Source organism: Pseudarthrobacter sp. NPDC055928 (assembly GCF_042270935.1).
Taxonomy (GTDB): Bacteria; Actinomycetota; Actinomycetes; order Actinomycetales; family Micrococcaceae; genus Arthrobacter.
In genome coordinates this window covers 57,150-113,435 of sequence record NZ_JBHJZH010000016.1, presented here as the reverse complement: position 1 = coordinate 113,435, position 56,286 = coordinate 57,150, and the positions used below count along the sequence as shown (strand labels likewise).

Sequence of the window (56,286 nt, the reverse complement as noted above, 5' to 3'; positions counted from 1 at the left end):
AGGTCCAGCGCCAGCTCAGGGAGGTCATGAGGCCTCCCACAACAAGGCCGAGGGAGAATCCGCTGGCGCCGAACGTGGTGAAGATAGACAGGGCGCGGTTGCGTTCGCGCCCCTCGGCGAAGTTGGTGGTGATGATCGAGAAGGCAGCGGGGGCAGTGAATGCTGCGGCCAGGCCCTTGATGAAGCGGGTGGCGATCAGCAGGGCAGGGTCATCCACCAGCCCGCCAAGCAGGGATGCTGCGGCGAAGACGCTGAGGGCAATCAGGAAGATGCGCCGGCGGCCGAGCAGGTCCGCCATCCGTCCGCCCAGCAGGAGCAGGCTGCCGTAGCCGAGCACATAGGCGGAGACGATCCACTGGAGGGATTCGGTTCCGAGATGAAGTTCGGTGCCGATCGAGGGCAGGGCCACGCCGACCATGGATACGTCGAGTGCGTCGAGTGCCAGGACGGTGCACAGGACCAGGAGGAGCATCCATTGTGCGCGGGTCCAGCGCACAGCTGTAAGCCGGTCTCCGGCTGATCTTTCAAGGGTGGAGGTTGAAGTCATGGCTACAACTTATATGACGCGTCATTGAATGACAAGGAATATTATGACGTGGACTTTTTGATGGGCTGTGAACTAGAATCGCTGCATGGCAAAACCGCAGGACCAACAGCTGGTTGAGCAATGGCGCAGCATCCAGACCACGTACTTCCACACCGCCGGGGCGCTGGAGCGTGCGTTGGAGGCGAAGTTCAGCATTGGCCTGACAGAGTTTGAAATCCTGGATCTCGTGGCCGAAAACACCGACGAGGCCTGCCGGATGAAGCAACTTGGTGAGCGCACGCCCATGACCCAGAGCGCCATGTCCAAGGTGGTGGACCGGCTCGATAAAGCCGGGCTCATCTCCCGCCATTCCTGCGAAGATGATCGGCGCTCACTGTTCCTGGAACTCACCGACGCCGGCCGGGCGCTCCACCGGGAGGCCGCCGTCGAACACCGCGCCCTGCTGAGGGAAAACCTGGCCAAGGACTAGGCGTCCGTCGCCGGTCGAAAAGAGACGAATTACCGCCGGTGCGCAAGCCGCAAATACACCGCAATCAGGCGGGCTAGTAGGACAGTGGCGGCGGGTTCAGCGACATCTTAGCAGTCCTCACACACTCTATTTCCCTGCCCGACTTCGCTTCGCCGTCGTCATATCCCAGCGGCTGGCTAGGCCGGGGCCAGCGCCCGCACCGAGTTTCGCTCTACTGTGGGGCAGTAGATCTTCTCCGGGCCGCTGGACTGTGGTTCATCCAGGCCCAGCAGCATCCTGACTCCGGCGGCGCCCAGTTCGTAGTGGGGGAGGGACACGGTGGAAAGGGGAGGCCGCAGGTGGGCAGCGATCACTTCCTGGTTGTCGAATCCCACCACAGCTATGTCGTCGGGGATGGAGAGGCCTTGCTCGCGCAGCCCGTCGTACAGCCCCATCGCCATTCGGTCGTTGTAGCAGTACACGGCCGTGACGTCGCGTTTGAGGAGTGCCTCGGTTGCTCCGTACCCGCCTTCCTGGTCTGGGTAGGCCTCCATGACCAGGTCCTCGTCGAATGTGATGCCTTCAGCTTCCAGCGCTTCCCTGTAGCCCTGGAGCCTGCCGTCCTTCGCCGGGGCGGGGATGGTGGCGTTGATGAACGCGATCCGGCGGTGGCCGTGCTTCAGCAGGATCTCTGTGGCTGAGCGGCCCCCCTGGACTTCGTCCGGGACCACAGCCCGGGCGCCCGGTTCTTCGGCAAAGCAGTTGACCAGGACGAAGTCCGATTCACGGAGTGAGTCCGGAACGTCTGTGGGCCGGTGGAACCATGTGGAGTAGAGGATGCCGCGGACCTTGTACTCGAGCATCATGGCGATCGCGTCGGTCTCAAGCTCGCGGTTGCCTTCGGTGTTGGCGATGAGGAGGGCGTAGCCATGTTTCCAGGCTTCGTCCTGGGCGCCGTGGATGATCTGGCCGGCGAACGGGGTGGTGGCGATCGCGTCGGCGACCAGTCCAATGAACCTGGAACTTCCACTGACCAGGTTTTGGGCCATGGCGTTGGGCCGGTAGCCCAGGTCCCGGATCGCGTCGTGGACCCGTTTGCGGGTTTCGTCGGAAATCCGGGCGGCCTTTTTCTTGTTCACAACAAGGGAAACAGTGGCTGTGGAGACGCCTGCGGCTTCGGCTACCTGGCGCAGGGTGACGGGCTGGGCACGGCGGGCCTGCTGTAAGGGGGCAGCCGCCGACGGCGTACCCGAAGTGTTCTCCTGCGAAATCATCTGCCCTCCGTCAGGAGTATATCGGCCTGTCATCCCTTGCTCGCCCCGCTTTCCAGGCCCTGGATCATTGCCTTGTTGAGGACGAGGAAGACCAGGAGCAGGGGTGTGATGGTGACGCAGACGGCGGCGAAAGTGGCCGTCCAGTCCGTTTTGCCCATCGCGCCGATATAGTTCTGCAGGCCCAGCGGGATGGTCTTCAGCTCCTCGGAGAGGACGAACGTGTTGGCGAAGATGAAGTCGTTCCAGATGAAGATGCTGTTGACCAGCACCACGGTCACCACAGTGTTGAGTGAAAGGGGCAGGGTGATCAGCCCGAAGATGCGGTACGGCCCGGCACCGTCCAGTGACGCAGCCTCATACGTTTCCCGGGGGATGTACTCAAAGAATGAAGAGAACAGATAGATCGACATCGGCAGGGCGAAGCCGGCCAGGGGGATGATCATTGAGGGGTAGGTGTCGAGCAGGTTGATGCTGGAGTAGTCGATGAAGAGCGGTACGAGTGCGATCTGCACCGGCACGATGATGCCGATCAGGAACAGGCTGCGGACGATCTTGCTGAACCGGAAGCCGAGGACCTGCAGGGCATAGGCGGCCATCATGCCCAGCAGCACGATCAGGAGGTTGGCGCCCATGGTGACGATGAAACTGTTCAGGATGTTCATTCCGAGGTTGCCGGTCTCGAAGGCGCGGGCGTAGTTCTCGAACGTGATCGCCTTGGGAAGCGCGAAGGGGTCGCCGGTCGCGAAGTCGTGTTCGGTGCGCAGGCTGGTGATGAACAGCCAGGCCAGGGGATAGACCTGCACGATGACGATGAGGGCGATGATCACCCTCGAGAGGGTGCCGTGGAGGCTGGGCGGCCGCCGTCTGCGAAGCGGCGGCCCAGTCTCTGATGGCGCTGCCACGGGCCGGGTAACTGGAGCTGCTGGCGCGGTCATGCGTCCGCCTTTCGTTTGAGCATGAAGAGGATGAGTCCGACGGCCACCAGGCACTCGATGACGATGAAGACGGCGATGGTACTTGCGTAGCCGAAGTCGGTACTGGTGAATGCCGTCTTGTACATGTATGTGGTCAGCAGCTCCGAGGACTGTCCAGGGCCGCCGTTGGTCATGAGGTACGGGATATCGAATCCGCGCAGGCCGTAGGTCGTCGCCATGATCGTGGTGGTGATCCAGACGGGCATGATGTGGGGGAAGCGGATCTTGGTGAAGAGCTGCCACCGGGAGGCGCCGTCCAGGCGGGCGGCTTCCTCAAGTTCCTGCGGGACGGACAGCAGGGCCGCATAGATGATGAGCATGTAGAGTCCGGTGAACCGCCAGCCCTCAGGGGCTGACACGGCAGCGAGCACGGTGTTGATGTCCGAGAGCCAGGGGCGTTCAAGGGCGCCGAGGCCGATCCAGTTCAGGAGCTGGTTGAGGAGGCCCACCGGTTCGATCGAGTAGATCCGCACGAAGAGGAACGCGATGGCCACCGTGGAGATCACCGCCGGCAGGAGATAGAGCGTTTTGATCAGCTCGCGGCCGCGTCGCATCGACGTGAGGAGGCTAGCGACAAGCAGCGCGCCGCCGAGCTGCAGGACGAGGCAGATGGCGAGATAACCGAGGGCGTTGAAGAAGGAGCGCCAGAAGATGTCGTCTGCGGTGAGCATCCGGACGTAGTTTTCGAGCCCCACGAACTCCATATCGCTGATGCCGTTCCAGGAAAAGAAGCTCAGGAACAGCGACTGCAGGATGGGGAACAGTACGGCGACGCCGTACAGCAGCAGGGGTGGGAGCAGGAAGACCAGGACTGAGAGTCGTGACCTGTTGGGAAGCATGGCTGGGCCTTTCGGGTGGGGGCCGAAGCCCCCACCGCTGTGATTACTTGAAGAACTTCGGGGCGTTCTGCGCGATGGTGCTGTCCATCGTGCTGGTGAACTGTTCGGGGGTGATGTTGCCCTGGACGAGGAGGACGAGCTCCTGCTGCAGCCTGCCGTTGGTGGTCGGGTCGAGCTGGGTGTCCCATGGCATGGCCTGCTTGTCCCCGAGGTCGTTGGCCATCTCCAGGGCCTTCTTGTACAGCGGGGTTGCGTTCGCCGGAACGGCGGTCTCAACGTTGGTGGTCGGCGAAAGCGCACCGGTGGCTGCGTACTCGGACGGGTACTTCGCCAGGGCAAACTTCAGGAAGTCGCTCACGAGCGGGTCGTACGTCTTGGCGTTGACCGCCATTCCAATGCCCGACGGCGAGACGAACTCGTTTGCCGCGGTGACGGATCCGTCGGTGGTTGGCAGGGTGAAGAAGTCGATGTCATCGCGCACGGCAGGATTCAGCTTGTCAGTTGCCAGGCTTGGCAGCTCCCAGGTACCGATGTTGTACATCGCGGCCTGGCCTGAAGTGAACTGGTTCTGTGCATCGGAGTACCCCTGGGAGGAGAAGCCGTCCTGGAAGCACTTGGCCTTGCCAAGCGCAGCCAGCCATTCGACGGTCTTTTGGCCTGCCGGGTCGGTAAATTTGGCTTCGCCCTTCTTGAGCTTCTGGATGAACTCCGGCCCGGCTTCACGGAACGGCTGGTAGGCCACATACCTTTCCAGCGGCCACTGGTCCTGGCCGTCGATGGCGATGGGGGTGATGCCGGCTTCGCGCAGGGCCGTGCACATGGCGGGGATGTCATCGAGTGACTTCGGAGCAGACACGCCGGCCTTCTGCAGGAGTGCCTTGTTGTACCAAATGAATTCCAGCTCGAACTGGAACGGGATCATGTGCAGGGACCCGTCGTCGAAACGCTGGTAATCCAGTGCGCTGGGCCGGTAGTCGTCATAGACGTCCAGGGACTTGAGCAGCTTTTCGGCGTCGACCATTTTGCCTTGCTTCGCCAACTGCTGGGCGAAGGGAGTGGCATCGGTGTCGAAGAGTTCGGGAAGCTTGTTCGCGGCGGCGAGGGTCTCGAGTTTCTGGATGTAGGAGGGCCGGTCCGGGGTAGTGATCAGGTTGAGCGCGAAGCCCGGGTGGTCCTTGGCGTAGTCCTCGGCGAGCTTCTTCATGATGTTGATGACGGCGCCGTCGGCTGGCCGGGAGAGCAACCACGAGATTTCCCGTGGCTTGACCTCTCCGGTGGGACTGACGTTGGAAGGGTCAGTGGTTCCTCCGCCGCCGCATCCTGCGAGGGCGATGGCAGCGGCAGCAGCCACGGCGGCCGTGAATAGCTTTTTCATAAAAATCTCCTTTGATTCGGGTGAAAGCAGTCGGGTGTTTAGTTGTCTGTGCGCTTGCGTATGTGAAGGTCGGTAAGGGTGGCGGACCCTTCGCCGGTGAAGACGCCGATCCGTCCCGCCGGGAGGTCGTAGATCCTGGTGCTGAGGGCCACCTGACGGTCCAGGACGGCTACGCACAGGTCCCCCTCCACGATGAGTTCGAGGGTGTGTTCACCGGGAGCCAGGTCGCAGGCACGTTCGAGTTCGATCTCGAACGGAACGTCCCCGGAGACATGCCATTGCGCGTCGCCGGTGACTTTCCGGGGCCACCGGTCGAACACCATGCGGCCGCGCTTCGGTTCAAGGCGGAGAACGTAGGATTGGTCCCCGTCCTGGCTTGAGCGCAGCAATAGCCCGCATTCGGTGGTGCCGGGTTCGATGTCCAGTACCGCCGTGGCGTAGAACTGAGCGGGCAGTACTTCGTCGGTGATGGTGGCGGCATATCCGTCCGGCGCCTCCAGCCGTGCGGGCAGTTCCTTGTTTAGCGATACCGGCACGTCATCCCAGAAGCTGTCCACGAGTTCGTCGGCGAAGCCGAATCCCAGCGTTCCGTCGGTGTTTTGCCGGGCTTCCAGGACCGACATGGTGCCGGCCCACTGCCAGGGCCCGTCGTCGGAATTGCCTTCCTTGCTGGCGATCCAGCCGAAGAAGAAACGGCGTCCATCGCGCTCCGCGGTCTTGGATGCATAGAACGCACGGCCGTCCACCGAGTCCAGGTTTGGTACTGTCCATGGGCCGTCGGGGCTTTTGGCCATGCGGTAGCGGGTGGTGAATGATTCGGAGAACTCCGAGTAGACCATGTACCACCAGTCGCCCCACGCGAAGACGTCCGGGCATTCATGGGTGATGTAGCGCCGGGGGTCCCAGAACGGTTCAGTGTGCTGCCACGTCAGCAGGTCGTCGGAGACGCACTGGGCAATGACACCCCGACGGCGTTCGGGGCCCGCGGAGTGCCGGGCAGCCAAAAGCATCCGCCACTGGCCTGCGGCCTCGTCCCGGAAGACGAAGGGGTCCCGCCAGTCGCCGGACTCGTAGCCGTCCGGGGCACCGAAGGTCAGTTCCGGGTGCTTCACCCACGTCTGCATGCCATCGGTGCTCGTGGCTTGCATCACGAGCTGAAGAGGCGCGCCGTCCGGTCCAAGGTTGCGCGGATTCTGACCCGTGTAGAACAAACGGTGGATGCCGTCCGCGTCGACGACGACACTGCCCGTGTAGGCGTTGAAGTCCGGGTCCGTTTCGCTTCCGTGTTGGAGTGAGACGCCCTGGTCCTCAAACTGGGTGAGGTCTTTGGTGGTGACCAGGTTCCAGGAGGTTCCCGGCTTCGGGTCTGCGCGGACCTCGTGCAGGTAGAAGAGCCAGAACTCCCCGTCCTTCTCGAAGGGGATGAGGTCTCCCACCCAGCCGTCGGCGGGTTTGAAAAAAACTGAGCGATTCATCGGCTCTGATGTCCAATCTGCTAAAGCGTTTAATCACCATCAGCATAAGTGTGCTGGCTCACATGATCAAGCGTTTTAGCAAACTTTATCCGGCGGCCTATAAATGGTGGCTCTTGACAGGAAAGCTGAGCGTACTCATAATTGAGTGTATTCAGTTATCTAAGCCAGCAAGGAGCAGGAAGCATGAGAGCGTTCGTCGTCAAGAAGTACAAGGCTCCGCTGCAGGAGGCGGATGTCCCGGAGCCCACCGTGGGGGAGCAGGATGTGCTGTTGAAGGTGCAGGCCGCGGGTCTCAATGTCCTTGATGAGAAGATCCGGGCGGGCGAGTTCAAGCTGATCCTGCCGTACCGGCTTCCTTTGATCGCCGGAAACGATGTTGCCGGAACCGTCATCCGTGTCGGTTCGAAAGTTCGCTCTTTCAAGGTTGGCGACGAGGTTTACGGACGTCCGGCCCAGGACCGCATCGGCACGTTCGCGGAGCGAATCGCCGTTGCGGAGGCCGATCTGGCTCTTAAGCCGGCATCGGTCAGCATGGAGGAGGCGGGCTCGCTTCCACTGGTCGCACTGACCGCGTGGCAGGCGCTCGTCGAGCGAGGCAACGTGAGGCCCGGCCAGAAGGTCCTCATCCACGCCGGCGCCGGGGGCGTCGGATCGATTGCCATCCAACTCGCCAAGCACCTCGGCGCAACCGTGGCAACCACAGCAAGTGCCTCGAATATCGATTTCGTGCGCGAGCTCGGCGCCGACACCGTCGTTGACTACCGCAGCCAAGACTTCGAACAGCTCCTGAGCGGCTACGACTTGGTGCTGGACAGTCTCGGCGGCAAAAACCTCGAAAAGTCCCTGCGCGTGCTCAAGCCCGGCGGCAAAGCCATCGGGATTGTTGGACCTCCAGACCCGGCTTTTGCCCGCGAAGCCGGCCTGAATCCAGTTATGCGCCTGGCCGTCAGGGGCCTGAGTGCAGGCATCCGACGCCAAGCCCGGAATCTGGGCGTCAGCTACGAATTCCTGTTCATGCGCGCCAGCGGCGACCAGTTGCGCCAGATCACAGCCCTCATCGACACTGGAGCGCTGCGCCCCATTGTTGGACGGGTTTTCCCCTTCGACCAGACCGTCCAGGCTGTCCACGGCCTGGAAAAGGGCGGCATTCGCGGCAAGGCCGTCATCAGCATCCCCTGAGCAGAAATCCGGGCAGCGGAACCATCCTCTGCTTCGCCAGATGAGCAACAACACAACATAGGAGAAGCATCATGATCAGGCACGACACCTTGAACGAACCCGTCATCACGTCCTACGCCAAAGCGCCGTCCCGCATCATCAGAGCCGGCGGCGTCAATTACGCCTACCGGGAGCTTGGGCCCAAGGGCGGCATCCCCGTCGTCTTCTTCGTCCACCTCGCGGCAACCCTGGATAACTGGGATCCACGCATCGTGGACGCCATTGCGAAGAACCACCATGTGGTCACCTTCGATAACCAGGGTGTGGGCGCCTCCTCGGGCCAGGTGCCCGACAGTATCGAGGCGATGGCGGATGATGCCTACAACTTCATCGAGGCGCTCGGATTTGGGAAAATAGACATCTTCTCCTTCTCACTCGGCGGCATGATTGCCCAGGCCCTGGTGCTCAAGCACCCAGACCTCGCGCGCAAGCTTGTCCTCACCGGCACCGGTCCTAAGGGCGGCAAGGACATGGACAAAGTAGTCGGGACCACCTACTACGACATCATCCGCGCCGCCCTTACCCGGTCCGACCCCAAGGAGTTCCTGTTCTTCAACCGCGACGCAGCGGGCAAGCGGGCCGCGAAGGAATTCCTGGCGCGACTGGAGGAGCGCACCGCCGACCGCGATCTCCCGATCAAAGTCAGGGCATTCCAGACTCAGCTGGAGGCCATCAAGAAGTGGGGGCGGGGGGCGCCGGCAGACCTTTCGAAGATCACCCATCTCACCCTGATCGCCAACGGGGACAATGACCGGATGGTGCCATCGGTCCTCTCCGAGGACCTGCACCGACGCATCAACGGCTCCGAATTGATCATCTACCCCGGTTCAGGCCATGGAGGTATCTTCCAGTTCCACGACAAGTTCGCCCCGGTAGCGGCAGAGTTCCTCGCCCGCTGATCTATCGTTGCGACGGAGCCGTCTTCAGATGCCATGCGAAGATGAGAGCAGTATCTGAGCAGCAGCACTAGTGACGGTGTTCGCAACTGAGTCCAGTCAGATTTGTTCCCGGAAGGTAGCCATGTCGCTCGCATCCAAGTCCGTCGGTCGGCGCGAACGCAATAAGCAGGAGAAGCTTGACCGCATCACCGCTGCCGCCAGCGAACTCTTCTCTGTGCATGGCGTCGACGAGGTCACCACGCAGCAGATCGCAGACAAAGCGGACATCGGCACCGGCACGTTGTTCCTTTACGCCAAGACCAAGGGCGAGCTGCTCCTTCTTGTGCAGAACTCCAGTTATCGCGACGCACTCCAGCGCGGCCGGGCGGCGGCGGAGAAGACCCCAGACGTGCTTGATGCCGTTATGGCCATTGTGCGGCCCGTCGTGGAATGCAACCGCACCCAGATCGATAACGGACGGACCTACCTGCGGGAGATGATTTTCGGCGACCCCGAGGAACCCCACCACCGGCAAGCTCTGGCCCTGTCGGCGGAAACTGAGGAAGCTATCGTCGCGATCCTGCTGCGCGATGAGAGCGTCACCGAAACCCAGGCGACGGCGCGGGCGCACATCGTCTCCGCCATTATGTTTGTCAGCATGGCAGTCGCCGCCAACATCGACCGCACCGTCGATGACCTTCTGCAGGACATCAGGACACAGACCGAGGTCCTCCTGAGTCCAGAAGGGGCCTAAACAGCTACGCTGGCGGACAAAACGCAGCCTCGTTAGTAGACCGAGCCCTCGAGCAGCTCGGAGAGCCTGCCCGCCGCGCGCCGGAGTTCCGGCACGCCCGCTTTCAGGGTCGCTTCGCTGGCGGCCTCCACAGGACTCGTCAGCGAAATGGATTCAGTGGGGCGGCCCACCCTGTTCGGGATAGCCACGGCCACCGACAGGACCCCCGTGGCCCGCTCATCGGCCGAGTACGCGTATTCCGCGGTGGGGCTGGGCAGCCGGGACCTTAGCGCCTCGACTGTTAAGGCCGCATCCTCATGACCGGACGCGATTGCCGCGGCCACTACCTGCTGAAGTTCCTCTTCGGTTGCTGAGGCGAGCAGGATCTTGCCTGCTGCCCCCAGCGTGAGCGGCAGCCGCTTGCCCAAGGGGAGATCGTAGCGGAGGGGGGCTTCGCCGTCGACCCGTGCAACCAGTATTCGCTCGAACCCCAACCGTGTGTACAGGGATGCTGTCAGCCCTGTTTGTGAGGCCACCTGCTGTAGGACGGGGCGGGCCGAGACGACGAGGGGGTCGTTTTCCAGGAAGCTCCGGGCTGCAGGCAGAACGGCGGGCCCAATCCGGTAGGACTTGTCCGTCTGGCTGACCATGCCGAAGTCCTGAAGCACCCGCAGGATCCGCAAGGTGGTGGGCAGGCTCATGCCACACGTCCTGGCCAGGTCACTGAGCCGCTGCGGGCGCTCCGCCCGCTGAAGTTCAGCGAAGACTTCCAGGGCCCGGGAGAGGGACCGCATGTTCGATGCCTTCGGGCCGTCCTCAGCGGAGTTGCCCGAATGCGTGGAAGTCACCGTCGTCATCCTTTCATTGTATGTAACTCCCTTGCGCTTGACAGCATCTGTGTCTCCTGTCACTATTTCTCTGTACGCAATATAGTTTCATTCTATGAAATGAACGACGGACAGTTAGAAGGAACCGATGACAACGGAGTCACTCATGACGAAACCCAAGAGCGCCGCCCGGGTGGCTCCCTCGGTGCTGGTGGGTATCGCCGCTTTTGCCGCCGTCGGCGTCTACGTGCTGGTCAGTTCCATCGATCTCGGCCTCTGGACCTCCCTTGGGCCAGGACCTGGCCTTTTCCCCTTCGCAATGGGGGCGGTCCTCGCGGCGATGGCGGTGGTCTGGCTCGTTCAGGAGCTGCGGCACCCCAGCGACGCTGTGGAAGGCGTTGACCGTGGACTCGTGATCGCAGTCGTCCTAAGCCTCACCGTCCTCGCGGCCGTGATGGACCTGATCGGCTTCCAGCTGAGCATGTTCCTGTTCCTCATGTACCACCTGAAGCTGCGCGGCCGCCGGACCTGGATCTCATCACTGATCACGGCACTCGCCGGAAGCGCCGGTGCTTACTACGCCTTCAACTACGGCCTGAACGTGGCACTGCCGGTGTCGGCCTTTCCCCTGCTGAACACGATCGGACTCTAGACGTGGATACACTCAACGAACTTATGGGCGGCTTTGCCGCCGCCATGACCTGGCAGAACCTGCTCTTCGCCTTCCTGGGCTGCCTCCTAGGCACCATCATCGGCGTCCTGCCCGGCATCGGCCCCGTCGCCGGCGTCGCCCTGCTGATCCCCCTGACCCTGAACCTGGACGCGACCGGCGCGATCATCATGCTGTGTGCCATTTTCTACGGCACCGCTTACGGGGGAACCATCACCAGCGTCCTGCTGAACACTCCCGGGGAAGCCGCGTCAGCCATCACCACGATCGACGGCTACGCCATGACGAAAATCGGCAAGGCCGGGGCGGCCCTGACCATTGCCGCCGTCGGATCCTTTGTCGGAGGGACGATAGCGACCATCGGCCTGGTTGCAGCCGCCAAACCCCTCGGGGAACTGGGCCTGCTCGTCGGACCGCCGGAATTGTTCGCCCTGATGGTCGTTGGCATATCCCTGCTCGTCGCCCTCGCCGGCAAGTCCATGGTCAAGGCAGTCATCTCCGGCGCGCTGGGCCTGCTGATCGCCATGGTCGGCATCGACCCGGTGGCCGGCGCCCCGCGGTTCACGTTCGGCATGGACCGGCTCCTGGACGGCGTCAGCTTCGTCGCCGTGATCGTCGGCGTCTTCGGACTCTCGGAACTTCTTTCCCACCGCAAGGACACGGCGGCTGCCAGGGTGCACGCCCCGAACCTTCGCTCACTGCTCCCCACCGGCAAGGAATGGCGCCGGAGCGCACCGGCCATGGCCCGTGGCACCGGCATCGGTTTCGGCCTTGGACTCATCCCCGGCATGACCGGCTCCGTGTCCTCCCTGCTGGCCTACGGTGCGGAAAAGAAGTTCTCCCGCCACCGCAACGAGCTGGGCAAGGGCGCCATCGAAGGCGTCGCCGGCCCCGAAACAGCCAACAACTCCCACGCCAACGCCGCACTGATCCCGCTGTTTACGCTCGGCATCCCGGCGTCCCCCACCATCGCCGTCCTGATGGGAGCGTTCCTCCAGCAGGGACTTACCCCCGGCCCGACCCTGTTCACTGAGAACTCCGAAATCGCCTGGGCAATCATCGCCAGCCTGTTCATCGGAAACCTGATCCTGTTGCTGCTGAACGTCCCGCTGGTGGGACTGTGGGTCTCCATCCTCCGCGTACCGTCGACGATCCTGACCGCCCTCATTCTGCTGTTCATGGTCATTGGCGCCTACACCATCAACTTCAGCGTTTTCGACGTCTTCGTGATGATCGGCTTCGGTCTCCTCGGCCTGGCCCTCCGCCACCTGGAAATCCCGCTGGCACCGATGGTGCTGACCTTGGTCCTGGGCCCGCTCATGGAGCGCTCACTGCGGGAATCCCTCGAAATCTCCCAAGGCGACTTCGGCATCTTCACCAGCCGCCCCATCTCCGCGGTCCTGATCGGCCTCGGCATCCTGATCGTCTTCAGCCCACTGCTCAAGCTCCGCAAGCCAAAGGCACTGAACGAAGACCCCGAAACCTAAACCCCACCCAGCTACACACACTGCCTCAAGCACCCCTTCAAAGGAGAAGAACCATGAATAACCGTTCACGTATCGCCGCTGCGCTCGCAGCAGCAACCCTCATCGCCCTTACCGGCTGCGGCGCCAACGCCGGGGCCACCAACGCCGCAGGCAACGACTTCCCGAAGAAGGGCAAGTCAATCGATCTCGTCGTCGCTTTTTCCTCCGGCGGGGCGGTGGACACCGCTGCACGGCTCATCCAGCCCATCCTGGAAAAGGAGCTCGGCACCAACGTCGAGGTCATCAACAAGCCAGGTGCCGGCGGACAGATCGGCTACACGCAGCTGACCAGCGCCAAGCCTGACGGATACACCATCGGCGCCACCGGTTCCCCGTCTGTCGTGGTCTCGCCGCTGGATCCCGCCCGGGGTGCCAAGTACACCCGCGACAGTTTCCAGCCGCTCGGCCGGCAGGTCATCGACCCCGCCGTCATCGCCGTTCAGCCTGACAGCCCCTACAAGACGCTGAAGGACCTCCTCGACGCCGCCAAGGCGGACCCGAAGTCCATGACCGCCAGCACCACAGGGTTGCAGACCGGCGAACACTTCGCCCTGGCGCAGATCCAGGAAACCACCGGCGCCGAGTTCGCGCCGGTCCACTTCTCCGAAGGCGCATCGCAGGCCACCACCGCGTTCCTCGGCAAGCACGTGGACATCCTTGTGGCCAACGTCAGCGACGTCACCGACCTGACCAAACAGGGCAAAGCACGCGTCCTCGGTGTTATGACCTCGGAGCGCTCCCCGTCGCTGCCCGACGTTCCGACCTTCAAGGAATCAGGCTACGAAGTCGAGGCCGGAACTGCCCGCGGCTACTCCGCCCCGGCCGGCCTTCCCGAAGACGTGGCCAAGAAGCTGGAAGCCGCCATCCAGAAGGCCATTGAAGACCCGTCCGTGGTGCAGAAGATGAACGACCTCGGCCTGCAGACCAGCTACCTTTCCGGCGCTGACTACAAGCAGTTCTGGGCCGGGCAGGAGGACGACTTCAAGAAGGTTCTCCCGCTGGTCCAGAAAACCGACTAACTCCAACACACAGACGCAAAGGCCCATCATGACAACCCCAGCAATTGACGCCATCGCCGCTGACTTTCCCCGCCCCGACAGGGATGTCGTGGAACGCCTCGCCAAGCTCCCGGCAGCCAACATCGGCGATGCGGTAGACCGCCTCGGCGTGGCACACTCAGCGATCCAGGCCATCTGGCCAGGTGCCCAGCTTGCCGGACCAGCGTTCACGGTCTGGACACGTCCCGGCGACAACCAGGGCATCCACCAGGCGCTGGAGCACGCCCGCCCCGGAGACGTGATTGTGGTTGCGGGTGGCGGTGACGAGTCCCGTGCCCTCCTCGGGGAACTCATCGGTGAGCGGGCGATCAACCTCGGCATCGCCGGCTTCGCGCTCGATGGGGCAGCCCGCGACGCCGAAGCGCTTGGCGAAATCGGGATGCCGGTCTTTGCCCGGGCCACAACCCCTGCCGGCCCCTACAAGAACGGGCCCTTCCGGCTTGGCTCGCCCATCTCCTTCGGCGGTGTGCCCGTCCTGCCAGGCGACGTCATTATCGGCGACTCCGACGGCGTCGTCGTCATTCCCCGCGAACAGGCAGCAGCGGTGGCCGACGCCGGGGAAGCAGTCTTCGCCGACGAAACCAACCGGCGGGCCGCCATCGTCGCGGCCCGCAAATAACTACAGAAAGACTGAGAAGCTCATGACAGCGTGCACCGTCATCGGCCTCGGCGAAGCCGGAGCCACCTACGCGGCGGCCCTCACCGCCGCGGGCCATCAGGTCACCGGGTTTGATCCGGTGGCCCCGTCCACACCAGCCGGCGTCACCCGGGCAGCCACCGCCGCCGAAGCCTGCGCCGGAGCGGACATCGTAATCGTCATGACGGGAGCTGCCGCGGCGCGGAGCGTAGCCCAGGAGTGCCTGCCGGTCCTGGGAGCGGGAAGCTGCTACGCGGACTTCACCTCGTCGTCCCCGAGCGTCATGCGCGAACTCGGGCAGCTTCCCAGCAAAGCCGACTTCGCCGACGTCGCCATCCTCGGACCGGTGTCTGCGCTGGGAGAAAAGACACCCCTGATGGTCAGCGGACCCGGCTCCCGTGCCGTCGCCGAACTTCTCACCCCGCTCGGCGTGGAAATTGAAGTTGCCGAAGGGGAGCCTGGTGCAGCCATGGCCCACAAGCTCCTTCGCAGCGTCCTCATGAAAGGCATGATCTCCGTGGTCGTCGAAGCCGTCACCGCGGGCCGGGCGGCAGGCCTCGAAGACTGGATCCGCGCCCAGATTGCGGGCCAGCTGGCCGGCGACGGCCAGGCGATCATCGACAGGTTCCTCACCGGCACGGCAAAGCATGCCCTGCGTCGCTCCAAGGAAATGCAGGACACCGCCACCTACCTTACGGACCTCGGCGTGCCTGCAGAGATGACCACTGCTTCTGCCGCCGCCCTCAGCCGCATGGCTCAGGAGACGGCACCGGCCTTGCGCTGACCCGCTCGTGAGGCAGAATCATGAACGGGATCAGTTAACCAACTCACTATCCACCGGCAACCCGCCGTCAGGAGCAGCAGCATGATCGGCATCTGGGCACTAGGGGCCTACCTGGCCGTCATCCTGCTCTGGACCACCGTGATCAAGCGCAGCGTCGGGGAGGCCATGATCCTCGGATTCCTGGTGGTGCTTCCGTTCACCGGTGCTGCAGCGGCCCAGATCGGTTGGACCGCACTCTACGCGGCCATAACGGACGAGATTGTCTATGCAACCATGGCGTTCGTCTTCATGGGGTACTTGCTGGACAAAACCGGTGTGCTCGACAGGCTCATTGACCTGCTGAACTCCCTGATCGGCGGCGTCAAAGGCGGGCCGGCCTGGGTCTCCACCGTGGCATCGGCGGGCCTGGGCGGGGTGGTCCACAACCAGGCTGCCATTGCCGCGACAGTCGGGTCCGTCACCATCCCCTGGATGGAAAAGTCGCGGCTGGACAAGCCCTCGGCCGCCACTCTGGTCGCCGGCAACGCGGGAATGGGCATCACCTTCCCGTTCAGCGCATCGATGTTCGTACTGGTGGGGTCCGCCACCGTCGGGCCCCTGTTGGACATCAATGCGCTGGTCCTGCCGCTGCTGTTCGGCGGTCTCTGGTGCTTCCTGCACCGGCTGGTCATCACTTGGCTGCTGGTGCGCAAAAGCGGCATGACCCCGCTGGATGCTGCGCACCGGCTGCCCGTCCGGGCAGCGTTCGGCCGTGGGTGGACCACTATGATGCTGTTCGTCGTGGTGGCCATCCCGCTGGTCATCACCTCGGGCAGCCTCGCCACAGCCCTGTCGGACTGGACAGGGGAAGACATCACCAAATCCGTCAGCGTCATTGTCTGGATCCCCGTGGTCCTGATCATCACGGGCACGCTCCTGGGAAGGAAGAAGCTACCCACCAGTGGCCGGGCTTGGTGGGCGCTGCTGCAGTATTCAGCGCCGCGCTTCGGCATTGTGGGCGTCACCGTCGTCTTCGCCTTCGCCGGAGCCAACGCCCTCGCCGCAACCGGTCTTCCACAACAGATGACCGCACTCTTGAACGGCATGAACCTTCCGCTGTGGCTTCTGGCGATCCTGATTGGCTTGATCATCATCGCCGTCGCTGCACCCCTGTCCGCGACGGCGACCATGGCCGCCGTCGGAACCGTTGGCGTGGCTACCCTCGTCGCCGCCGGTGTGCCGGCTACCACCGCGGCCGTGGCCGTCCTGGTGTTCTCCTCGTGCGAAGCCGCCGTCCCGCCGGGAGGTGCGCCACTGTATGTCGCCTGCGGCATCGCCGATGTCGACCCCATCAAGACCTTCGCCCGCCTGCTTACCCACTACGCCCTCCCGCTGCTCGGCATCGGCGTCCTGATCATCCTCGGCGTCCTGCCGATCTAAGGAACCCAAAACATGCACAAAATCCGAAGAGCCATCGAAGTCCTCTTCGTCCTGACTCTGGCAGCCCTGCTCGTAGGCGGCATCGTCTTCGTGGTGGGGCAGGCGGTGGCCCTGATTCTTGGGCAGGGGAGCTGGCTGGCGTTCTTCAATGACACCGTCAAGTTCCCCATGTGCATGGCCGCCTCAGTCTGCGCGATCGCCGGTTTCCTCCTCAGCTACAGGAGCAGCCAAAACCAGGAACAGCCGCAGGAAGCGAAGGCCCAATGACATCCCAGCGGGGGACTGGAACGTACCCGGACTTTGCCGCGCTCCTGGGCAGGGATGGCAAACTCGCGGGCACCTCGTGGGGACTCTTCTCCGAGCCTTGGCGCGGCACGCCGTCGTTCATCACCGCTGGCACTGTCCTGGACGCAAGGAACTGCATCAGAACCGGCGAAGCCTTTGGCCTGGACTACCCGGCCGACGCGTTCGACCCCGGCATGTCGCTCAAACGCAGCGCACCGCGGCACACCATCTACTCCTCGCACCCTGCCCACCGCGATGACTATCTGGACGGTTACTACCTCCAGGGATCCACGCAGATTGACGGGCTGCGGCACCGCCGGGCTGACGACGTCGGCTTCTACAACGGCACTCCCGATGACCGGGTTAGGGAAGGCACGCCGGACCTGGGCATCCAGGAATGGGCAGAGAACCCCATTGCCGGCCGGGGAGTTCTTGTTGACCTCGACGGATACCGTGCCGGCCTGGGCAGCCCGATCGACCACGCAGCAGGAGAACCCCTCGGCCTTGAGCTGATCACGACGGCGATCGAGGCCCAGGCTGTCAGTCTCCGGCAGGGCGACATCCTTATGCTCCACACAGGCTGGTGCGAATGGTTCCTGGCCCTCACCACGGCGAAAAAACGGGAGACCCGCGATAACCGCCGGGCCACAGGCGTTGCCCAGTCGAAGGAGTTCATTGCCTGGGCTTGGGACAACCGCCTCGCCGTCATCGCAGCCGATACTTTCGCCGTCGAATGCCTGCCCGTGGTGCCCGGAAGCCCCTTCGCAGACTCAGCCCCGAATGATCACGGCATGATGCACCAGCAACTGCTGGCCAAACTAGGCATGCCCCTTGGCGAACTATGGCGCCTTGGCCCACTCGCGCGGCACATGAAATCCACCGGCAACTGGAACGCTTTGATCACCATCAAGCCGCTCAACATCTCCGGCGGAACCGGGTCGCCTGCCAACGCCACCGCACTGACCTGATCTCGGGGATTCTCCGGGCTGGAAATTGCCGGCGCCTACTCGGCGAGTGCGGCGATCACCTGGGCGGCAACGGCCTCGCTCGACTGCGGGTTCTGGCCGCTGATGAGGTTGCCGTCGCGGACAACGTAGCTGCTCCAGGCCAGGCCGGACTTTACGATTGCGCCACGCTCGGCGAGCGTCGTAGCAACAAGCCATGGCGTGTACTCACCGGTCCCTCCCGTGAGCTCTTCTTCGTCGGTGAACACCGTCAACTGGCGGCCCGCAAAAGCAAAGCTGCCATCCTTCGAGGTGGCGCTCAGGAGTCCGGCCGGACCATGGCAGAAGGGTGCGATGATCGTGCCGGCGTCGTTCGCCTCGATCAGCAAGGCGCCTAGATCCGGGTCCGTGGCGAGGTCCGCCATGGGGCCGTGGCCACCGGGCAGGACAATCGCGTCGAAGTCGGCAACGCTGACCGAGGTCAAAGCGGCCGGCGTTTCAAGCTCTTCCGCGATGTCCAGGAGGTATCGCTCAAATTCATGAACCTTTCCCTCGTCTCCCACGATCTCCGGGTTCAAAGAACCGGGATCGACGGTGGGCTTCTTTCCGCCCGGGGTGGCAATGGTGATGTCAGCACCGGAGGCCTTGAGGGAACGGTGGGCCACCACCAGCTCCTCGGCCCAGAAGCCGGTGGGGTGCTGAGTGCCATCGGCAAGTTCAAGGGAATCGGCTGCTGAAACGACCATAAGAATGCGGGACATGTGGTTCCTTCGGGAGTGGTTGCTGCGTGCTGTTCGATGATGCCCCTACCCGCCCGCCCGGTGGTATCGAAAAAGTTCTGGCCCCTATTCGAATTCCTTGGACCTGTCCGTGCGACGATTACACCGATGGCCACTCACAACTTGGAGCACCTGCGGACCTTCCTCACCGTCTACCGCGTGGGATCGCTGACCGAGGCGGCCAAGATGCTGGGCATCTCCCAGCCCACCGCTTCAACGCACGTGCATTCCCTCGAACAGAATCTTGGGTTTAGGCTCTTTGAGCGCACCCCTTCCGGCGTGACCCCGACGCCCAAGGCAGAAGGACTGGCGAAGGACGTGGGCCAGCACATCGATGCCTTGGACGACCTCGCGTACATCTCCGCGCTGTCGGGAGCCAACGAGTCCGTCCACTTGGGCGGACCCGCAGAATTCCTGACTGCCATGCTCCTGCCCCACGCCCAAAAACTCACCGAGGCAGTCGGGGCCAGGCTGCGGATCCGCTTTGGGCTGGCTGAGGGCCTGCTCGATGAACTTCGGGCCGGCGACTTGGATATGGTGGTCAGCGCCGTCCAGCCGCGGGTCCAGGGGGTCACCGGAACACCGCTATATGACGAAGAATTCGTCCTGGTCGCAGCACCGTCCTGGCGTTCAAGCCTTTCGGCAGATGCTCCCGACGAGGCCGAATTGGCAGCCATCCCTGTGGTGGCCTATTCCGAGAACTTGCCTATTGTCAGGCGCTACTGGCGCACCGTGTTCGAACGACGTCCTGACAATCTACGGACCAGTTGGATCGTCCCGGATCTTCGTGGCGTGCGTGCCGCCATCCTTGCAGGCGCTGGAATGTCGGTGCTGCCCCGGTACCTGGTCGAGGAGGATTTCGCCTCCGGAACCCTTGTTGCCCTGCACGCCCCTGAGTGGGCTCCGCTGAACACCGTGTACCTGGCTACGCGCACGGGGGACCTCGACCGCAACCACCAGCTGCGTTCCCTCGCGTCCGCCATCCATCGACTGGCCGGCTCCTGATTGTGGCTGCGGATGATGAAAACGGTCGACGGCGGCGCGGACTGAGTACTGTTGGGCGGGCTGACCCGGGCCAGCCGCATCTGCGGCCGGCCCGGATGCCTCCGTTCGTTGAGGGCGGTCAGTTCAGGTCGAACCGGTCCAGCTCCATAACCTTCACCCAGGTGGCCACGAAGTCGTTGACGAACTTCTCCCTGGCGTCGTCGCTCGCGTAGACCTCGGCCAGGGCACGGAGCTGGGAGTTGGAGCCGAAGACCAGGTCCACCGCGGTGGCGGTCCACTTCAGCTCGCCAGTGGCGACGTCAGTGATCTCGTAGACGTTCTCCTCACCCTCAGACGCCTTCCACCGGGTGCCCGGTGAGAGCAGGTTGATGAAGAAATCGTTCGTCAGAACCTGGGGCCTGTCCGTGAGGACGCCGTGGGTTGACCCGCCGACGTTGACGCCGAGTGCCCGCATGCCCCCGACGAGCGCTGTCATCTCCGGCGCGGAGAGGTCCAGCATGTACGCCTTGTCCAGCAGGAGAGTCTCCGGCTGGATCTTTACGCCCGGGCGCACATAGTTGCGGAACCCGTCCGCCCGCGGCTGCAGGTACTGGAAAGACTCGACGTCGGTCTGGTCCTGGGCGGCGTCGGTACGCCCGGGCCGGAACGGCACGGTGACGGCAAACCCGGCGTCCTTCGCGGCCTTCTCCACGGCAGCGCAGCCGCCGAGGACGATCAGGTCCGCGAACGATACCTTCCTGCCCCCGTTCTGGCCGGAGTTGAACTGCTGCTGCACCGCCTCGATGGCCTGCAGCGCCGTCGCCAGTTTCTCGGGCTCATTGGCCTCCCAGCCGCGCTGGGGCTCCAGCCGGATCCGGGCCCCGTTGGCGCCGCCGCGCTTATCCGTCTTGCGGAAGGTTGCGGCAGCGGACCATGCCGTGCCGGCGAGCTGCGAGACAGACAGGCCGGAATCCAGGAGCGCGGCCTTGAGGGACGCGATCTCCTGCTCGCCGATCAGCTCGTGATCGACTGCCGGAAGGGGGTCCTGCCAGAGCTGCGCTTCCGGGACCCACGGCCCAAGCAGGTTGGGGCTGACGGGACCCATGTCGCGGTGCAGCAACTTGTACCAGGCCTTGGCGAACGCGAGTGCGAACTCGTCCGGGTTCTCCAGGAAGCGGCGGGAGATCTTCTCGTAGGTAGGGTCGACGCGCAGCGAGAGGTCGGTGGTGAGCATCGTTGGCCGGTGCTTCTTCTGCGGGTCGTGCGCGTCCGGGATAATCTGCTCGGCATCTTTGGCCACCCACTGGTTCGCACCGGCGGGGCTCTTGGTGAGCTCCCACTCATGCCCGAACAGGATCTCGAAGAAGCGGTTGCTCCACTGGGTGGGCTTGTCCGTCCAGGTGACTTCGAGGCCGGAGGTGATGGTGTCCGGACCCTTGCCGGTCCCGTAGCTGCTGAGCCAGCCCAGGCCCTGGGTCTCGAGGTCGGCGCCTTCAGGTTCGGGGCCAATGTGTGGATCGGCTTTGCCCGCGCCGTGTGTCTTGCCGAAGGTGTGGCCGCCGGCGATCAGCGCCACGGTCTCCTCGTCGTTCATTGCCATCCGCTTGAAGGTCTCGCGGATGAAGGCTGCGGCTGCGGCCGGGTCCGGGTTGCCCTTCGGCCCCTCGGGGTTGACGTAGATCAGGCCCATTTCCGTGGCGCCGACGTCCTCCGCCATATGGCTCTCGTCGACGTAGCGTTCGTCGCCTAGCCAGGCGTCTTCCGGCCCCCAGAAAATCTCCTCGGGCTCCCAGACGTCCTGGCGGCCGAAGGCGAAGCCAAAGGTCTTGAAACCCATTGACTCGAGGGCAACGTTGCCTGCGAGGACCAGCAGGTCGGCCCAGGAGAGCTTTTGGCCGTACTTCTGCTTCACCGGCCAGAGCAGGCGCCGGGCCTTGTCGAGGTTGGCGTTGTCTGGCCAGCTGTTGAGTGGCGCGAACCGCTGGCTGCCGTCCCCTGCCCCGCCCCGGCCGTCGTGGACGCGGTAGGTGCCGGCGGCGTGCCAGCTCATGCGAATCATCAGGCCGCCGTAGTGGCCGAAGTCTGCCGGCCACCAGTCCTGGGAGGTGGTCAGGACCTGGATGATGTCCTGCTTGAGGGCGTCGACGTCGAGCTTTTGGAATTCTTCCCGGTAGCTGAATGTGGGGCCGAGGGGGTTGCCGGCGGGGTGGTGGGTGTGGAGTACAGAAAGGTCCAACTGGTTTGGCCACCAGTCCGCGATGGTCCGCGGCCGGTGCGCCTTGGGCTGCGGCGAATCGATCGCCGGGTTCTCACTCTCGCTGCCGTGCGAGGTGGCGCTGTCGGGGGCAACCGGGAGCCCGCCGTCGGTCTTGGAGTCCAGGCCTGGGGCGCTTTCCGGGGTGGGGACCGGGGGCTGGTCCTGGTGATCCGTCATGTGCTTCCTTCCATATGGCCGAGGCCGAGGTCGGACTCGGGCAGCCGGTCTAACCCTCCCATTTGAACATAGACGGGTGGGCCGGGGGAGGGGGCAATCTTATGGCCGCCAAGGCAAAAGGCAGGACGGCGGGCTGGTGTGCACCAGCGGGCCGTCCTGCCCCTATCTTTCGTTGTCAGGACACCGGGAAGTTACCTCGGCGCGCCTGCCCTTTCGCTTTCGCGGGCAGACCCTGGCTCGTGGGCCTCCTGGCTGGCCAGTGACTCCGGTTCCGCCCGATGGGCTTCGAGGTCCTCGAGTGACTTGCCCCTGGTGTCGGGGGACAGGAGGGTAGCGAGGGCTGCGACGACGCAGATGCCGAACGTGGTCAGCCCGATGACGAGGGGAACGTTCGCCGTCCCGGGTGGAGCCACTGCCGTGAAGATGCTCGGGAAGAACGAGGCGATCATGAGGCCGAGGTTCTGCGACACCGCAAACCCGGTCACCCGAATCCGCATGGGGAACTGCTCCTGGAAGAACGTGGCGAAGGTTGCGTTCCACATCTGGAAGAAGATGCCCTGCACAACCACGATGCACACGAAGACCAGCGCGAGGCTCTTTTGCTCGATTGCCCACAGGTATCCGCCCGCCAGGAGACCGCCGCCGATGCCGCCCGCCACCATCAGCATGCGCCGGCCGATCTTGTCGGACAGGCCGCCGAACAGCGGGATCGTCGCAACAGCCGCAATGTTGGCTACGAGGGTCACCCATAGGAATTCGCTGCTGGAGAAGCCAATGCCGTAGCCCTTCTGGGTCGCATAGGACACACCAAAGATGAGCGTCGCCATGCCGATCACGTTGGTGAAGGTCATCAGGACACAGCGGACCAGGACCCACGGGTAGGAGCGCAGGAGGTCAACGAGCGGGAACCGGGGCTTGGCCTTGCCCTGCTCGGAGTGGGCAAGATAAGCAGGCGGCTCTTGCACACGACGGCGAATAACGTAGCCGGCCAGGATCACGAAGGCGCTGAGCAGGAACGGGACCCGCCAGCCCCAGGCCTGGAACTGGTCGGCCGGGAGAAGGGCGGAGAGCGGAAGAAGGATGGCGGTGGCAAGGATCGATCCGACCTGCGTGCCCTGGAGGCTGAAGCTCGCGAAGAAGCCGCGCCTGGCATCGGGGGAGTGTTCGACGATCATCGCGCTGGCTCCGCCGAGCTCGCCTGCCACCGCGAACCCCTGGATCAGCCGGAGGATCACGAGCAGGGCCGGCGCCAGGATGCCCACCTGGCCGTACGTGGGCAGGAGTCCCACCGCGAAGGTGGCGAAGCCCATCAACAGCATCGCAAAAACAAGCACCTGTTTGCGGCCGTGGCGGTCCCCGTACGCGCCCAGGACAACAGCGCCCACCGGACGGGAGACATACCCCACCGCATAGGTCGCGAGCGAGGCGATGATCGCCACTGTCGGGTTCTCTGTCGGGAAGAAGATGGCAGGGAAGACGAGCGTTGCGGCCAGTGAGTACAGCGCGAAATCGTAGTACTCAAGCGCGCTTCCGATCCAGCCGCTCATTGCGGCCTTCTTCGGATCCCGGCGTCCCCCGTCGGCTTCGAGGATGGGGCGGGTCTTCCCGCTGGTGGTGCTCATTTCGATGTATTCCTTCGTCGTCATCGGCAAGGAACCGGAGCTGCTCAGTTCCGGATGGTCAGCGTGACCGTGACTGGTTCGCGGGCTAGGAAAGGCCTTTCCCTTGAATCGTTTCATAAATGATATGGCGTGACGCCCGTTACGTCAACGCGACCGACAAACTGGACCACAGCAGCACGGCGGCCTTCGACCCTAGTGGACGGCGCCAAGCTCGATGAGCAGCACGCCGCCGATGATGAGGCCGAGCCCCAGCATCATGACGGGGGTGATCCTCTCCTTGAAGAAGACGCGGCTTCCCAGCGCGGTCAGTGCGACGCCGGCAGCTGCCCAGATGCCGTAGGCAACGCCGAGGCTCATTCCCTGGTCCAGGGTCAACGTGAGCAGGGTGAACGCCAGGAAATACCCGACGCCGACAGGTATGTACCAGCGTCGCTTACCGGTGGATGCGACACGCAGGAACAGGGTGGCGGTCACCTCAGTGAGGATTGCCCCTGCCAGCAGCAGCCACATCATGAGCTAACCATTTCCTTATCCGGTTCTTTCGCCGGCTCTTTGTGTGACCCCAGTTCAACGCAAAGGACTCCGCCGATAACCATGGCTACGCCGATCATCATCATCGGGGTCAGCGCTTCGCCGAAGATGAGGGCCGCCAGTAGCACCGTGAGGGTTACGCCCAGCGCGGCCCAGATGCCGTAGGCGACACCGAGGCCCAGGCCTTTACGGAGGACTGCAGCGAGGAAGCCGAAGGATGCGGTGTAGCCGACGACAACCACCACAAAGAAGGCAGGATTTTCCAGGGCCGCTTTCAGGGAAAGGGATGCCGTCACCTCACTCAAAATCGCGCCGGCAAGAAGAATCCACTTCATTCAATAAGTCCTTGAGAATCATCGGGGCTTGGTCCCCGTGTGTGCAACGGCGTGGACGCTGCTTGTGTTCCCTGGCTTCCGTCCCGGCACAACAGGTGGGAAAACAGGGCGGCTCGTTATGCCTGGGGGACCAGTTCGGAGCCGGCCACCGCGGAGCTGCCGAGGTCACTCCTTGTCAGAGGCTTCCGGTTGTCCAGTGCCCCGGTCCAGGCAGCAGTATCCGCCGCCGCGGCCCAGTTCGAGTAGCGTAAGGAGTGTCGTGTGGACCGTCTTTGCGTCAGCCCTCCGGCTCAACTGCCGCCGCCGAATAGCTGTGTAATTGTAGGATTCTTGAAATAGGTGGACGAAACAAGACAGAGGACGTCCCATCTCCTGTATCATTAGTCTAGATGACTGGCCGCCGCCCGAGTGCGGCCGAAGGAGATGACGTGACAGTAGCACCCGCCTCGGTATCGCCGGCAAGGTTCAGCGCGCAAATCCGCTCGCAGGCCCTTCAGGCACGGATTATGGAGCTCATCCTGGAGCGGGGACTGGATGTTGGTGATGCCCTTCCCACTGAGAGTGAGCTGTCCGCGGAGCTTGGCATGGGGCGGAACACTGTCCGGGAATCCTTGAAGGTCCTGCAGGCCCTTGGGGTCATTGAGATCCGGCACGGGTTCGGCATGTTTGTCGCTCCCAATAATTTCAGCGCACTCGTCTCCGGATTGACCTTTCGGGGCAGGCTCTCGCTCCGCCACAAAGGCGAGGAAGCGATGGAGCTTATCGATGTGCGGCAGGCCCTTGAATCCGGCCTTATCGGGTCGGCCATTGACCTTTTGACCGACGAGCATCTGGCTGATCTCCGGGCCACCATGGAGGCTATGCAGGAGGCAGCCGGCAAGGGCGAACTCCTTGTTCAGCACGATGCGGAGTTCCACCGCCGTCTCTACGCGCCCCTGAATAACGACCTGCTCATCAACCTCATGGACGTCTTTTGGCAGGTCTACCGCCAGATTCATGAGGCGTTGGGCTCGGGACCGGTCAACCTTGAGGAACAGGTCCAGATTCACTGGGACATTTACGACGCGGTCGCCAACAGGGACAAGACCCTGGCTTCCGAACGCCTTCAGCGCCACTTCGACGGCATCCGCCGCAAGTTGAAGGACGTCGCGTCAACCTAACAGAGCGCAGTCGCAGCGCGGGAACGACAACCCTTAGGGCTGTCCGGATCGTCACTTAAAGCTCCCCGTCCCGTTCATCCTGATGGCTTACCGGAGCATGCGGTGAGGCACCCCACTTTACGAAAGAGCTCCCTTTGCCATGGAAATTTTTGTAGTCCCCGATGCAGCGGGCACCGGAGCTGTCGCCGCCGGGATTCTTGCCGCTGTCATCCGGAGCAAGCCGGATGCGGTTCTTGGTGTCGCTACGGGCAGCTCGCCGATCCCGGTTTACGAGGCGCTGGCCGAGCACCGACTGGACTTGTCCCGCGTCCGCGCGTTTGCCCTCGATGAGTACGTGGGCCTTCCGGCCGGGCATCCGCAAAGCTATGCCGAGGTGGTCCGCCGTGAAGTGACAGAACGTCTGGGTCTGGATCCGGCCCTTGTTTCAGTTCCTGCCGGCGGCGCGGACGATCCCCACCGGGCAGCAGACCTTTATGACGCCGCCATCCGCGCCGGGGGAGGCGTGGACGTGCAGATCCTGGGAATCGGCCACAATGGCCATATCGCCTTCAATGAGCCCGGTTCGGAACTTGATTCCCGCACCCGGGTGGAAGTCCTGGCAGAGCGCACCCGCCAGGCCAACGCGCGCTACTTCCGGTCTGTTGGCGACGTACCGACCAAATGCATCACGCAGGGCCTCGGGACCATCCTGGAGGCGCGGCAGCTGCTGATGGTGGTCAACGGGGCCGACAAGGCCGAAGTCCTGGCAGCAGCGCTCAATGGTCCGGTGTCGCCGGGTTGCCCCGGTTCCGTCCTGCAGTTGCACCCGCATGTCACGGTGGTGGCAGATGAAGCTGCCGCGATGCAGCTGGATGGCCGGGAGGGGCAGGTTGCTGTGCGGGTAGCGGCCCCCTGCGCCTGACCTAGGGAACGGTCGCCGCCATGCTTACGGCCGGGCGGCGGAGCATAAGGCCGCGACGGAACACCGTGACGGGCCGGAAGTGACTGTCCACGGCCAGAATGTCGGCCAGAAGCCCGGCGGTAAGGCTGCCAACGTCATCCTGAAGGCCAAGAATCCTGGCGGGAACGGCAGTGGCGGACAGCACGGCGGCCGCCGCGTCCACACCTGATTCAGCTGTCCGGCGCACAACGTCCAGCAGGGTTGCCGTACCGCCCGCGAGTGAACCATTGCTCTTGAGCCGGACCTCGCCGCCGCCGACGCAGACCCGTGCGGGACCAAGGTCGTAGTCGCCGTCGGGCAGTCCGGTGGCAGCCATCGAGTCGGTCACGAGGATAACGTTCTCGCTGCCAGCGAGTGCGTAGACCATCCGGACCGTGTCCGGGTGGAGGTGGACACCGTCGGCAACAAGCTCCACCGCAACGGTGCCCGATGCTGCCAGGAGCAGGCATGCGGCAACCGGCCCGGGCTGCCTGTGGTGCAAAGGGGGCATCCCGTTGAACAGGTGGGTGATCGTGGGCCGCGCATAGGTTCCGCACCGGGACAAGGCCAGCAGTTCCGCTGCCTGGCTGAGGGAGTCCGCCGTCGTGGATGTATCCGCGTCTGTGTGTCCTAGGGATGGGGTGACACCGAGACCAACCAGCTCCTGAACCAGTGCTCCGGCGCCTGGCAGCTCGGGAGCATAGGTCATGGTGCGCAGGTGTCCGCCGGAGCTGTCGGCCAGGTCCCGGAGCAGATGGAGGTCCGGTTCGAGGAGAAACCGCGGATCCTGGGCCCCGCAGCGCGCATGGGAAAGGGACGGGCCCTCGGCGTGGATTCCGGCGATCAGTCCCTCGTCAGCGAGCACACGCAGGGTTTCGGCCCCGCGCAAAAGGTCCTTGCGGGGAGCGGTTACCAGACTCGCCAGGAGTGTGGTGGTACCGCTGCTGTGGAGGAAGTCCAACGCGGAGCGGGCTGCTGGGAGATCGCCCCCGGAGAAGTCACCGCCTGCTGCGCCGTGGCAGTGCAGGTCCACGAGGCCGGGCAGGAGGAGGGTTCCAGGCGGCAGCTCGACTTCCTCCAGTCCGGGAAAAGAGCGTGTATCGAAGCTTGCCCTTGGGCCAGCGTAGGCGATGCGCTCCCCGGAAACGGCGACCACCGAGTCCTCAAGAACAGTTCCGTCGCTGACGATCGTGCCGGACAGCAGGAAGGCCGGCGGCGTCTTGGAGGTCATTTCAGGGCGTCCGTGAACCAGCCGGTGATGGTGGTTGGGTGCGTTATGGCTGTTCCCACCACCACTGCGAAGGCCCCGGCGTCAAGTGCCTGCCTTGCCTGTTGGGGGGTGTGCAGCCGGCCTTCGGCGATGAGCGGCACGCCGAAGGCCCCCGCGGCGATTTGTTCCAACAGTTCAAGGTCCGGGCCCTGTGTTTTGGGCCGTTCGCCGGAATAGCCGGCAAGCGTGGTGCCGACCAGATCTGCGCCGGCGTCAACGGCGGCAGCTGCGTCCTCGAGCGACCCGCAGTCAGCCATGACCAGTGCGTGGGATTCGGCGTGGATGCCTGCCACTGTTTGGGCGAGTGTGAGGAGATCCGGCCGCGCGCGGCGGGTGCCGTCGATGGCCACGACGTGGGCGCCGGCGTTGGCTACCGCGAGGGCGTGCCGGAGGGTGGGGGTGATGAAAACGCCGTCGTGCCCGTCCTTCCAAAGTCCGATGACCGGGACCTCCACCGCCGCGCGCGTGTGCTGGATATCCGCCAGGCCCTGCACCCGGACCGCGGCCGCGCCGCCGATGACTGCGGAAGCGGCGACCTGTGCGGTGGTGCGGGGATCGCGCATCGGCTCGCCCGGGTAGGCCTGGCAGGACACGATGAGCCGGCCCCGCAAGGATTCAAGGCCATCGGGGGAGAGAATCATGGGTCAGGTCCTTTGGAGAGTGAGTGCATCAGTCAGTACTAGCCTTGCGGCACCGATGATGGCGGCTGCGTTGCCACGTGAGGCAGGAAGCAAAGGAAGGCCGGTCAGGGCTGGGAGGAGTTCGGTCCGGACGGCCCGTGCCATGGGCAGCCACCAGGAGTCTCCTGCATCCGTGAGCCCTCCGGAGACCACGACCACTTCAGGGTCCAGGATGTTGGCGAGCCCGCCTACGGCCTGCCCGGCCGCGGCCGCTGCTGTGTTGATGGTCCTGATGGCGACAGCGTCCCCGTTGGCGGCCAGGGCAAAGACACCGCGGGCGTCCGGTGAATGGGCCTCCCCGCCCAGCCGACGGTAAGCTTCCGGGATTGCCGGCCCTGAGGCGACGGCTTCGAGATGGCCTGATCCGCCGCAGACACAGGGCAGTGGCTGGCCGTTGTGGAAGGCGTATGGCGAGGCAAAGTGGCCAACGTGTCCTCCCACATTGCGGTGCCCCAGAACCGGTTTGCCGTCAAGGACGAAGCTGCCGCCGACGCCGGTGCCGAAGGCCACCAGGAGCGAACTGGCGGTCCCGTCGGCGGCACCGGTCCAGGCCTCGCCGAGCGCGTGGGCGTGGACGTCGTTCACTGCCCGAATAGACGCCGGCGGCAGGTTCAGCCGCGCTGCCAGGCCAGCTGTAATGGCTGTTCCAGCCCAGCCGAGGATCGCGTCAGTTGCTGAAACCACTTCGCCATTCCGGGCGTCAATTACACCTGCCGAACCAACGCCGACATGCTCGACGAGGATTCCGGCGGCAGCAGCGCGTCTTGTGAGTCCAGCAATCAGTCTGGCCGTGGCGCCGAGAATTGCGTCGCCGCCATCGCGGTTGAGGGTGGGAATGGTTTCGGAGAACAGCACTTCACCCTTGTCTGAGACGACCCCGGCAGCAGTTTTAGTGCCGCCCAGGTCAACACCAATGGCGTGCATCAGCTTCAGCGCCCGTGCCTAGAGGAGGCCGTTGCGTTCGAGGATGACCTTGATTGCGGTGGTTTCCTCTTCGTTCAGCGCGGGCATGGGGGCACTCATGGCGTTGGACTCGATGACGCCCATGATCTGGAGGGCGGTCTTGAACGCCCCTAGCCCGGCGGCCCCGCCAGAGACGCGGCCGTTGGGGGTGTAGACGATTTCGAACAGGTCCGCGAGCCGGTCCTGTTCGGCGGCGGCCTTGGCCCAGTCGCCGGCCTGCGCGGCTTGGAAGAGGTTGCGGTAGCCGCGCGGGTCAACGTTGCCGAGGCCTGGCACTACGCCCTGTGCACCGCCGAGGAGGGCGCCATCAACAACTACTTCGTGACCTGTGAAGATGTCGAAGTTGTCGATTTCCCGGGCAGCGAGCAGGAGTTGGCGGAAGGAGACATCGTCGCCGGAGGAGTCTTTGACGCCAGCGATGACGCCGTCGCGGCCCAGCCGGACCAGCAGGTCGGTGGGGAGCTTGAAGTGCGTCCGGACGGGAACGTCGTACGCGAAAATCGGCTTGTCGATGGCTGCGTGGATAGTGCGGAAGTGCGTTTCGGTCTCCTCCGCGTTGCCGATGGCGTAGTACATGGAGGTGACGACGATGGCGTCAGCTCCAAGATCCACAACTTTGCGTGCCTCCTCGATCACGCGGTTGGTGGTCTGCTCGTTGGCACCCACTATCAGGGGCACCGCTTTAGCACCAGCAGACGCGTTGGCCTCCGCGATGGTGCTGACCACCAGTTCACGCTCCGTGTTGGTCATGTAGGGGACCTCAGCGGAGGAGCCCAGGACAAAAAGTCCGGACACGCCGCCGTCGAGCAGGTGCCTGGTGAGGTTCTGCAGCGAGGCGGTGTCGATGCTGCCGTCCGCGTGGCGGGGGGTGACGACGGGCGGGATGACGCCCTGGAACTGGGTAGGCACGTGAATTCTCCGTTGGTTGTAACTGATGAGGGGGAAAGCTAGATGTGGAGGAGGCTCGGGGCGGCGCCCAGCAGCTTCTTTGTGTAGTCGTTGGTGGGGCTGTCGAAGACCTGCGCAGCGGGACCCTGTTCCACGATTTTGCCGAAGTACATGACGCAGATCCGGTCCGATACGTACCGGACGGTCTGGATGTCGTGGGAGATGAACACCATGCCGAGGTTCAGCTGGGTCTTCAGGTCAGAGAGCAGGTTCAGCACCTGCGCCCGGACTGAAACGTCTAGGGCCGACGTCGGCTCGTCCGCCACCATGATGTCCGGATCCAGTGCCAGGGCGCGGGCGATCGCCACCCGCTGGCGCTGGCCGCCGGAAACCTGCGACGGCGTCACCTCGGCCGCCGACTGAGGCAGGCCCACGAGGGCCAGCAGTTCCTTGACCTTGGCCGCGCGGGTGGCGGCCGTGCCGATGCCGTGGATCTGCAGGGGGTCGGTGAGGATGTCCTGCACCGTCATGCGCGGGTTCAGCGCGGTGGCCGGGTCCTGGAAGACCACGGACACTGAGCGGCCGAATTCCTTGCGCATGGCGGCATTCCGCTTGATGGCGGGCTTGCCGTGGAAAAGCACTTCGCCCGACGTCGGAGCCTGCAGCCCCACCAGCACTGACGCGAGGGTGGACTTGCCGCAGCCGGACTCGCCCACGATGCCCACGGTTTCGCCGCGGCTGATGCTGAAGTCGACGCCGTCAACGGCTTTGACGATATTCGGGCGGAAGAGCCCGCCGCCGCGTGCGTGGTGGTGGACCTTCACGTCCTTGAGCTCGATGACCGGCTTGCCGGTGGAAATGCTCATTTTCCATCCTCCTTCAGGTGGCTCGCCCAGTAGTGGTCGGCGTCCCCGCCGCCGGCGGCGCCGACGGAGGTGAGGACCAGCTGCTGGTTGGGGTCGGCGTCGGACCGCAGGGACCGCGGGGCGAAGCGGTCACCCGGCGCAAAGTCGCGTGGCGATGGGACGGTGCCGGGGATCTGGTGCAGGCGGACGGCGTCGGCCTCAATGGAGAGGACGGCACCCAGCAGCCCACGGGTGTATTCGTGCCTGGGGTTCTGCAGCAGCTCGGAAGCCTGGGCGGACTCCACCACCTGGCCGGCGTACATCACAGTGATGCGGTGGGCCAGGGACGCCACCAGTGCGAGGTCGTGGCTGACGAAGACCATGGCGAAGCCGAGCTGTTCACGCAGTTCGTTGAGCAGGTCCACCACCTGTTTCTGGACGGTGACGTCCAAGGCGGTGGTGGGCTCATCGGCCACCACGATCTTCGGTGAGCGGGACAGGGCCATGGCGATCAGCACGCGCTGGCGCTGGCCGCCGGAGAGCTCGTGCGGGTAGCTGGCGAGCGTGCGGACGGGATCGAGCTTGACCATTTCCAGCAGCTCGGTGGGGGTTTTCCGGCCGCCGCGCTTGGTCAGCTGCTCCATCTGGTCCTTGATCTTCATGGACGGGTTCAGGGAGCTTAGGGCGTCCTGGTAGACCATTGCGATCTGTTCGCCGCGCAGGCCCTCATACGCCTTGGTGCTGCTGTGCCTGGTGGCAGGATCCAGCAGTTCCTTGCCGTCGAATGTGATGGATCCGGTGACCTCCGCGGTCCTGGGCAGCAGGCCCATGACCGCGAGGGAGGTGATGGACTTGCCGCAGCCGGATTCGCCCACCAGGCCCATGGTTTCTCCTTCGCGTACCGTGAAGGAGACGTTGTCCACGATCGCGGTGTCGCCGAAGCGGCCGGGGAAGCGAATGGACAGGTTCCTGACTTCCAGTACGGTGAGGGCGCCGGCCGGAACCTGGGGGAGGCGGTCTGTGCGCCGGGCCTCGATGGAGGAGAGAAGTTCCAGTTCCCTGTCCAGCAGCAGGTGCGGGTTCGCCGCGGCGAGCTTCGGATCGGAAAGGATGGCGGCCTCGTTGTAGTGCTCCTCGGTGAGGACATCACCGTAGGCGGCGCGGACGCCGTCGAGCTCGTGTTCCTCCACCACCGACGGCTGGGTCACGGACGTTGCGATCTCGGTGTCGACGGCGGCACCAACCGCTGCGCCGGAAACAGCCGCAGCCGAACCGTCGTCGTCCTTCACTGTCACTGCCTTGCGCAGTCTCGGGTTCACCATCGCGTCAGTGAGGCCTTCGGCGAGGATGTTCAGCGAGAGCACGGTCAGCAGGATGGTGGCACCGGCGAAGGTGGTGGCCCACCAGCCGCCGGACAGGACCAGGTTGCGGCCGTAGGAAATCACGTTGCCCCACGAAGGTGCGGGATCCTGCACGCCGGCACCAAGGAAGGACAGCGAGGCCTCGAGGATGATGGCGTCGGCCACCATGACCGTGGCGAAGACCAGGACGGGAGCGGCGGTGTTGCGGACAATGTGCTTGAGCAGGATGTAGAAGCGGCCGGCGCCGATCACGCGCTCAGCACGGACGTAGTCCTCGCCGTACTGGGACAGGACGTTGGCGCGGACCACGCGCGCCAGCTGCGGGGTGTAGATGATGGCGATCGCGATGATGATGGTGGGAACCGAGTTGCCGAACGCCGCCAGCAGCACGGCGGCCAGGGCGATACCCGGGAACGCCATCAGGATGTCCATGAGGCGCATGATCAGTTCGTTCACGGCCTTGCTGGACGTCGCTGCGAAGGAGCCCAGCAGAGCACCCACCAGGATGGCCAGGGTCACGGCGCCGAGGCCGATCATGAGCGAGGACTGGGCGCCGAACAGCAGGCGGGAGAAGATGTCCCGGCCCAGCCGGTCGGTGCCGAAGAAGTGCTCGGCGCCCGGCGGGGTGGCCGGGATGAAGGTCTCCAGCGGATCGTGCGGGGCGATGACCGGTGCGAACACGGCCGCGAGCACAATCATGATGAGGAAGAGGAGGGCGATGCGTGAGCCCCAAGGCAGGGCCTTGAAACGGATGCCCGGGGCACTCAGCCGTTCAGCGAGCTTGCTGCGCATGAGCTATACCGTCCTGATTCGGGGGTTGATGAGCAGGTACAGGAGGTCCACCACGATGTTCACCAGAACGAAGGTGACGGAGATGGTGAGCACCACGCCCTGGACCAGGTTCACGTCCAGGTTGGTGATTCCGTTGAGGATGAGCTGGCCCATGCCGGGCAGGGCAAAGATCATTTCAATCACGACGGCGCCGCCCAGCAGGTAGCCGACGCGCAGTCCCAGCACGGTCACCGGTGTGACCAGGGCGTTGCGCAGGACATTCCTGGAGACGACTTCGCGGTAGGGGACACCATTGCCGATGGCTGTCCGGACATAATCACGGTCCAGTTCCTCCACCATCGAGGTGCGGACCACGCGGATCAGCGAGGCAGAGACCGGGATGCCGAGGGCGAGGGCCGGAAGGGCCATCGAGTTGAGCCAGCCGCCAAAGCCGGATTCCGGCGTCGCGATGCCGCCCGAGGGGAAGATCGGGCTGGCCCCGAGAGCGAACCACTGGATCAGCAGGATGCCCAGCCAGAACGACGGCGTGGCGATCGCGGCGATCGAGAAGACGCGGACCAGCTGGTCCTGCCATTTGTCCCGGTGGAGTGCGCCGAGGATGCCGAAGGCGAGGGACAGGACGATTGCGATGATGACGCCCAGGAAGGTCAGCTGCAGCGTGAGGGGAAACGCTGAGCCGATCATGGAGGACACCGACTTTGCCGGCGGGGTGGTGACGCCGAGGTCGAACTGCAGCAGCTTGCCAAGGAAGGCGAAGTACTGCACGACCAGCGGATCGTTCAGGCCGTTTTCCTGGCGGTACTGCTGCTTCGCTTCTTCGCTGGCGCCTTCGCCCAGGGCTGAGCTGGCCTGGTCGCCGGGAGCGGCCTGCAGGACGAGGAAGACCAGCAGGGTGATGCCCAGGATCATCAATGGCAGTGCAGCGAGCCTGCGGCCGAGCAGGCGCAATATCGTGACCAATTTGTTCTCCGGTTTGTTGGGTGTGCCGCGGCGGTGACCGCGTCACGGGGTGGTGCTTCTCGGCCAGGGGGCCATGGCCAGCCGGCCACAGCCCCCTACTGCGTCGAGTTGGTGGGCCTGGCAACCAGGGGTTGCTAGGCGGTGCGTCCGACGTCGATGAACGACATGCCGGTAGTGGGAAGGGGCTTGAAACCGTTGAGCTTCTTGTCGTCCCAGGCGGACGGCAGCTGGCGGTGGAAGATCGGGTAGAGCGGGAGTTCGTCGGAAACGAGGTCCACAATCTCGCCGGTGATCTTCTTGGCGTCGGCGCCGGCGGCCTGGGAGCCCTTGTTCATCAGCTCCTGCAGCTTGGCCCGCTCCGGGGCAGTCCAGTAGGCCCGCTTTTCCATCCACGTGGCACCCGAGTAGAACCAGCTCAGCAGCAGGTCAGCGTCGTTGCCGAAGACGGACGGATCGCCCGGGGCTGCGACCACTGAGTAGTCGCCGGCACCGACGCGGTCGGTGTACAGGGCCCCTGACTGGATGCTCTTCACGGAGGCCTTCACGCCCGGGATCTTGTTCCAGGATTCGAGGATCAGCGGAGCAACATCCTTCACCCAGGCGGTGTCCGTGGTGAGCAGCTCGAATTCGAGGCTCGTGACGCCGGCTTCCTTCAGCAGATCTTCGGCTTTTTTGGCGTCGTAGCCGTAGACGTTCTTGGCCTTGACGTAGTCCGGGTGGCCCTCCTGGAAGTAGGAGCTGGCGGCCTTGGCGTTGCCGAACAGGGCCTTCTTGATGATGGCGTCCTTGTCCAGGCCGTAGTGCAGGGCCTGGCGGACCAGCTTGTTGTTGAACGGGGCCTTGTTGCAGTTGAACATCAGGAACATCAGGCCGAAGGACTGCACTGATTCAACCTTGACCTTGGACTTCAGGCCGTCGATGTCCAGGTAGGGGACGTCCTCGATGGCCTGGACGCGGCCGGACTGCACGGCGGTGACGCGGGCAGCCGCATCCGAGAGCAGGAGCCAGGTCATGCCCTTCGCCAGTGCCGGCTTGGGGCCGTTGTAGTCGGCGAAGGCTTCGAAGACGATCTTGTCGTCCTTGACGGCGGAGACGAGCTTGTAGGGGCCGGTGCCGACGGGAGCGGCGTCGAAGGCCTTCAGGTCCGTGGCCAGCGCCTTGGGGACAATCTTCACCACGGAGATGCGCGGCCCGAAGCCGGGGAAGGCGTACTTGAGGGTGAACTCCACGGTCTTGTCGTCAACGGGTTTGACGTCCTGGATGAACGGGATGAACTGCGAGAACAGGGACTTGTTGGCCGGGTCCAGCACGCGGGTGAAGGAGAAGGCCACATCCTCGGTGGTGACCGGAGAGCCATCGTGGAACTTGGCGCCGTCCCGGATGGTCACCTGGTAGGTGGTGTCATTGACCTTCTTGGGGTCGGCCGCCGCCAGGGCGTTGTACGGTTCGCGGGTGGCCGGGTGCAGCTCAACGAGGCCTTCGAAGATGTGCAGGTTGGCGGCCATCGGCGTGGCACCCGAGGAGCTCAGGGGATCGAATCCGGTGGAGAGGGCGTAGGAGATGCCTGCCTCGATGGTGAGGTCCTTGTTGACTGCACCGGCGCCCGCGGAGCTGCCGGTTGTGGTGGTCGCTGCTGGGCTGCCGCATGCCGCGACGGATGCGGTGAAAGCTGCAGCGGCGCCCATGGCTCCCGTCAGCTTGAGGAAGTTCCGGCGGCTGGCGTCATTGACCAGCGGCAGGTTCTTAAGAGTCATGTTCATAGGGTGCCTCACCATTCCAGGGTGTTTATCGGATGTAGGACGTCCGAGCTCGTGGTACAACTGTAAGTCCCATCACATGCGGCGGTCAAGTGCCGGTGCTCGCCAAAGGAGTTCGACATTGTCCCTGATCGTGGGTGCGTACCCGGCCGTGCCGGAAGCGCCGCAGCAACAGCAGTTTTACGAAGGGCTCGGCCGTCTTCCGTCCATCCGGGGCCTGGAGCTCCCTTACGGCGAGTCCGGCGGCCGTCCCTGGCCCGCCGGGGCCCCGGAAAGCTGGTCCGCGGTGGTGAGCGCCATCCCCGGGACCATGCAGCGCCTGAACCGGGAGAAGACTTTTGGCCTGGCTTCCACTAACACCCAGGGCCGGTTGGAGGCGCTGGAGTTTGTGTCAGGACTGCGGGACTACGTCCTTAGGCTCGCCAAGGAAGGGCACCCTGTGGAGGCGGTTGAACTGCACTCCGCCCCTCCTCGGTCCTCTTCCCCCAGGGCCCTCAAGGAGTCCTTCAAGGAATTGCTCGACTGGGACTGGGGCGCTACCCGTCTGCTGATCGAGCATTGCGATGCTCCCCGTCCGGGAAGCAAGCCGGAAAAGGGATTCCTGACCCTCAGCGAGGAAGTGGATGTCATCTGTTCCCTTCGGGAGCAGGGGTGGGACCAAGCCGGAATCGTCGTGAACTGGGCCCGGTCCGTCATTGAAACGCAGAACCCTGACACCGCCGTGGAGCACCTGTCACAGGCGCGGGAAGCCGGCGCCCTGGCCGGGCTGATGTTCTCCGGCTGCTCACCGACGGAAACCGAGTTTGGCTACCCCTGGATCGATGCCCATCTTCCTGCCGTGGAGGTGGCCGGCGCCCCGCCGGGCTCGCTGCTGAACGTCAGCGAAATCCAGCGCTGTCTCCGCGCGGCCGGCCCGGTTTCCCTCACTGGCTTCAAGATTGGGCTTCCCCTGCACGGGCTGTCTCCGGAGGAGCGTGTCGCCCGGCTGCAGCAGATGTGCGAGCTGATCGAATAAGCACCGCCGGCGCCCGCCGCTGCCAGGGCTCTGTCGCAGCAGTGTGTGCACGCCCCTTGGGCCATCCCTCATCTGGTTACGGTGAGGACGTATCCTCGACGCTGACCGCTCCGGTGGCGACGTCGAAGCGGAAGATCCGGGACGATTTGTGAGGGGATCCGCCCTGCACTGCACTGAGCGTGTAGGCGACGTCGAAGGTCGTTCGCCCGGCGTCCTCTTCAGTGACGGTGTAGGCGGGCGTGAAGTAGAGGGTCTGATCACCGGCGGAAAGGTCTGTTTCGGGGAAGGCGTCGGCGCCCGGGCCGGCAAGCCGGACCCCGTAAGCAGCCTCGGGCGCATCGTTCCTTGCCCGTCCGGTGAAGGCGATGATGTCCCCGGTTTTGTAGCCCGGTACTACCGGACCGTAGTTCAGGTCCTGCGCCTCGCGGGTGCCGAGGACCTGGACCTGTTCCGGTGAATAGCCCTGGCCAATCTCTTTCCAGGTCCCGGCGCCCCAGCTGCTCCCGTCCGTGGCCAGGACATGGGACTCCCCGGCGTCCTGCCACACTTCGGGCAGTCCCGGGGTGATGGACCGCAGCTCCATGTGGAAGGAAAGGCCTGGCCCGGCCGGGTGCACGCCGCGGTCTGTTACTGCGGGTGTCCGTGCGTCAAGCTGATCTGTCAGCTGGCCCGGAGGGACGGAGACAAAAACTATCTCCCGGTAGCCCCCGCGCTCGTACAGCACACCGATGTTGCCGTCGGGCAGGCGCGTCACGGTCGAATATGCGGAGCTGTCCGCGCACAGGACCAGCTTCGCCGGCCACGTCGCCCCATTGTCGGGGGAGAAGCTCAACACGGTGTTCCGGCGCAGATCGGTGTCGTGGTTGTGGGTCGCCAGCAGCCACTGGTCCGTTGCTGCAGATCCCATGGCGAGCGCCGGCTGTCCGTCGAAGCGGGCAAGCGAGCCGTTATCGCTGGGATCTGGCAGGTCCTCGACGGGAACCAGCCTGCTCCAGCTGTGCCCGCCGTCGTTCGAGAAGGCGGCAAGCCGCCGCGGAGTGGCGCGGCTATGCAGGAGCAGCCGGCCATCGGCCAGCGCGGCCACCTTGTTCTCATTAGGCGCGGCGCCCCCGGGAGCTGCATCAAGAAGTTCTCCCAGGGTCCAGTTGTCCCCGTGGTCGTCACTGTAGGCCGACGCAGCCATGATCCGGCCGCCGCGGAGCACCACAAACTGCTGTACGAGACGACCCAGGTACGGTCCGGTGTGGACCTGGATGCCCTGCCCGGCCGCGGCGAAAATGCCGGTAACCTCCCTGGCGGCGGAACTGCTGGCCTTCAACTGGGCAGTGATCCGCCGGTGCTGCCAGGTCACACCGTCGTCGTCGGAAACGCTGAGGTCGCAGTGCTGAATCAACTCGTCATCCGGGTCCAGTCCTGTGGTGGATTCAAAAAAGCCGGCGCGCGTTCCAGCGGCGTGGAAGAGGAAGATCCGACCTGTTTCGGCATCTACCAGCAGACTTGGATCCCCGTAGCCCTGCAATCCGGACCCGGTACGCACTACCTGCTGGGGTCCCCAATTCTGCCCGTTATCCGTGCTCCGGCGGAGCAGCAAATCGATCGGGCTGGGCAGATCATCAAGGTTGGGCCGCCCGTCGTATGCGGCCAACAGGGTACCCTGCGCGGTCACGGCCAGGGCCGGAATGCGGTACTGCCGGTAACCGGCGTGACCCCGAACGGCCAAGACCTGCCCTATAGATGGAAACGCGGACTGGATCACGCGGGGAACATAGGATGTCACATCTTTAGTGTAGCCAGCTCTAGCTTTGTGACGCTTCACACCCTAGGTTGGTAGGACGTCGTATGTAGGAACAATAAGAATTGGCGTTACCTGCACCGACGCCTCCATGTAGAGCCGCGCAGCGGCGTCCAGAAAGGCAATGGATTTGCTAAGAATGACAAAACGCAGCAGACAACGATCGATCGGCCGGGCGGCGGGAGCCAGTGCACTGGCAGTGGCTCTGCTGGCCGGAAGCGGGCTGGCTGCCCAAGCGACCCCCATCCCGTCCAGCAATCCCACCGCCCCGCCAGGCTCCTTCCAGGAACTGAACCTGGCAGCGGACAGGACAGCGAACAACTTCTTTTACCGCATTCCCGCCCTGACCTACCTCGGCAACGGCGTGGTCCTGGCCGCCTGGGACGGCAGGCCCGGCAGCGCTGCCGATGCCCCTAACCCCAACTCCATCGTCCAGAGGCGCAGCACCGACGGCGGCCGGACCTGGGGAGCTTTGCAGGTCATCGCTGCCGGGCACGTAGGCGATGCGACCGGCCCGAAGTACGGCTACAGCGACCCTTCCTACATTCATGACGCCGAGGCCGGGAAGGTCTTCGCGTTCTTTGTCTACTCCAAGGACCAGGGATTCTTCGGCAGCCAGTTCGGAAGCGATGACGCAGACCGGAATGTGATTTCCTCTGCCGTCATCGAGTCCTCCGACGGAGGCCTCACCTGGAGCGCGCCGCGCCTGATTACTGACGTCACCAAGCCTGGCACCAGCAAAACCAGTCCGGTGGCCGGCGATGTCCGCTCCAACTTCGCGTCCTCCGGCGAAGGCATTCAGCTCAAGTACGGTCCGCATAAGGGCCGGCTGATCCAGCAGTACGCGGGGGACATCCGCCAGGCGGACGGCATTAACAGGATCCAGGCTTACAGCGTCTACTCCGACGACCATGGTGCAACGTGGCACAAGGGCGCTGACGTGGGCGACCGCATGGACGAAAACAAAACCGTTGAACTCTCGGACGGGCGGGTGCTGCTGAACTCGCGGGACAACGCCAACCAGGGCTACCGGAAGATCGCATTCTCCAGCGACGGCGGAGCCACCTACGGTCCGGTCGCCCAGGACACCGAACTTCCGGACCCGGCCAACAACGGCGCCATCGCCCGGATGTACCCGTCCGCGGCCCAGGGATCAGCCGACGCGAAGAAACTCATCTTCACCAACTCGAATTCCAAGACAGCCCGGGAAAACGTCTCGGCGCGCATTTCCTGCGACGACGGCGCTACCTGGCCCGGTGTGCGCACCATCCGCCCCGGCTTCTCCGCGTACTCCACAGTGACCCGGCTGGAGGATGGCACATTCGGTGTCCTGTACGAGGCCAACTACACGGACAACATGCAGTTCGCCACCTTCGACGACGCCTGGCTCAACTACGCTTGCGCCCCACTGTCAGTCCCCGCCGTAATCACGGCGCCGGCGGCAACCCAGCAAGTGCCTGTGACGGTAACAAACCAGGAATCCGGCACGCTGACCGGCGCCGCCGCAACCGTCTATACTCCCACCGGCTGGTCCGCCACCACCGTGCCGGTGCCTGACGTCGCGCCGGGCGCATCGGCTACCGTCAACGTGACCCTCACCGCTCCCGCCAACGCCAGCGGCCCGCAAAGCCTTAACGCTGCCTTCACGACGGCGGACGGCCGGGTGGCGCAGTCCACCTTCACGGCCACCGTGCCGGTGGCACCCCAGGTGGGCCTCACCATCACCGGATCCACACCGGCGCGTGACGTGGCAGCCACCCCCTACAAGGCCGGTGACGTGCTGAACTACACCTTCAACGTCAAGAGCACGGCCAACGTCACCGCCAACTCCGTCCCCGTTTCGGGCACGTTCGACGCAGGCTTCCTGCCACCGTCGGCCCCCAACTGCCGCTACAACAACCTGGCTGCCGGTGCCAGCTACACGTGCACCACGGCCAAGCACACCGTGACCGCGGAGGACATGACCCGCGGCTACTTCGTCCCCGAAGCGGTGTTCTCCGTGACAGCCAGCACGACTCCCAGTCTCACCAAGACGGTGGCGTTCACCGGCGCGGCCGTGGCGCTGCGGGACGGGTTGCTCTCCGCAGACATCAAGGGCGGCCGCAATGACAGTGGCCGGGACCTGGCCTCCCAGCCGTACGCGGCGGGTGAGGCGTTCCCCTATAAGTTCGATGTCACCAACACCAGTCCGCTGACGGAAAGGATCGTCCCCACAGCCGGAAACTTCAGCCCCTTCGTCCCCGACGGGCCCGGTAACTGCCGCTACAGCAGCTTGCCGGCCGGACAGGGCTACACCTGCGCCACTCCCCGCCACACCGTCACCGCCGACGAAGCCGACCAGGGGTTCTTCGTCCCCCGCACCACTTGGGAGGTCAGCGCCGCCGGCCAGACCACCCGCACCTATGCGGTGGACGGCGGCGAAGTGGACCTGAAGGTCCGCGACGCAAAACTCGAAGGCACTATTGCCGCCGAATGGAAAGATTCCGACGGCGACCGGTACGCCTCAGCAGGGGATATCCTCACCTACACCTACACGCTGGGCAATGCCGGTAACGTCGCGCTCACCGGTGACAGCGCCCCTGCGGCCGGCATCAGCCAGGAACGCCTGAATGCCGGCGACAGCGTAACGGCCACCCGCGACCACGTGCTGACCGCTGCTGACATCGCTGCGGGCGGCCTTGGGCCGGTGAGCTTCGAAGCCACGGCCGCCAACGGATCCAAGGAGGTCTCCACCACCGTAAGCGGCGGCGGGACAGAGCTGAACATCCAGCCCGCACAACCTGGCGCGGTTCCGGCCCTGACCGTCCAAGACCTGGATGCGAAGATGCCGCCCTTCGACCTGAAGACCGGCGACAAGTACCGCAACGGCCAGAAAGTCGTCCTGCACAACCTTGAGTACGGGCAGTGGTACTACGTCTATCTCAACAAGCAGAGTTACCGGATCGGCTGGATCTTCCCCACCACGGAAGACGCCGTCGAATTCATCCTCCCGGCAGACGTCCAGAACGGCCGCGACGACGTGGTGGTCCTGGACAAGGACGGCGGGCAAGTCTCCTTCGACCGCCTGCAGGTGACCCCCAAGGGATAACCGGCGGCGACTTTCGGCTCGAGGAAAGGTTGGAACGGTCGACGGGCCCTCCGCGCCTGCGAACACCGGCGAGCCCCTGATTGCACACCTGGTTGCTTCCCTGCGCGGCCTTGGGGCGGAGGTGTCCACCGGGCGGTTCGGGGCCATGATGCAAGTGTCCCTGGTCAATGACGGACCGTTCACGATCAGCCTCGACACCGCCGATTTTTCAGCTCCCCGCCGTGGCGGGCTCGTGGCCACGGAAGGTTAAACTCCTTAGCCGTTGATGACCTGCGGTACGCCGAGGGCTTTGAGGCCTTCGACGCCGAACTCCAGGCCATAGCCGGACTGTTTGGCGCCGCCGAAGGGGATGCGGGGGTCCACGGCGCCGTGCTTGTTGATCCAGACGGTACCGGCCTGGATGCGGCCCGCGACTTCACGGGCCGCATCCAGGTTGGAGGACCAGACGGAGGCGCCGAGGCCGACGTCGAGTCCGTTGGCCTTTTCCACTGCTTCGTCGATGGTGCGGTAGCGGATGATGGGCAGGGCGGGGCCGAACTGTTCGTCGGTGACGAGCGGGTTGTTGTTGTCGATGTCCGCCACGAGGGTGGTGGGGTAGAAGTAGCCGGGCTGGGTGGTGTCCGGGTTTCCGCCCAGCAGGACCCGGGCGCCGGAGTCCTTTGCTGCCTGCACGAGGCTCGCGACGACGTCGTACTGTGCTTTGTTCTGCAACGGACCCAGGACGTTGTTTTCGTCCAGGCCGTTGCCCATCGGCATGGCCTTGGCGACGGTGGTCAGTTCGGTGCAGACAGCGTCGTAAACGTCCTCGTGGACGTAGAGGCGCTTGAGTGCTGCGCAGGTTTGGCCCGTGTTGATGAAGGCGCCCCAGAAGAGGTCTTCGGCAATTGCCTTGGGGTCGGCGTCGGGCAGGACGATGCCGGCATCGTTCCCGCCCAGTTCCAGCGTGAGCCGCTTGACGGTGTCCGCGGAGGATTTGATGATGGCGCGGCCTGCAGCGGTGGAGCCGGTGAACATAATCTTGCCGATCGCGGGGTGGTCGGTTAGCCGGGCGCCCACCTCACGGCCGCAGGAAACCACTGACAGGATGCCTTCGGGAAGCTCCTCGTTCAGGACCTTGGCCAGCGCCAGGACGGACAATGGGGTGTTGCCGGAGGGCTTGACCACCACGGCGTTGCCCATCCGCAGGGCGGGGGCGATCTGCCAGATGGCGATCATCATGGGCCAGTTCCACGGGCCGATCGCGGCAACAACGCCGATGGGCCGGTAATGCAGCTCCGCCCGGGTTTCGCCGTCATCGACAATCAATTCAGGCTCCAGTCGAATGGTGGCGGCGGCGCGCAACCATGCCGCGCAGGCGCCCACCTCAAAGCGGGCGTTCGGGCCGTTCAGCGGCTTGCCCTGTTCACGGGAAAGGATCCGGGCCAGTTCCTCGGCGGAACGCTCGACGGCGTCGGCCGCCTTGAGGAGCGCGGCGGACCGGGCGTCGTGGCCCATTGCGGCCCAGGCCGGCTGGGCGGCCTGCGCGTCAGCGACTGCCTGCTCAAGGTACTCAAGGTCATGAATGGGCGCCTCACCCACGATCTCACCAGTAGCAGGGTCAAGGATGGTGCGGGTCTGACCCGAGAACGCGGTGACCTCGTCAAGCAATGATTCGTACGTTTTCATTCTTTACTCCTCTTCGAGCAATGGTGACTAATGCTTCTGGAAGTCCTGCGGGTATTCAGTAGTGTTCAGGACGCTGAGCCGGGAGTTGAAGGGCAGGATGACGGGTTCGCTTGCAGGATCGTCCCAGCCGAACATCCGGCCGATGGAGCGCTGCTCGCGCAGGTCCACCAGCAGCACGGCTTCGACGCACATGACCTTTTCGGTCCAGAAGAAGATGAAGAGGTCATCTGCTACTTCCCAGGTCATGCAACGGTCGGTGTCGGCCAGCCCTGCCTCGCCGCCACGGATGCAATTCCAGGTGAACGTGCCCGGGTTCAGGTAGATGTGTTCGTACGTTTCGACGTCGCTGTAGCGGTAGTAGATCCGCTTGCCGACCAGGGCCGTGGAGCGCTGGTGGCGCACGGAGGACCCTTCGGTGTTGGCCTGGCTGAAATCTGTGGTGCTCCGCATCCTGCCGTCCACGGTGACAAACCGGGAAACGCCGGTTGTTGTGGCCCCCGTGTTGCGGTCCGCGATGATGGTGACGTTTTCTGCGGCCGGACCTTCGCCTCGGATGAAGTCGATGATGAAGATGCCGGGCCGGGCTTCGATCGCCTTGTAATCGGCTATTCCACCAGTCTTGTCCCCATCGCGGCCAACGGTCCACGCCAGCGAAGATTCATCGTCAAAAACGTACTCAGCCTGGGAGCCGTCCTCGTCCAGGGGGCTCAATGTGGTGCCGGCCAGGGCGGGGGAAGCGGGCAAGGTCTGGTCGCCGAAACCTTCAAGCATGGTGGAGACCGGGGGCCACTGATCTTCGGGGATGTAGTCCTGGATGTCAGCTGAAGTCATGTTCTTGTTCCTTGTTCTTTTGCTGCTGGCTTGTACTGGTCAGGTGGAGGTTTTGGTCAGCCGATGACCGCGGCGAAATTGATGGACGGCTTTTGTGCGCCGCGGGCCATCCCGGCCACGAAGAAGAGGGGGATGCCGAGCAGGAGCCACCGGGCCACTCCGCCCGCTCCGCCGAGCAATGCGTCGTAGTTGTCCAGCGTCAGGTATCCGATGACGATGAAGGCCAGGAAAGACAGGGACGGTGCAATGACGGTGACCCAGAGGTTGTCCCGGATGTGGTTTCTGGCGAAGAAGACGACTATTGCCGCTGATGTCACCAGCAGGATGGTGATGAAGCCTGCCGTGCCAAGGGCCACGAACCAGGCAAAGACTGTTGTGATGGGGTCGGCGCCTGCGAGTAGGAAGATGCTGATGATCGCCAGGAGAACGAGGCCGTTGATGAGCCCTGCGAAGTGCGGGGCGCCGGTCTTGGAGACGGAGGACAGTTTGGCCGGCAGGGCTCCGGCACGGCCGAGGGAAAACAGGTACCGGGAGAACATGTTGGCCAGGCCCAGGAGCATGGCCAGGAAACTCGTGACAACGAGGATCTGCATGGTCAGGTTCAGCCAATAGCCTGCGCTGGATTCGGCGAGATCGAAGACCATTCCTGCCGGGTTTTCGGCGGCGACGGTTTGGATGTTGTCGATGCCGATGGCTCCGCTGATGGCCCAGGTGGAGATGGTGTAGAAGATGCCAATGAAGGCGATCACAAAGTAAGCGGCCCGGGGAATGGTGCGCCGTGGGTTCTTTGCCTCCTCGGCGAAGACGACGGTTGCTTCGAAGCTGGTGAAGCAGGCGAAGGCAAACAGCAGGGAAATGCCCAGGCCCGGACCGAAGACACTGGATGGGGTGAACCCTTCAAAGGTGAAGATGCCTAGCCCCTTCTGGGCAATCAGGGACACCACGAGGGCCGCTACCGCAAACGCTTCGCCAAGGATGAGGACCCCCAGCACCTTCAGGCTCGCATCGACGCCCCGCATCGTCAGGCCCGTCACCACAGCGAGCAATACAGCGATCCAGAAGTAGACCGGCAGGCTGATACCCGTGAGGCCTTCGACCAGCAACTGCGCAAAGACACCGAACTGGGACCAGAGTCCAATCTGAAGGCTCAGGTATGTCAGGATGGCGATCCCGGCCCCGCCGGTGGCCCACTTGTTGCCCAAACCCTTGGCCATATAGGCGACAAAGCCGCCCGCGTTGGTGATGTGCTGGCTCATCCGCAGGTATCCGACGGAGAAGAGAGCCACCAGCAGCGCAGCAATCACGTAGATAACGGGCGTTCCCGGGCCGCTGGCCGAAAACAGTACCGGACTGGCTCCCACCACCGCAGCCATGGGAGCGGCTGCGGCAATGGCAAAGAAGGCAATGGCGATGACGCCGAGCTTGTTCGGCCTCAGCCGTGGGGAGGAGGCCGGCGCTGGATCCTCTTGCACTGGGCGTGTAGAGATTCCGACTGGTTCTTGATTCATCCGTTGGCTCTTTCAGAAGTGTGCAAGGCGCAAGGCCTGCGCAGAAGTGTTGGAAGGTCCCTGCTGGCACGCGACGGTGCGCTCCACGGGAAAGGAAATCTGCTCGAGTTGGCTGTACACACTGCGTGATATCAGCCACATTCCAGAACTATACGTTTGTTTAGTTCTGGCTGTCAATGCTTTTTCCAGAGTCGACCAGGAGGGCTAGACTCGGTGCATGAACCAGCCGTCAACCCGGTTGCCCTATGGAGACGGGCGCGATGCCTTGCTGTCCGCGGTGATCGACGTCGTCGGGGAAAAGGGTCTGCGGGGTGTTACATACCGTGCCGTTGCGTCCCGGGCAGGAGTGAACCACACCCTTGTCACTCATCACTTCGGTTCCATCGAAGGTCTTCTTGCCGCCACCATGGAGTGGGCCATCCAGCGGTCCATCGAGGAGACAGGCCTGGAAAAGATCGCGGACTTTGACGAGAACTTCGCCGATTCACTCCTCGCAACGGTCTCGCGGGAACCGGAGCTGCAGCTGTTCCAGTTCGAGATGCTTCTCGAATCCCGGCGCAATCCCGAGGTACGCGCCTTGGTGGAACGCCTTTACGCGAACTACATGAGCACTGTTGAAGATGCCCTGAGGCAACGGGGCCTCAACGTGGACAACGGTGCCGCCTTGGCCATCTTTGCTGCCCTGGACGGCCTCATGCTGCAATTCCTCACCATCAGCGACCCCGAACGGATCAGGGCCGCCGTCATCCAGGTGGGCAAGCTCGTCGCAATGCTGGAGAGCACCAGCCAAAGCCCCGGCGGCAGCAGGCCACTCCCGATTCGATAGGTCTGAAATCCGATCGCCTGGTGGCGCGTGAGCGCTGGACCAAGAGCCGCGTTGCTCTGGCCGACCAAGTTCTGCAGCCTGGGGCCGGACAAGCCGGTAGGTGGCGGGCCCTTGGGCACGCGCCACCTACCGCCTGAGGTAAGCCGTCAGCCGTGAGCGCCGCTGATGGCCTCGTCCATCGCCGCATGACCGGCTCGAAGGGCGTCTGAGGAGACAACGTGGCCGGCCTTGATGACGATGCGTTTCCGGCTCCCGTCCCAAAGCACTGAGGGCTCCTCGAAGGGATCGCCGTCCAGTATCACCAAATCCGCGCAGGCCCCCTCCGCGATGCGTCCCAGATCTTCCCGCCGGAGGAGGGCCGCGTTCGTTGATGTGGCAGAGCGGAGTGCGTCGTAGACGCCCAGCACTTCGACCTGAAGGCGCAGCCCGGCCAGCTGTTCATCCTCAAGCTCACCCATGAGATCGGTGCCGAAGCCAATCCGGACCCCGGCATCCCGTGCCAGTGTCACGGCGTTCTTGCCCGCCGCCAGTACTTCCTGGTTCTTAGCGGCACCCACCTCGGTAAGTCCGATTTCGGCTCCGCGGCGGCCCATCGCATCGTACGTCACCAGCGTGGGCACGAGATAGACGTCGTGCTCCGCCATGAGCCGGGCGGTTTCAGCATCCAGCAGGTTGCCGTGTTCGATGCAGCGAACCCCGTTGAGCACCGAATGGCTGATGGCTTCGGGGGAGTAGGCGTGCGCGGTGGCGTAACTGCCCCGCCGGGAGGCCTCTTCGGTGACCGTGCGGATTTCCGCGGCGGTGTACTGCGGGACACGGATCGGGTCGACCGGGGAAATCACTCCTCCGGACGTCATGAGCTTGATGGCGGTGGCACCGGTCCGGAACCTGTGGCGCACCGCCCGCAGCAAGTCCTCAACGCCATCCACTACCTCGCACATATGACCGCCATGGAAGCAGCTTCCATCGTTCGCGGCGCGGATGTCGCCGTGACCGCCGGTCTGGCTTAGCGCGGGACCGGTAAAGAAGTAGCGGGGACCGGGGCACAGTCCTTCCTCGATTGCAGCCGCAAGGCCCACATCACCCCCAGCCACGTCCCGCACTGAAGTGAAGCCCCGGCGCAGCGCTGCCTCAAGTCTGCGGGCACCGGCCAGCGCGGAGTAGCTCAAAGGCCCGGTTTCGTTCAGTGCGGAGGTCAGGCTGAGCGCATAGGCGTGGAAGTGGGCGTCAATGAGGCCGGGAATCACCACCCGGCCGCCCGCGTCGAGTGCTGGCTCGGAGTCGGGCCAGGCGCCACTGTCCTCTGTGGTGCCGCGCACGGCTGTGATCCGGCCGTCGCGGACAGCGATGGAACCCTCAACGAGAGTAGGGGATTCGCCGTCGAAGATCCTGGCGTTCCGGATGGTCAGGTTTCCCGGGAGGTTGGGGATCACGTGGAGTGTTTCCTTCCTGATGTCGTCAGTGGGCTAGCTGGTGGCGGCCAAGGCGGCTTCGAGGAGCTGGACCGATCGCCTCGCGACCTCGACGGCGGCATCCACGGAGGACTGGTCATAGCTGCCTTCGGGCGCCAGGAAGTTCATGGAGCCGATAGTACGGCCGCCGCTCACCACTGGAACGTTGACAATCGCGCCACACCCCAGCGATTCAATGGTTCCGGAGTCGAAGAAGAAGGCCCTGACCGCTTCCCTGTCAGCGCCCAGGAATGGCTGCTGGCCGATGAGGACCTGCTCCAGCCACACAGGATTGGTGTCCCCAGCGAGGGTTTTCTTCCCGCCTATCGGGTAGACCTCGGGGTGGGTGGTGTAAATGCGAGCCATGCTGCTGCCTTCGTCGGCGATCACGGAAGCAGTGAAGAGGCGGACGCCGACGGTGTCCCGCGCAGAGGCGTAGACGTCGTCGAAGGATTCAAACTGGGAACTCATGGGAGTCCTTTCTGGTTTCGTACGGGGCTGGGAGAGTTGGTTTCTCTTGTGCTGCCGCCGCCAGCACGGTGAGGATCAAATGGACGGACAGCAACTCGGAAGGATTGTCCAACGGGACGCCGAGTTCCCGTGCACGGCTAAGCCGGGCCTGAAGGGTGTTGCGGTGCACATCGAGTGCCGCCGCTGCGAGGCTTACCGAGCCGCGGTGGTCAAGGAACGCTGCTACGGCTGCCACTATCGCCTCCCGGTCAGGAGAGGTCATCAGCCGTGGAAGGGTCAGCTCAGCCACCAGGGCCACGGCGTCCTTGTCGACGAAAGTAAATGCCGCCGCTACGCCCAGACCGGCAAAACCCAATACCGTGCCCGGGCCCGCGGACCGGGCTGACACAGCAGACAGCCGGGCCTCCTGAATGATGGACGGAAGCGGCGGAGCCTCCTCCGCCCAGCGGGACAGGCCGGCCACCAGGCCCAGCTCGGCCAAGGCAGGCTGGAGCCGTGCCTTGAGCCGGAGTTCAAGCTGTGAAACAACTGCCTGGTGTGCGGCCGGAACAAGTGCCAGCCAGCCGCCGTCGACCTCCGCCAGAGGACTGCGTGCAGCGACCTTACGCCAGAGCAGCCTCAGCACAGCCGTTAGGTCGTTACCTGGCGCGTGCACACCGCTGCGACAGATCCAGATAGCCGCGTAGCGTTCGTCCCTGCGCCAACCCAGCTGTGAGAGGAGATGCCGGTGATCTTCCTCGAAGGCGGTGCCGGAAGAACCTGGGCCTTGGTTTAGCCTGGCCAGTGCCGCAGTGGGAACAGCGCGGACCGCATCCCGGGAGTTGCCCACCAACCATGCGGCCTTAACCGAAGGAGCCGCTACTTCGAGGATCGACCGAACGAGCCGTAGGTTGTGTACGCCGGAAGCGGGTACACGGGCGGTGAGGGCTGAAGGGACGGCGGCGTTGGCCGCGCCAATGTCAACAGTGATGACCTCGGCCGAATCCCGCGGGGCAGCACCGGCTGAGGCGAGGACGACTCCGTCGTATTCCAGCGAAACGCCCACGCCATCCAGTTCACCGGATATGGTCTTGAGGACGTCAGCGAGTGTACTGTCCTTGGCCACTGCACGGGCGAACCGGGCGAGCTCGGCATCCACCACGGACAGGGCGGCACCGATTTCAGCTGCCAGAGACAACGCGACTTCGGCCGGATTTCCCTCCGCAGCCAAAAGCGTGATGCCCAGTCGTTTAGCCAGGCCGATCACAGCGTTGGAATAGGTGCTCCCAGCCACGACGACGGCACTGGCCCGCCGCTCCCAGGCATGCCGCAGTGCGGCGGACACAAGCCAACCGCCCGAGCCCATTTCTGTCGAAAGGACCACAACGGTGTTCGGCCGCACGCGCTGGATCGCCTCAAGCTGGGAGACAAGAACAACGCTTTCGATAAGTGCGCTGGTGGGGGTGAGGTACAGCGGGGTGGTGCTGCGAAGCGACCCGTGCGCCAGCAGTCCCGCCACATCGAGCCGCGTGTCCTTGATCGACCTACTCATGGCGCCGCCTTGGATGTTTGAGTGGGATGCCGAACGCAGCCGGTTCGGCCAGATCCAGTCCCGCCTCCGAATACCATTGCGGCGCAGCATTGAGTTTTAGCACATCCACAACGTTGCCTACCCGGACGTCGTCCAGGTTGGCCACAGAGCCGTGCTCGGGGTTGAGGAGCGTCACCATGTCAGGGACGGCTGCCGCTACGGCACCGTCCACCAGCACCAGCAAAATCTCATTCTGGACCTCCAGCCGGATGATCTGCCCGGTGGTTTCATCCTCCAGGGTCATACTGGATGGTTGGGCCGGGAGTCCAAGGTCGGTAGGGCGGGACAGGCCTTCGATGTGGCTCACCCGCGCCCGTGAAATCCGCGTCACGCCCAGGAAGTCGGCGAGCGAAAGGAACTTGCTCTCCGCCGAGGTTTCGGCGTCGAGGATCTGTCCTATCCGGATCATCCGGCTGATGGAGCCGTGCACTCCGTGCTCCTTCAGCTCACGCGCGGAGCATGGATACATGACAGTGGCGGCCCAGCCGCCGAGCTCGGTGACGAGCGCACGGACCAGTGTCTCGGCACGTTGCGGATCACTGGCCTCCACCAGTGCGCGCTCGCCGGTTACCCCCATGAGCGCTATGGGGCCAATGGCCACCCCGCCGATATTCAAGGTGGTCTGGCTGATGAGGGGGAAGACGCGCCCCATGGGGTCGGAGTCGATCACGGGAAGGGAGGACTGGAGCCCCACCATGAGCGGAATGATTCCGTTGATGTTGGCGGCGGCGAGCGAATAGATGGCCCGCACCTTGCGGCCAAGTCTGGTTTCGATCGCATCGATACAGCCCGTGAACTCGTCACCCACCGGGGGCATGTCAGCGATGAACAGGCCTTGGGTCACCATGCCCACTGCCACTACCAGGTCATCTGGAGCGAGTTCATCCACGGTGACGAGCTCCACGGACTGGTCCTTCATGGCCTCCTGGATCATGCCGGCGTAGATATGGATGGCGGTGGGATCGATGGCGCAGGCCAGGAAATGTGCACCGGTCCGGAGGTGCCCGACGTCTTCAGCCGTGAGGACCGTGCTCATGCCGTGGCCTCCATGGCTTGTGCGGTCGACGCCAGTTCCTCAGAGCCGGAAGTCCCGCCCGCGGCCTGAACCCGGATCCGGACGATTCCGGGATTCCCATAGGGCATGGCGAACACATTTGATTCGATGATGCGGGTGTCTGTGGGGCTCGCGCCCAACTGGACCGCGGCCGACCGGGCTTCCTCTTCCACGCGGTGCTGTACCCGCTGCAGATCCGCCTGTCCGCTGACCCTCTCGAGCCTGTCGATCCACGCCGTCAGCGGTGCCGCGGCACAGCCTATGAGGGTCAGGTCCGGGGCATCTGGAAGTGTTGGCGCCAGGCCGAAGTCAGGCGGGGTGTCCTGGCTGGTGCGGACGTCGGCGACCACTGACGGGATGCCGGGCCGCACCGGATGGTTGGCAGTGTACGGCTCCACGATGGCGGCGTTGGTGGCGAGGCTCGCTTCATACCCCTGCCGGATGAGGCTGTGGGAAACCGGAAGACCGCGGCGGGTGTTGCCCACGCTCACGCCCGCATCGGTGCAGACAACTACTTCCCCGTCAGGCAATCCGCCCAGCGTTGCTGCGCCGAGGATTGCCATTGCAGGATCCGGGTGGAGTCCGTGCACGGGGGCTACTGCCAGCCGCGATAGGGGTGCCCGGCCGCCGTCGTTCCTGGCATAGGAAAGTGTGGCAGCGGGGAAATGGCGGCGTCCCGCCTCTTCCAGCATTGCCGCCAGGTCTTCGCCCGATTGCATCAGGGCACTATTAAGGATGGCTGTGTAGTCACGGTCGCGGAACACGCTTGAGTAGAAATCAGTGGAGATGCTGATCCGCATGTCGCTGTTGTTCGACAGGATGGCATCCGCGATACGCGTTTCGTGCTCCGGGGAGGCGGTGGAGCCGACGGCGGTGATGGCTACGTTCCGCAGGCGCCCAGACAGGATGGAGGGCAATTCCACCAGGAATGCTTTCAGGTCCAGCGGCGCGAGGGGCCGTCCCCGCAGGTCGTGGCCGCCGCGGACGTGCATGGTCCTGATGACCGCAGGCTCAATGAGCGCCGGCAGGACGGTGTTGTGGAACCGATCAGCCGGGGGACGGGGGGAGATGCGGATAGCGACGACGTCCCCTGGCTGCCCCGCAGCGAGCACGCGTCCGACGTCGGCCGTTACGTCTGTGATCCGGGTCCCGAACTGCAGGCGTAACGCGGACAGCACCCGGTCCAGCGCCTCAGCCAGGCTGCCGGCCTGCAGCTGTTCGGCCACGGAGATGACGGAGCGTCCCTCCAGAACGAGCGCCCGGCAACTGGTGCCCTGGAGCATCAGTCCTATCCGCATTGCCGGGCCTCCTGTTCAACTTTCTGCCGGGCCCCTGCCCCGCGGTGCATCCATGTCATATCTCTAGGGTCCACCCTGGACAGTCATCTGGTGGCTTTGCGGAAGAACAATCCGTCGGCTGCAACGGCCACCAGGATGAGGACACCTGTCACCACCTGCTGGTAAGTGGTATCCCAATGCAGCAGGTTGAAGCCGTTGCTGATGACGGTGAGGATCATGACCCCCACGAAGGCCCTCCACATGGCACCCTGTCCGCCGAGGATGCTGGTTCCGCCGATGACCACAGCGGCGATTGCGGTGAGCTCGATGCCGATGGCCATGGCAGGCTGGGCCGATCCGGCGCGGGAGGCCAGAATCATCCCGGCCATTGCCGAGCAGAGGCCGCTGATGGCGAAGACCGCAACGTGGATTGAGCCCGTTCGGATGCCGCTGAGACGGGCAGCTTCCCGGTTGCCGCCCACGGCGTAGATCCTGCGGCCGAAGGTGGTGCGCCACAGAACAATTCCCAGGACCGCGGTCATTGCCAGCATCAGTACCGAGCCTGCGGTGAGGCCGAAAATGCTTGGCCAGGTCCAAGTCTGGAAGGATGCAAGCTGGTCAGGCAGCGGTGCCACAATTGCGCCGCCAGTGATCACGATGGCCAGGCCCCGGTAAATGATGCTCACAGCCAATGTTCCGATGAACGAGTTGACTTTCGTGCTGACCACGATCAGCCCTGTGACGGTCCCCAACAGGGCGCCCACCAGCAAGGCTCCGAAGAACCCTGCCGCAACACCGAAGTGCTGGGTGAGAGTCACCCCCGAAATGGCGGAGACTGCGAGGGTTGCGGTCGAGGAAAGGTCAAAGACCCCGCTGATGATGCACAGCGTGGCTGCCGCGGCGAGCAGTCCCACGACGGCGGCCTGGTCGAACAAGTTGATGAAATTTCGGCCCGTGAGGAATGTTCCGGTGTTCAGGGCCAGGAACAGCATGATGGCGGCCAGGCCAAAAACGATTCCGAAATCTTTGAGATTCAGATTGAACTTTTTTTCTGCCGTTGAAGGCACGGCAACTGCTGTTGTGCTCATGTGGATTCACCTATTTCAGGAAAGCGGAAGTCATGACTTCGTCGCGGGAGGCGTTTCGGTCGAACTCGGCAACAATGCGCCCGTGCCTCATGACATGGATACGGTGGGACAGGCCGAGCACTTCCTCGAGCTCGGAGCTGACCACGATGACTGCTGTACCCTTAGCAGCCAGTTCAACGATGATGCTGTGGATCCGGGCCTTGGCTGCGATGTCCACTCCCCGGGTGGGTTCATCCACCAACAGCACTGCCGGAGGATCCAACAGCCATTTGGCGAAAAGCGCCTTCTGCTGGTTCCCGCCGGAAAGGTTGGCAATAGGCTGTCCCGGGCGGGCGCCGCGCAGGTCAACTGACTTGCTGACGTCCTTGACGGCCGCCCTTTCCCGCCGTGCACTGACGAAGCCGGCCCATGACCGGCCGGACAGGGTTGAGAGGGCAATATTCTCTGAGGCTGGCCGGGACATGACCAGTCCCTGTTCTTTCCGCGACTCCGGAATGAGCGCGATACCTGCTTTGATGGCGTCCCTGATGGAGCAGGCGCGGAGGCGGTGGCCGTTGATCTCGACGTGGCCGCCGGTGGTCCGGTCTGCACCGAAAATGGCGAGCAGGGTTTCGCTGCGGCCGCTGCCCACCAGCCCGGCGATGCCCAGGATCTCTCCGCGACGGACCTCAAGAGATATGTCGCTAACCTTGGTGCTGGTCAATCCGACAACCCGAAGAACCGTCTCAGCTTGGGAGTGAACCTGCGGCACTTCGGGGAGGAGGAAATCGACGTCCCGGCCAACCATCAGCCGCACGAGCGACTCCGGCGTATGGCCGGCAGCGTCTTCGGTGACGATGTGCTGTCCGTCGCGCAGAATGGTCACCCGGTCCACCAAGTCCAGGACTTCCTCCAGGTAATGAGAGACGATGAGGACGGTGGTCCCGGTGGAGGCCAGCCTTTTGATAACCTGCAGGAGTTTTTCCTTCTCGGCCTCGTTGAGGACCGCGGTGGGTTCGTCCATGCACAGCACCTTCGCCCCGCGGGCAAGGGCTTTCAGGATTTCCACCTGCTGCTGTTGGCCGATAGGCAGATTCCCCACGGTTGCCCGGGGGTCCAGGTCAAAACCGGACTCTTCCAACAGCCGGGCGAAATGGTCACCGTCCTTGTTGGGGAGGAGGAGGCTTCCACTGTGGGCCCAGCGGCCCAGGAAGACGTTCTCCAGCACCGACAGGTTGGGGATCAGTGCCAATTCCTGGGAGATGAGGGAAATCCCATGGGAGATGGCGTCCCGTGGGGTTGTGATCCTGACCGGGTTTCCGTCCAATTCCATGGTGCCGGAGTCCGCCATGATGGCACCGCCCAGGATTTTGAGCAGGGTGCTCTTTCCTGCGCCGTTTTCCCCCATGATGCCGTGGATTTCCCCGGGGGTTACCGACAGTGTGACGTCTTTCAGCACCGTGGTTGCACCGTAACGTTTGCCGATTCCGGAGACGGTGATCTCCGGTGCGGTCCTCCGGCTTGCATGCTCGCGTTTTTCCAACTGTTGTATCGCCATGTTGACCTCTGGAGATGGAAGGGAGTTGAGGGCCGGATCCCCGGGGCCGAAGCGGTCAGGCTCCGGCCCCGGGGTTGCCCCCGGGAGGTGGCTGGACTAGTCCGAGTACTTTGAGACGTAGTTCAGGGCATCGAGTGCCTCTTTGGTGCCCTTGCTGTTGTTGGGGGCCAGGCTGGCCTCGTCGATGGCAGTTTCCACTTGCTTGCCCCGCGCCTTGGCGAGCCCCAGTTCGGTGGCCTTGGCGCCGTTGGCTACGACGTCGCTGACGTAGATGGAGAACCATTTACCGGACCGGACCGCTTCCACATTGGAAACGGATGCACCGTTGCCGATGAACTTGATGTCACTGTTCCCGGCGGCTGCGGCGGCGCCGGTGATGGCCTGGGATGCGCCAATCACCACGTCAACATCCGGGTTCGCCTGTGAGACGTTTTGGAATGCCTGGCGGCCGGTGTCCTGGGTGTACCCGCCTTCGACGCTGGCCACGAGCTTGATTTTCGGATCGGTGGCCAGTTCCGTCTTCACGGCATCGGTCCGGGCGTTATCCAGGGGCATGGCCTTGAAGCCTTCGAGGTAGGCCACCTTGCACGTGTCGCCCGGCACCGTGGCGCAGGCTTGCTTGCCCATCTCGCCGAGCACCTTGCCGTTGCGGGTGGGCAGGTCCACGATGCTGATGGCACCAGGGACCTGCGCCTCGATGGTGTCGAACTTTGGCCCGATGACCGAGAATTCGACAACCACCGTGATGCCCGCCTGCACGGCCTGCGTCAAAGGTGCGATGAGGGCCTGGTTGTCATTGGCCTGGATCACGATCACCTCGAACTGCTTGGAAGTGACAGCATCCTGGATCTGCTGGACCTGGGTCTGGGCACTGAAATTGGAGTCCACAAAGGTGGCGCTGGCGTTGTTGGCTTTGGCCGCC

50 protein-coding genes and 1 pseudogene (2 of these 51 running past the window's edge) are annotated in these 56,286 nt (G+C 64.1%); 19 read left to right on the top strand and 32 right to left on the bottom strand.

All coding sequences use genetic code 11. The features are described from left to right. Positions 1-547: the beginning of an MFS transporter gene (locus ACFC25_RS18485; protein ID WP_376047855.1), read on the bottom strand. It extends 968 nt beyond the left edge of the window; 547 of the gene's 1,515 nt are visible here — the first part of the coding sequence; the start codon lies at positions 545-547; its stop codon lies off the left edge, out of view. Between the two features lie 85 nt (positions 548-632). Here ACFC25_RS18485 and ACFC25_RS18480 point away from each other — a divergent pair, with 85 nt between their 5' ends. After that, positions 633-1,016 (top strand): MarR family transcriptional regulator, encoded by a 384-nt coding sequence (locus tag ACFC25_RS18480; RefSeq protein WP_337348725.1) that lies wholly within the window; start codon positions 633-635, stop codon positions 1,014-1,016. A gap of 176 nt (positions 1,017-1,192) precedes the next feature. On the opposite strand, the gene ACFC25_RS18475 is transcribed toward ACFC25_RS18480, so the two are convergent. Genes ACFC25_RS18475 through ACFC25_RS18455 form a run of 5 tightly spaced genes read right to left on the bottom strand, consistent with a single transcriptional unit; the run spans position 1,193 to position 6,932 of the window. Further along, positions 1,193-2,269 (bottom strand): LacI family DNA-binding transcriptional regulator, encoded by a 1,077-nt coding sequence (locus ACFC25_RS18475; protein WP_376047851.1) that lies wholly within the window; start codon positions 2,267-2,269, stop codon positions 1,193-1,195. Between the two features lie 29 nt (positions 2,270-2,298). Beyond that, positions 2,299-3,204 carry a carbohydrate ABC transporter permease gene (locus ACFC25_RS18470; protein WP_376047849.1) on the bottom strand — a complete coding sequence of 302 codons (906 nt, stop codon included), beginning with the start codon at positions 3,202-3,204 and terminating at the stop codon, positions 2,299-2,301. Next, on the bottom strand, positions 3,201-4,082 hold the full coding sequence (locus ACFC25_RS18465) for a sugar ABC transporter permease (RefSeq protein WP_337348729.1): 882 nt from the start codon (positions 4,080-4,082) through the stop codon (positions 3,201-3,203). Before ACFC25_RS18465 ends, ACFC25_RS18470 begins: the two co-directional genes overlap by 4 nt. A gap of 43 nt (positions 4,083-4,125) precedes the next feature. Next, the gene (locus tag ACFC25_RS18460) at positions 4,126-5,457 is read right to left on the bottom strand and encodes an extracellular solute-binding protein (RefSeq protein WP_337352412.1); all 1,332 of its coding nucleotides are present in this window, start codon (positions 5,455-5,457) and stop codon (positions 4,126-4,128) included. A 38-nt stretch (positions 5,458-5,495) separates the two neighbouring features. After that, the gene (locus ACFC25_RS18455; protein WP_376047844.1) at positions 5,496-6,932 is read right to left on the bottom strand and encodes a glycoside hydrolase; all 1,437 of its coding nucleotides are present in this window, start codon (positions 6,930-6,932) and stop codon (positions 5,496-5,498) included. 183 nt (positions 6,933-7,115) lie between these two features. On the opposite strand from ACFC25_RS18455, the gene ACFC25_RS18450 reads away from it, so the two are divergent. The 3 genes from ACFC25_RS18450 (at position 7,116) to ACFC25_RS18440 (ending at position 9,782) form a co-directional block, all read left to right on the top strand. After that, positions 7,116-8,111, top strand: coding sequence for an NADP-dependent oxidoreductase (locus ACFC25_RS18450; protein WP_337348732.1), 996 nt, complete (start codon positions 7,116-7,118; stop codon positions 8,109-8,111). Between the two features lie 71 nt (positions 8,112-8,182). Continuing rightward, positions 8,183-9,049, top strand: coding sequence for an alpha/beta fold hydrolase (locus ACFC25_RS18445; protein WP_376047841.1), 867 nt, complete (start codon positions 8,183-8,185; stop codon positions 9,047-9,049). 121 nt (positions 9,050-9,170) lie between these two features. Beyond that, a complete protein-coding gene (locus ACFC25_RS18440; RefSeq protein ID WP_376047839.1) occupies positions 9,171-9,782 on the top strand; it encodes a TetR/AcrR family transcriptional regulator in 612 nt (203 codons plus the stop codon). 32 nt (positions 9,783-9,814) lie between these two features. Here the strand turns inward: ACFC25_RS18440 and ACFC25_RS18435 are convergent, their stop codons facing one another. After that, on the bottom strand, positions 9,815-10,618 hold the full coding sequence (locus tag ACFC25_RS18435; RefSeq protein WP_376047836.1) for an IclR family transcriptional regulator: 804 nt from the start codon (positions 10,616-10,618) through the stop codon (positions 9,815-9,817). Positions 10,619-10,736: 118 nt separating this feature from the next. Here ACFC25_RS18435 and ACFC25_RS18430 point away from each other — a divergent pair, with 118 nt between their 5' ends. From ACFC25_RS18430 to ACFC25_RS18395, 8 genes are all read left to right on the top strand, one after another. Beyond that, positions 10,737-11,240 (top strand): tripartite tricarboxylate transporter TctB family protein, encoded by a 504-nt coding sequence (locus ACFC25_RS18430; RefSeq protein WP_376047833.1) that lies wholly within the window; start codon positions 10,737-10,739, stop codon positions 11,238-11,240. Between the two features lie 2 nt (positions 11,241-11,242). Next, entirely contained in the window at positions 11,243-12,745 is a 1,503-nt protein-coding gene (locus tag ACFC25_RS18425; RefSeq protein WP_376047830.1) for a tripartite tricarboxylate transporter permease, read from the top strand. Between the two features lie 53 nt (positions 12,746-12,798). Continuing rightward, entirely contained in the window at positions 12,799-13,803 is a 1,005-nt protein-coding gene (locus tag ACFC25_RS18420; protein ID WP_337348737.1) for a tripartite tricarboxylate transporter substrate binding protein, read from the top strand. 28 nt (positions 13,804-13,831) lie between these two features. Further along, positions 13,832-14,461 (top strand): methyltransferase, encoded by a 630-nt coding sequence (locus tag ACFC25_RS18415; RefSeq protein WP_337348738.1) that lies wholly within the window; start codon positions 13,832-13,834, stop codon positions 14,459-14,461. 22 nt (positions 14,462-14,483) lie between these two features. Further along, complete coding sequence (locus ACFC25_RS18410) at positions 14,484-15,263, top strand: DUF1932 domain-containing protein (RefSeq protein WP_376047826.1); 780 nt, start codon at positions 14,484-14,486, stop codon at positions 15,261-15,263. Positions 15,264-15,344: 81 nt separating this feature from the next. After that, positions 15,345-16,682 carry a TRAP transporter large permease subunit gene (locus tag ACFC25_RS18405; protein ID WP_376047824.1) on the top strand — a complete coding sequence of 446 codons (1,338 nt, stop codon included), beginning with the start codon at positions 15,345-15,347 and terminating at the stop codon, positions 16,680-16,682. Positions 16,683-16,694: 12 nt separating this feature from the next. Then, positions 16,695-16,949 (top strand): hypothetical protein, encoded by a 255-nt coding sequence (locus ACFC25_RS18400; protein ID WP_376047821.1) that lies wholly within the window; start codon positions 16,695-16,697, stop codon positions 16,947-16,949. Beyond that, complete coding sequence (locus ACFC25_RS18395) at positions 16,946-17,935, top strand: cyclase family protein (protein ID WP_376047818.1); 990 nt, start codon at positions 16,946-16,948, stop codon at positions 17,933-17,935. Before ACFC25_RS18400 ends, ACFC25_RS18395 begins: the two co-directional genes overlap by 4 nt. A gap of 35 nt (positions 17,936-17,970) precedes the next feature. Here ACFC25_RS18395 and ACFC25_RS18390 read toward each other — a convergent pair whose 3' ends face one another. Next, positions 17,971-18,672, bottom strand: coding sequence for a type 1 glutamine amidotransferase domain-containing protein (locus tag ACFC25_RS18390; protein ID WP_376047815.1), 702 nt, complete (start codon positions 18,670-18,672; stop codon positions 17,971-17,973). Positions 18,673-18,798: 126 nt separating this feature from the next. Here ACFC25_RS18390 and ACFC25_RS18385 point away from each other — a divergent pair, with 126 nt between their 5' ends. Continuing rightward, entirely contained in the window at positions 18,799-19,695 is an 897-nt protein-coding gene (locus tag ACFC25_RS18385; protein WP_376047813.1) for a LysR family transcriptional regulator, read from the top strand. A 118-nt stretch (positions 19,696-19,813) separates the two neighbouring features. Here the strand turns inward: ACFC25_RS18385 and katG are convergent, their stop codons facing one another. The 4 genes from katG to ACFC25_RS18365 form a co-directional block, all read right to left on the bottom strand. Continuing rightward, positions 19,814-22,108 (bottom strand): catalase/peroxidase HPI, encoded by a 2,295-nt coding sequence (gene katG / locus ACFC25_RS18380; protein ID WP_376047810.1) that lies wholly within the window; start codon positions 22,106-22,108, stop codon positions 19,814-19,816. 191 nt (positions 22,109-22,299) lie between these two features. After that, the gene (locus tag ACFC25_RS18375; protein WP_337352419.1) at positions 22,300-23,730 is read right to left on the bottom strand and encodes an MFS transporter; all 1,431 of its coding nucleotides are present in this window, start codon (positions 23,728-23,730) and stop codon (positions 22,300-22,302) included. A gap of 192 nt (positions 23,731-23,922) precedes the next feature. Further along, positions 23,923-24,243, bottom strand: coding sequence for an SMR family transporter (locus ACFC25_RS18370; protein ID WP_337352420.1), 321 nt, complete (start codon positions 24,241-24,243; stop codon positions 23,923-23,925). Then, complete coding sequence (locus ACFC25_RS18365) at positions 24,240-24,596, bottom strand: SMR family transporter (protein ID WP_337348753.1); 357 nt, start codon at positions 24,594-24,596, stop codon at positions 24,240-24,242. Before ACFC25_RS18365 ends, ACFC25_RS18370 begins: the two co-directional genes overlap by 4 nt. A 428-nt stretch (positions 24,597-25,024) precedes the next feature. On the opposite strand from ACFC25_RS18365, the gene ACFC25_RS18360 reads away from it, so the two are divergent. Further along, positions 25,025-25,756 (top strand): FadR/GntR family transcriptional regulator, encoded by a 732-nt coding sequence (locus ACFC25_RS18360; RefSeq protein WP_337352421.1) that lies wholly within the window; start codon positions 25,025-25,027, stop codon positions 25,754-25,756. A gap of 139 nt (positions 25,757-25,895) precedes the next feature. Next, a complete protein-coding gene (locus ACFC25_RS18355) occupies positions 25,896-26,657 on the top strand; it encodes a glucosamine-6-phosphate deaminase (RefSeq protein ID WP_376047807.1) in 762 nt (253 codons plus the stop codon). Position 26,658: 1 nt separating this feature from the next. Here the strand turns inward: ACFC25_RS18355 and ACFC25_RS18350 are convergent, their stop codons facing one another. The 8 genes from ACFC25_RS18350 to ACFC25_RS18315 form a co-directional block, all read right to left on the bottom strand. Next, positions 26,659-27,906 carry an N-acetylglucosamine-6-phosphate deacetylase gene (locus ACFC25_RS18350; protein ID WP_376047804.1) on the bottom strand — a complete coding sequence of 416 codons (1,248 nt, stop codon included), beginning with the start codon at positions 27,904-27,906 and terminating at the stop codon, positions 26,659-26,661. After that, positions 27,903-28,586: an N-acetylmannosamine-6-phosphate 2-epimerase gene (locus ACFC25_RS18345; protein WP_376047801.1), complete on the bottom strand. Its 684-nt coding sequence runs from the start codon at positions 28,584-28,586 to the stop codon at positions 27,903-27,905. The genes ACFC25_RS18350 and ACFC25_RS18345 overlap by 4 nt, the downstream gene beginning before the upstream one ends. A 3-nt stretch (positions 28,587-28,589) precedes the next feature. Continuing rightward, a complete protein-coding gene (locus ACFC25_RS18340; RefSeq protein WP_376047799.1) occupies positions 28,590-29,549 on the bottom strand; it encodes an ROK family protein in 960 nt (319 codons plus the stop codon). 18 nt (positions 29,550-29,567) lie between these two features. Continuing rightward, the gene (locus ACFC25_RS18335; protein WP_376047796.1) at positions 29,568-30,497 is read right to left on the bottom strand and encodes a dihydrodipicolinate synthase family protein; all 930 of its coding nucleotides are present in this window, start codon (positions 30,495-30,497) and stop codon (positions 29,568-29,570) included. Between the two features lie 38 nt (positions 30,498-30,535). Next, on the bottom strand, positions 30,536-31,342 hold the full coding sequence (locus tag ACFC25_RS18330) for an ATP-binding cassette domain-containing protein (protein ID WP_376047793.1): 807 nt from the start codon (positions 31,340-31,342) through the stop codon (positions 30,536-30,538). Further along, positions 31,339-33,474: a dipeptide/oligopeptide/nickel ABC transporter permease/ATP-binding protein gene (locus ACFC25_RS18325; RefSeq protein WP_376047790.1), complete on the bottom strand. Its 2,136-nt coding sequence runs from the start codon at positions 33,472-33,474 to the stop codon at positions 31,339-31,341. Before ACFC25_RS18325 ends, ACFC25_RS18330 begins: the two co-directional genes overlap by 4 nt. Positions 33,475-33,477: 3 nt before the next feature. Then, positions 33,478-34,434 (bottom strand): ABC transporter permease, encoded by a 957-nt coding sequence (locus ACFC25_RS18320; protein WP_376047787.1) that lies wholly within the window; start codon positions 34,432-34,434, stop codon positions 33,478-33,480. A 134-nt stretch (positions 34,435-34,568) separates the two neighbouring features. Beyond that, the gene (locus ACFC25_RS18315; RefSeq protein WP_337352430.1) at positions 34,569-36,209 is read right to left on the bottom strand and encodes an ABC transporter substrate-binding protein; all 1,641 of its coding nucleotides are present in this window, start codon (positions 36,207-36,209) and stop codon (positions 34,569-34,571) included. A 103-nt stretch (positions 36,210-36,312) separates the two neighbouring features. Here ACFC25_RS18315 and ACFC25_RS18310 point away from each other — a divergent pair, with 103 nt between their 5' ends. Beyond that, on the top strand, positions 36,313-37,206 hold the full coding sequence (locus ACFC25_RS18310; RefSeq protein ID WP_376047783.1) for a DUF4862 family protein: 894 nt from the start codon (positions 36,313-36,315) through the stop codon (positions 37,204-37,206). Positions 37,207-37,282: 76 nt separating this feature from the next. Here the strand turns inward: ACFC25_RS18310 and ACFC25_RS18305 are convergent, their stop codons facing one another. Continuing rightward, positions 37,283-38,926, bottom strand: coding sequence for an exo-alpha-sialidase (locus tag ACFC25_RS18305; RefSeq protein WP_376047780.1), 1,644 nt, complete (start codon positions 38,924-38,926; stop codon positions 37,283-37,285). A gap of 211 nt (positions 38,927-39,137) precedes the next feature. Here ACFC25_RS18305 and ACFC25_RS18300 point away from each other — a divergent pair, with 211 nt between their 5' ends. Then, positions 39,138-42,086, top strand: coding sequence for an exo-alpha-sialidase (locus tag ACFC25_RS18300; RefSeq protein WP_376047777.1), 2,949 nt, complete (start codon positions 39,138-39,140; stop codon positions 42,084-42,086). A 61-nt stretch (positions 42,087-42,147) separates the two neighbouring features. Continuing rightward, a pseudogene (locus tag ACFC25_RS18295) lies at positions 42,148-42,336 on the top strand (D-aminoacyl-tRNA deacylase); the annotation flags it as partial. Positions 42,337-42,341: 5 nt separating this feature from the next. On the opposite strand, the gene ACFC25_RS18290 reads toward ACFC25_RS18295, so the two are convergent. Genes ACFC25_RS18290 through ACFC25_RS18280 form a run of 3 tightly spaced genes read right to left on the bottom strand, consistent with a single transcriptional unit; the run spans position 42,342 to position 46,054 of the window. Beyond that, a complete protein-coding gene (locus ACFC25_RS18290; RefSeq protein WP_376047774.1) occupies positions 42,342-43,751 on the bottom strand; it encodes an aldehyde dehydrogenase family protein in 1,410 nt (469 codons plus the stop codon). A 27-nt stretch (positions 43,752-43,778) separates the two neighbouring features. Then, positions 43,779-44,582, bottom strand: coding sequence for a MoaF C-terminal domain-containing protein (locus tag ACFC25_RS18285; protein ID WP_376047771.1), 804 nt, complete (start codon positions 44,580-44,582; stop codon positions 43,779-43,781). 56 nt (positions 44,583-44,638) lie between these two features. Continuing rightward, on the bottom strand, positions 44,639-46,054 hold the full coding sequence (locus ACFC25_RS18280) for an APC family permease (protein WP_376047768.1): 1,416 nt from the start codon (positions 46,052-46,054) through the stop codon (positions 44,639-44,641). Between the two features lie 253 nt (positions 46,055-46,307). Between ACFC25_RS18280 and ACFC25_RS18275 the strand changes: the two genes are divergently transcribed. Beyond that, positions 46,308-46,916 carry a TetR/AcrR family transcriptional regulator gene (locus ACFC25_RS18275; RefSeq protein WP_376047765.1) on the top strand — a complete coding sequence of 203 codons (609 nt, stop codon included), beginning with the start codon at positions 46,308-46,310 and terminating at the stop codon, positions 46,914-46,916. 146 nt (positions 46,917-47,062) lie between these two features. Here the strand turns inward: ACFC25_RS18275 and ACFC25_RS18270 are convergent, their stop codons facing one another. The 8 genes from ACFC25_RS18270 to ACFC25_RS18235 form a co-directional block, all read right to left on the bottom strand. Continuing rightward, the gene (locus tag ACFC25_RS18270; RefSeq protein WP_376047762.1) at positions 47,063-48,349 is read right to left on the bottom strand and encodes an amidohydrolase family protein; all 1,287 of its coding nucleotides are present in this window, start codon (positions 48,347-48,349) and stop codon (positions 47,063-47,065) included. 33 nt (positions 48,350-48,382) lie between these two features. Further along, positions 48,383-48,838, bottom strand: a complete 456-nt coding sequence (locus tag ACFC25_RS18265) for a GAF domain-containing protein (RefSeq protein WP_337348755.1) — start codon at positions 48,836-48,838, stop codon at positions 48,383-48,385. Continuing rightward, a complete protein-coding gene (locus tag ACFC25_RS18260) occupies positions 48,822-50,369 on the bottom strand; it encodes a helix-turn-helix domain-containing protein (protein WP_376047759.1) in 1,548 nt (515 codons plus the stop codon). Before ACFC25_RS18260 ends, ACFC25_RS18265 begins: the two co-directional genes overlap by 17 nt. Beyond that, complete coding sequence (locus tag ACFC25_RS18255) at positions 50,362-51,444, bottom strand: DUF917 domain-containing protein (protein ID WP_337348757.1); 1,083 nt, start codon at positions 51,442-51,444, stop codon at positions 50,362-50,364. The genes ACFC25_RS18260 and ACFC25_RS18255 overlap by 8 nt, the downstream gene beginning before the upstream one ends. Continuing rightward, on the bottom strand, positions 51,441-52,760 hold the full coding sequence (locus ACFC25_RS18250) for a methylhydantoinase (protein WP_376047755.1): 1,320 nt from the start codon (positions 52,758-52,760) through the stop codon (positions 51,441-51,443). The genes ACFC25_RS18255 and ACFC25_RS18250 overlap by 4 nt, the downstream gene beginning before the upstream one ends. Positions 52,761-52,843: 83 nt before the next feature. After that, complete coding sequence (locus tag ACFC25_RS18245; protein WP_337348759.1) at positions 52,844-53,827, bottom strand: ABC transporter permease; 984 nt, start codon at positions 53,825-53,827, stop codon at positions 52,844-52,846. A 10-nt stretch (positions 53,828-53,837) separates the two neighbouring features. Further along, positions 53,838-55,364 carry a sugar ABC transporter ATP-binding protein gene (locus tag ACFC25_RS18240; protein ID WP_376047751.1) on the bottom strand — a complete coding sequence of 509 codons (1,527 nt, stop codon included), beginning with the start codon at positions 55,362-55,364 and terminating at the stop codon, positions 53,838-53,840. A gap of 96 nt (positions 55,365-55,460) precedes the next feature. Continuing rightward, on the bottom strand, positions 55,461-56,286 hold the 3' portion of the coding sequence (locus tag ACFC25_RS18235; RefSeq protein WP_376047748.1) for a sugar ABC transporter substrate-binding protein. It continues 197 nt past the right edge of the window; only the last 826 of its 1,023 coding nucleotides appear in the window; its start codon lies off the right edge, out of view; it ends in the stop codon at positions 55,461-55,463.

What these genes read in the sequence shown, in the direction of transcription:
- ACFC25_RS18410 (WP_376047826.1), top strand. Translation starts at nt 14,484, where the DNA reads ATGACAGCGTGCACCGTCATCGGCCTCGGCGAAGCCGGAGCCACCTAC.
- ACFC25_RS18255 (WP_337348757.1), bottom strand. Translation starts at nt 51,444, where the DNA reads ATGAGCACGGTCCTCACGGCTGAAGACGTCGGGCACCTCCGGACCGGT.
- ACFC25_RS18445 (WP_376047841.1), top strand. Translation starts at nt 8,183, where the DNA reads ATGATCAGGCACGACACCTTGAACGAACCCGTCATCACGTCCTACGCC.
- ACFC25_RS18435 (WP_376047836.1), bottom strand. Translation starts at nt 10,618, where the DNA reads ATGACGACGGTGACTTCCACGCATTCGGGCAACTCCGCTGAGGACGGC.
- ACFC25_RS18375 (WP_337352419.1), bottom strand. Translation starts at nt 23,730, where the DNA reads ATGAGCACCACCAGCGGGAAGACCCGCCCCATCCTCGAAGCCGACGGG.
- ACFC25_RS18285 (WP_376047771.1), bottom strand. Translation starts at nt 44,582, where the DNA reads ATGACTTCAGCTGACATCCAGGACTACATCCCCGAAGATCAGTGGCCC.
- ACFC25_RS18430 (WP_376047833.1), top strand. Translation starts at nt 10,737, where the DNA reads ATGACAACGGAGTCACTCATGACGAAACCCAAGAGCGCCGCCCGGGTG.
- ACFC25_RS18275 (WP_376047765.1), top strand. Translation starts at nt 46,308, where the DNA reads ATGAACCAGCCGTCAACCCGGTTGCCCTATGGAGACGGGCGCGATGCC.
- ACFC25_RS18245 (WP_337348759.1), bottom strand. Translation starts at nt 53,827, where the DNA reads ATGAGCACAACAGCAGTTGCCGTGCCTTCAACGGCAGAAAAAAAGTTC.
- ACFC25_RS18330 (WP_376047793.1), bottom strand. Translation starts at nt 31,342, where the DNA reads ATGAGCATTTCCACCGGCAAGCCGGTCATCGAGCTCAAGGACGTGAAG.
- ACFC25_RS18420 (WP_337348737.1), top strand. Translation starts at nt 12,799, where the DNA reads ATGAATAACCGTTCACGTATCGCCGCTGCGCTCGCAGCAGCAACCCTC.
- ACFC25_RS18405 (WP_376047824.1), top strand. Translation starts at nt 15,345, where the DNA reads ATGATCGGCATCTGGGCACTAGGGGCCTACCTGGCCGTCATCCTGCTC.
- ACFC25_RS18345 (WP_376047801.1), bottom strand. Translation starts at nt 28,586, where the DNA reads ATGATTCTCTCCCCCGATGGCCTTGAATCCTTGCGGGGCCGGCTCATC.
- ACFC25_RS18240 (WP_376047751.1), bottom strand. Translation starts at nt 55,364, where the DNA reads ATGGCGATACAACAGTTGGAAAAACGCGAGCATGCAAGCCGGAGGACC.
- ACFC25_RS18325 (WP_376047790.1), bottom strand. Translation starts at nt 33,474, where the DNA reads ATGCGCAGCAAGCTCGCTGAACGGCTGAGTGCCCCGGGCATCCGTTTC.
- ACFC25_RS18315 (WP_337352430.1), bottom strand. Translation starts at nt 36,209, where the DNA reads ATGGTGAGGCACCCTATGAACATGACTCTTAAGAACCTGCCGCTGGTC.
- ACFC25_RS18415 (WP_337348738.1), top strand. Translation starts at nt 13,832, where the DNA reads ATGACAACCCCAGCAATTGACGCCATCGCCGCTGACTTTCCCCGCCCC.
- ACFC25_RS18370 (WP_337352420.1), bottom strand. Translation starts at nt 24,243, where the DNA reads ATGATGTGGCTGCTGCTGGCAGGGGCAATCCTCACTGAGGTGACCGCC.
- ACFC25_RS18450 (WP_337348732.1), top strand. Translation starts at nt 7,116, where the DNA reads ATGAGAGCGTTCGTCGTCAAGAAGTACAAGGCTCCGCTGCAGGAGGCG.
- ACFC25_RS18470 (WP_376047849.1), bottom strand. Translation starts at nt 3,204, where the DNA reads ATGACCGCGCCAGCAGCTCCAGTTACCCGGCCCGTGGCAGCGCCATCA.
- katG (WP_376047810.1), bottom strand. Translation starts at nt 22,108, where the DNA reads ATGACGGATCACCAGGACCAGCCCCCGGTCCCCACCCCGGAAAGCGCC.
- ACFC25_RS18385 (WP_376047813.1), top strand. Translation starts at nt 18,799, where the DNA reads ATGGCCACTCACAACTTGGAGCACCTGCGGACCTTCCTCACCGTCTAC.
- ACFC25_RS18440 (WP_376047839.1), top strand. Translation starts at nt 9,171, where the DNA reads ATGTCGCTCGCATCCAAGTCCGTCGGTCGGCGCGAACGCAATAAGCAG.
- ACFC25_RS18265 (WP_337348755.1), bottom strand. Translation starts at nt 48,838, where the DNA reads ATGAGTTCCCAGTTTGAATCCTTCGACGACGTCTACGCCTCTGCGCGG.
- ACFC25_RS18350 (WP_376047804.1), bottom strand. Translation starts at nt 27,906, where the DNA reads ATGACCTCCAAGACGCCGCCGGCCTTCCTGCTGTCCGGCACGATCGTC.
- ACFC25_RS18390 (WP_376047815.1), bottom strand. Translation starts at nt 18,672, where the DNA reads ATGTCCCGCATTCTTATGGTCGTTTCAGCAGCCGATTCCCTTGAACTT.
- ACFC25_RS18340 (WP_376047799.1), bottom strand. Translation starts at nt 29,549, where the DNA reads ATGCACGCCATTGGTGTTGACCTGGGCGGCACTAAAACTGCTGCCGGG.
- ACFC25_RS18455 (WP_376047844.1), bottom strand. Translation starts at nt 6,932, where the DNA reads ATGAATCGCTCAGTTTTTTTCAAACCCGCCGACGGCTGGGTGGGAGAC.
- ACFC25_RS18250 (WP_376047755.1), bottom strand. Translation starts at nt 52,760, where the DNA reads ATGCGGATAGGACTGATGCTCCAGGGCACCAGTTGCCGGGCGCTCGTT.
- ACFC25_RS18290 (WP_376047774.1), bottom strand. Translation starts at nt 43,751, where the DNA reads ATGAAAACGTACGAATCATTGCTTGACGAGGTCACCGCGTTCTCGGGT.
- ACFC25_RS18395 (WP_376047818.1), top strand. Translation starts at nt 16,946, where the DNA reads ATGACATCCCAGCGGGGGACTGGAACGTACCCGGACTTTGCCGCGCTC.
- ACFC25_RS18365 (WP_337348753.1), bottom strand. Translation starts at nt 24,596, where the DNA reads ATGAAGTGGATTCTTCTTGCCGGCGCGATTTTGAGTGAGGTGACGGCA.
- ACFC25_RS18355 (WP_376047807.1), top strand. Translation starts at nt 25,896, where the DNA reads ATGGAAATTTTTGTAGTCCCCGATGCAGCGGGCACCGGAGCTGTCGCC.
- ACFC25_RS18480 (WP_337348725.1), top strand. Translation starts at nt 633, where the DNA reads ATGGCAAAACCGCAGGACCAACAGCTGGTTGAGCAATGGCGCAGCATC.
- ACFC25_RS18465 (WP_337348729.1), bottom strand. Translation starts at nt 4,082, where the DNA reads ATGCTTCCCAACAGGTCACGACTCTCAGTCCTGGTCTTCCTGCTCCCA.
- ACFC25_RS18400 (WP_376047821.1), top strand. Translation starts at nt 16,695, where the DNA reads ATGCACAAAATCCGAAGAGCCATCGAAGTCCTCTTCGTCCTGACTCTG.
- ACFC25_RS18475 (WP_376047851.1), bottom strand. Translation starts at nt 2,269, where the DNA reads ATGATTTCGCAGGAGAACACTTCGGGTACGCCGTCGGCGGCTGCCCCC.
- ACFC25_RS18260 (WP_376047759.1), bottom strand. Translation starts at nt 50,369, where the DNA reads ATGAGTAGGTCGATCAAGGACACGCGGCTCGATGTGGCGGGACTGCTG.
- ACFC25_RS18460 (WP_337352412.1), bottom strand. Translation starts at nt 5,457, where the DNA reads ATGAAAAAGCTATTCACGGCCGCCGTGGCTGCTGCCGCTGCCATCGCC.
- ACFC25_RS18300 (WP_376047777.1), top strand. Translation starts at nt 39,138, where the DNA reads ATGACAAAACGCAGCAGACAACGATCGATCGGCCGGGCGGCGGGAGCC.